Raw genomic sequence first — 48,414 nt, 5'->3', positions numbered from 1 at the left:
ACCCGGAAGCTAAGCCTTTCAGCGCCGATGGTACTGCAGGGGGGACCCTGTGGGAGAGTAGGACGCCGCCGAACAATTATTCCGGGAAAGCCCCGCACCTCTGGTGCGGGGCTTTTCTGCGTTTAGGGCGTGTCGGCTCACTGGGAGCGCAGGATGGCTGTACAGGACCGTGGGACAGACGAAGGCAGGTCCCGACGAGAAGGTTTGCACTTGGGTCCCGCGTAGTTATGTATATCCCTGAGTTCAGGGTATGCTCTATCTCGTTGCCACCGCGCAACAGGCCCCAATAGCTCAGTCGGTAGAGCGTCTCCATGGTAAGGAGAAGGTCTACGGTTCGATTCCGTATTGGGGCTCAGGTAATGCGAAAGGCCCCCGCCGATGGCGGGGGCCTTTCGCATGTCCGGTGCCTTCGGACTCACTCTTCTCGGGGTTAGTCCGGGTTGCCGGTGCCGGGGGCGGCGAGCAACTCACCGATGAGTCGCCGTCAGGCCGGGTGCGGCTCCGGGACCCGCATCGCCAGAATGGCCATGTCGTCGGAGGCCGGTTCGGCGGCGAAGCGTTCGACGGCCCGCAGGACACGGGACGCGACCGCTCCGGCCGTGAGGCCCGTACACGTGGTGAGAACGTCGGCCAGGCCGTCGTCCCCCAACATGCGAGTACCTTCACGGCGTTCTGTCACGCCATCGGTCACGCAGAGCAGGACATCACCAGGGGTGAGTGTGACCGTCTGCTCGTACAGTTCGAGGTCCTCGATGACGCCCAGCAGCGGCTGCGGTTCGGCTGCTGCCTCGACCGTCCCGTCCTGGCGCAGGCGCAGTGGCAGGGGATGCCCGGCGCACACCACCTTGAGCAGGGCGCTGCCGTCCTTCTGGGGCCACAGCTCTCCGTAGAGGAGGGTGAGGAAGCGGCTGCGGGAACCCTCGTCGAGGATGGCGGCGTTGAGACGTTCCAGGACGGCCGGGCCGCCGAAGCCCTCGCGGGCGAGCAGGCGCAGGGCATGACGGGCGAGGCCCGTGACGGCCGCGGCCTCCGGGCCCGTACCGCAGACGTCACCGATGGCGAAGCCGTATGCGCCGTCGCGGATCGGGAAGACGTCGTAGAAGTCGCCGCCGACCTCGTTGCCCTCGCCGGCCGCCCGGTAGATGACCTCGATCTCGACGTTGGGGACATCGGGGAGGCCCGGCGGCAGCAGGCTCCGCTGCAGGGACTGACTGATCGCCATGCGCTCCGAGTAGAGACGGGCGTTGTCGAGGGCGAGGGCGGCACGGCGGGACAGGTCCTCGGCAAGTTCGAGGATCTCCTGGCGGAAGTGGTCGTCGGACGGTTTGCCGAGTGTGAGCATTCCGATGACGCGGTTCCGGGCGACGAGCGGCAGGACCACCGTCTCGCCGCCCACCGCAGCCGCAGTGGCCAGTGTCGTGCGGATGCCGGCGCCGAGAGCGGTGGACTCGCTGAGGCCGATGCTGCGCATGGAGGTGCGCAGGGCCGCCTCGTGGGCGGCCGCGGAGGGTGCGGCCCATACCCGGGCGCCGGGGGTCGGCACCGGATCCGGCGGGGAGATCTTGGAGAGCAGTGCCTTGAGGCCGTCGATGAGCTCTTCGTCCTCGTGCAGCACATACGAGAGGTAGGGCTCCGAGGACTGGTCGGCGATCGTGTAGACGGCGCACCAGGTGGCCAGTGTGGGGACCGTCATCTGGGCCATCAGCGCCAGCGTCTGGTCCCGGTCGAGCGTGCCGGCAAGGAGATCGGAGGCCTCGACGAGGAAGGACAGCGAACCGCGGCGAAGCCGCTCGAGTTCGCCCAGACGGGCCGATTCCACGGCGAGCGCGATGCGGTCCGCGGCGAACTGGAGGCGCAGGGCTTCCTCGTTGGTGTACCGGCCCGGTGCTTCGGCGGCGACCCCGAGCGATCCGGTGAGTCGGCCTTCGACCTTGAGCGGGACGGTGACGACGGAGCGCATGCCGGTCCCGCCGAGCAGAGGTACGGCCCCGGGTACGGAGGTGAGGTCCTCGTGGACGGCGGGCATCCGGGCGGAGCCGTACCGTCCGGTGCCGGCCTCGACAGGGACCCGGGCGAAGCGTTGACGGGCGGACGGGAGGCCGGTCGTGGCCCGTACCTCCAGCTCCGTCTCGTCGTCCGTGGCCAGCAGCAGGAAGGCCGAATCCGCGTCGAGCATGTCGCGGGCCCGCTCGACGGTGCGCTGGAGCAGTCCGTCGAGGTCGTCGGGGGCGGGGGAGCCGATGAAGACCTCGAACGGGTCCGTGGTGCGGCTCTCCGCGCCGACGTCGGAGACAGGGGCGCGGACCGGGGACTGCAGCACGGCGCGCTCGTAGTCGCGGACGAGCAGACAGACTGTCGACGGTTCGCCCTGGGTGTCGCGGACTCTGAGGTGTGAGGCATAGACGGCGATGGTGCGGCCGTCGGCGGCGCGGATCCCGTAACTGCCCTCCCAGCGCGAGAGCTGGAGGGCGTCGGCGATGCCCGTGTTGGTGCCGGGGGTGTGCGGCCACGCCAGGAAGTCGGTGAGTTGCTTCCCGGTGACCTGATCCGCGCTGTAGCCGAAGAGGTACGTGCAGTCATCGTTCCAGGCGGCGACGGAACCGGAGCTGTCGATCTGGACGACGGCGACCCGGACGCGTTCGTCTGCGACCGGGAGGAGATCGGTGGGGAGCAGCGGTCCCGCGGAGCGGATGCCCACCGGGCGTTCGGGGAGTTCGAGCTGGAACCAGACATGCTTGTGCGTCGGGGAGTACTCGACGCCCCATCGGGAAGCGAGCGCCGCGCAGAGCAGCAGACCGCGGCCGCTCTCCCGGTCCGGGCTGCCGAAGTCCAGACCGGTGCTCTGGAGCGGGATCTCCCGTTCCGGATAGTGGTCGGAGACCTCGACCCGGACGCCGTCCTCCGTACGCAGACACAGAACGTCGGCTGCGGTGCCCGCGTGTACCACCGCGTTGGTCACGAGCTCGCTGGTGAGGACGACCGCGTCGTCCACGATGTCGATGTACCCCCATCCCTGAAGGGTGTCACGCACGAAGGCCCGGGCGGTCGCGACGGAGCGCCCGACCGGGTCGAAGGTGGCAGCCGCGCGCGCGGTGATCACAGCACTCCCCATATGGTGTCTCGTCGCTTCCCAGAGTCCTGTGCCCGATTCTCGCCGCTTCGATTCGCTTAGCCAGGCTAGACGCTTGGTCTCGGTCCCGGGTACGCGAGGGCCGAGTTCGGACAAGGGCGACCAGGATGTGGTCGTCGAGCGGACAAGTGTGGGCTTCCCAACGGAGGGATGAGGGATAACCGTTGGAGGTTCCATGTAGATCTGTTTCGGCCTGGTACGTTTCAACGATTTGACGTCCGCATGGTCACCCGTCGACGGTGGGCAGTGGCGGTGAGCCGATGTGGAACTGGGCAAGCTCCCAGATATAGGCCCGAGCGATACGGTCAACCCCTGCGGGAGGGACACGGTGGAGTCTGGCGTGGCGGCGCGGGGATCAGGCACGCGCACAAAAGGCGGACAGTCCGTGAAGAAACAGCGCAATGGAACCATCGACGTGGATGCGGCGGCGCTCAACAGACTGCTCGCGGGCCTGGTGGCGATGCGCGACGGGAACTTCCGTCGGCGTCTGACCGTGTCGGGCGAGGGCGTGATGACGGAGCTCGCGGCCGTCTTCAACGAGGTCGCGGACCGCAATCTCCATCTCACCGGGGAACTGGCACGTGTACGTCGCGTGGTCGGGCGCGAGGGGAAGCTGACCGAACGGCTGGAGACGGGGGCCTGCGAGGGCTCCTGGGCCGCTGCCATCGATGCCTCGAACGAGCTGGTCGACGATCTGGCGCGGCCGGTGTCGGAGGTCGGACGGGTGCTCTCGGCGGTTGCCGACGGTGATCTCGAACAGCGGATGGAGCTCCGGTCGCACTCGACCGACGAGACCGTGCGGCCGCTGCGTGGCGAGTTCCTGAAGGTGGCCCGTACGGTCAACAACCTGGTCGACCAGCTGTCGGCGTTCACCGAGCAGGTGACGCGGGTGGCGGTCGAGGTGGGTACCGAGGGCAAGCTGGGCGGGCAGGCCCAGGTGCGCGGAATGTCCGGTTCCTGGAAGGACCTCACGGACTCCGTCAACACCATGGCGTACCGGCTCACCGCGCAGGTGCGGGACATCGCGCTGGTGACGACGGCGGTCGCCAAGGGTGATCTGTCGCGGAAGGTCACCGTCCATGTGGCCGGCGAGATGCTCCAGCTGAAGAACACCGTCAACACGATGGTCGACCAGCTGTCGTCGTTCTCCTCCGAGGTGACCCGGGTCGCCCGTGAGGTGGGCACGGAGGGCGAGCTGGGCGGTCAGGCGACGGTGCCCGGCGTGGCCGGGGTGTGGAAGGACCTCACCGACTCCGTCAACACGATGGCCGGAAACCTCACCTCGCAGGTGCGCGGCATCGCCGAGGTGACGACGGCGGTCGCCAATGGTGACCTGTCGCAGAAGGTCACGGTCAGCGCGCGCGGCGAGGTCGCGCAGCTCGCCGAGACGATCAACCAGATGACCGAGACGCTGCGGACCTTCGCGGACGAAGTGACGCGGGTGGCGAGCGAGGTCGGTGGCGAGGGTCTGCTGGGCGGTCAGGCGCAGGTTCCCGGTGCGGCGGGTACGTGGAAGGACCTCACCGATTCGGTGAACACGGTCTTCCGGAATCTGACCACGCAGGTGCGGGACATCGCGCAGGTGACGACGGCGGTGGCCAGCGGTGACATGACGCAGAAGGTCACCGTGGATGTGGCCGGCGAGATGCTGGAGCTGAAGAACACCGTCAACACGATGGTGGACCAGCTGCAGTCCTTCGGTTCCGAAGTGACCCGGGTCGCCCGGGAGGTCGGTGTCGAGGGCCGGCTGGGCGGACAGGCCGAGGTTCCGGGTGCGGCGGGTACGTGGAAGGACCTCACCGATTCGGTGAACACGGCGTTCCGGAACCTGACGGGTCAGGTGCGGGACATCGCGCAGGTGACGACGGCGGTCGCGAACGGCGATCTGTCGCAGAAGGTCACCGTGGATGTGGCCGGCGAGATGCTGGAGCTGAAGAACACCGTCAACACGATGGTGGCGCAGCTGTCGTCCTTCGCCGACCAGGTGACCCGGATGGCGCGGGACGTGGGCACGGAGGGCCGGCTCGGCGGCCAGGCGCGGGTCGACGGTGTCTCCGGTACGTGGAAGGAGCTCACCGACTCCGTCAACTTCATGGCGGGGAACCTGACCTCGCAGGTGCGTCAGATCGCCCAGGTGACGACTGCGGTCGCGCGGGGCGATCTCTCGCAGAAGATCGACGTGGACGCCCGCGGCGAGATCCTGGAGCTGAAGAACACCATCAACACGATGGTCGACCAGCTCTCCGCCTTCGCCGAGCAGGTGACCCGGGTGGCCCGTGAGGTGGGCACGGACGGACGGCTCGGCGGCCAGGCGCAGGTGCCCGGCGTGGCCGGTGTGTGGCGCGATCTGACCGATTCGGTGAACGGCATGGCGGGGAACCTCACCGCCCAGGTGCGTAACATCGCGCAGGTCGCGACCGCGGTGGCGCGCGGTGACCTGTCGCAGAAGATCGACGTGGACGCCCGCGGCGAGATCCTGGAGCTGAAGAACACCCTCAACACGATGGTGGACCAGCTGTCGAACTTCGCGGAGCAGGTGACGCGGGTCGCCCGTGAGGTGGGCACGGCAGGCATCCTGGGCGGCCAGGCCGAGGTGCAGGGCGTGTCCGGTACCTGGAAGGACCTCACCCAGTCCGTCAATGGCATGGCCAACAATCTGACCCTGCAGGTCCGCAACATCGCCGAGGTCACCACCGCGGTCGCCAAGGGCGATCTTTCGAAGAAGATCACCGTCGACGCCAAGGGCGAAATCCTCGAACTGGTGACGACCGTCAACACGATGGTCGACCAGCTGCTCAACTTCGCCGACGAGGTGACGCGAGTCGCGCGTGAGGTGGGCACCGAGGGCATCCTGGGCGGTCAGGCCCGGGTGCGAGGTGCGACGGGTATCTGGAAGGACCTCAGCGACAACGTCAACTTGATGGCCAACAATCTGACCAGCCAGGTGCGGAACATCTCCCGGGTCTCGTCCGCGGTCGCCAACGGCGACCTCACCAAGAAGGTCACCGTCGAGGCCCGCGGCGAGGTCGCCGAGCTCGCCGACACCGTCAACACGATGGTGACGACGCTGTCGTCGTTCGCCGACGAGGTGACCCGGGTGGCCCGCGAGGTGGGCACGGAGGGCGAGCTGGGCGGTCAGGCGCGGGTCCCGGGCGTCTCCGGTACGTGGAAGGACCTGACCGAGTCGGTGAACTCGATGGCGTCCAACCTGACCGGTCAGGTGCGCCAGATCGCCACGGTCACCACAGCCATCGCCAAGGGCGATCTCACCAAGAAGATCGACATCGACGCCCGCGGCGAGATCCTGGAGCTGAAGAACACCATCAACACGATGGTCGACCAGTTGTCGTCCTTCGCGGAGCAGGTGACCCGGGTGGCCCGCGAGGTGGGCACCGAGGGACAGCTGGGCGGCCAGGCCCGGGTCCGGGACGTGGACGGCACCTGGCGCGACCTCACCGAGTCCGTGAACGAGATGGCCGGGAACCTGACCCGTCAGGTGCGAGCCATCGCGGCCGTCGCCACCGCGGTGACCCGCGGCGATCTCAACCTCAAGATCGACGTGGACGCGGCAGGTGAGATCCAGGCCCTGCAGGACAACATCAACACGATGATCGCCAACCTGCGCGACACCACGGCCACCAACAAGGAGCAGGACTGGCTCAAGGGCAACCTCGCCCGGATCTCCGGTCTGATGCAGGGGCGCCGCGATCTCGACGACGTCGCTTCGCTGATCATGAGCGAGCTGACCCCGGTCGTCTCGGCGCAGCACGGGGCGTTCTTCCTGGCCGTGCCTACCGGTGACATGGAGGCGATGGGCGCGGAGGCCGACAAGGAAGGCGCGTACGTGCTCCGGATGCGGGGCAGTTACGGCTACTCCGCGGGATCGATGCCGACGTCGTTCCGGCCGGGTGAGACGCTCATCGGCACGGCGGCGGAGGAGAAGCGGACGATCCAGGTGGACAACGTGCCGCCTGGTTATCTGAAGATCTCCTCGGGGCTCGGCGAGGCGCCGCCCGCGCATGTGATCGTGCTGCCGGTGCTCTTCGAGGGGCAGGTCCTCGGTGTGATCGAGCTGGCCTCGTTCCAGCCGTTCACCCACATTCAGCGCGACTTCCTCAACCAGCTGGCCGAGATGATCGCGACGAGCGTCAACACGATCAGTGTCAACACCAAGACGGAGAAGCTCCTGGAGCAGTCGCAGGAGCTGACCGAGCAACTGCGTGACCGGTCAGAGGAGTTGGAGAACCGGCAGAAGGCGCTGCAGGCCTCCAACGCCGAACTGGAGGAGAAGGCCGAGCTGCTGGCCCAGCAGAACCGCGACATCGAGGTGAAGAACACCGAGATCGAGGAGGCCCGGCAGGTTCTGGAGGAGCGTGCCGAGCAGCTCGCCGTCTCGATGCGCTACAAGTCCGAATTCCTGGCGAACATGTCGCACGAGCTGCGTACGCCGCTCAACTCGCTGCTCATCCTGGCCAAGTTGCTCGCGGACAACGCCGAGGGCAATCTCTCGCCGAAGCAGGTGGAGTTCGCGGAGACGATCCACGGGGCAGGTTCCGATCTGCTTCAGCTGATCAACGACATCCTCGATCTGTCGAAGGTCGAGGCGGGCAAGATGGACGTCAGTCCGACCCGGATCGCGCTGGTCCAGCTGGTCGACTACGTGGAGGCGACGTTCCGGCCGCTCACCGCCGAGAAGGGGCTCGACTTCTCCGTACGGGTGTCGCCGGAGCTGCCCGCGACGCTGCACACGGACGAACAGCGGCTGCTGCAGGTGCTGCGCAATCTGCTGTCCAACGCGGTGAAGTTCACCGACAGCGGCGCCGTCGAGCTGGTGATCCGGCCTGCCGGCGCCGATGTGCCGAACGCCATCCGCGAGCAGCTCCTCGAAGCCGGTTCGCTGCGCGACGCCGACGCCGATCTGATCGCGTTCTCGGTCACCGACACCGGTATCGGGATCGCGTCCAGCAAGATGCTGGTGATCTTCGAGGCGTTCAAGCAGGCGGACGGTACGACAAGCCGCAAGTACGGCGGTACGGGGCTCGGGCTGTCCATCAGCCGGGAGATCGCCCGGCTGCTGGGCGGCGAGATCCATGCGGCGAGCGAGCCGGGCCGCGGCTCGACCTTCACGCTGTATCTGCCGCTGCACCCCAGTGAGCTGCCGCCGCAGGGCTACCCGCAGATCGGTCCCGGTCCCATCGAGGCGCATGGCCAGGCGGTCGAGGAAGGGCTGATCCCGGAGGCGGGGGCGGGCGCCCGCCTGTCGGCGCCGCCGCACGGTCAGGTCGGTTCCGCAGGGCTGTTCCGGCATCGCCGCAAGGCGCTCGGCGGGAGGGAGCAGAGGCCCGCGCTGTCGGCGAGGAGCACCGCGCCACCCCAGGAGTCGTGGGCGGCGGCCGGTCAGGAGGAGCCCGAGGCCCGCAAGGTATTCCGGTTCGACGGCGAGAAGGTGCTGATCGTCGACGACGACATCCGTAACGTCTTCGCGCTGACCAGCGTGCTGGAGCAGCACGGTCTCTCGGTGCTGTACGCGGAGAACGGGCGCGAGGGCATCGAAGTCCTGGAGCAGCACGACGATGTGACGGTTGTGCTGATGGACATCATGATGCCGGAGATGGACGGCTATGCGACAACGACGGCGATCCGTCGGATGCCGCAGTTCGCCGGGCTTCCCATCATCGCGCTGACCGCGAAGGCGATGAAGGGCGACAGGGAGAAGGCGATCGATTCCGGTGCTTCCGACTATGTCACCAAGCCGGTTGATCCTGACCATCTGCTCTCCGTCATGGAGCAGTGGATGCGCGGAGAGTGATCGTCAATTGAGTGGATCACGATAAGTTGCTGATCGACTGTGCTCGAAGGGGTGTGAGAGGGCGGTGGACGGGGAACCTTCTGGTCTCCCACCGCGTTTTTGGTATGTGCACAGTGACATCGCGGTGACAGGGTGTGGTGACGGGCGGGGTGCGGCTACCATGACCGGCACAAGGACGGACGGCGCAAGGGAGTCGTCCCCTGGGGCGGCGCCCGGTGCAATTCCGGGGCGAGGAGGACGGGCCATGGTGCAGAAGGCCAAGATCCTCCTGGTCGATGACCGGCCAGAGAATCTGCTGGCGCTGGAGGCCATCCTCTCTGCGCTCGATCAGACGCTGGTTCGGGCATCGTCAGGGGAGGAAGCGCTCAAAGCGCTGCTGACGGACGACTTTGCGGTCATTCTGCTGGACGTCCAGATGCCAGGCATGGACGGTTTCGAAACCGCCGCGCATATCAAGCGGCGGGAGCGGACCCGGGACATTCCGATCATCTTCCTCACCGCGATCAATCACGGTCCGCATCACACCTTCCGGGGGTACGCGGCGGGCGCGGTGGACTACATCTCGAAGCCGTTCGATCCCTGGGTGCTGCGCGCCAAGGTCTCGGTCTTCGTCGAGCTCTACATGAAGAACTGCCAACTGCGCGAGCAGGCCGCGCTGCTCAGGCTCCAGCTCGAGGGCGGCGGCCGCCCGAGCGCGGACCAGGACAAGGAGCCCGCCGGGCTGCTGGCCGAACTCTCGGCGCGCCTCGCGGCCGTCGAGGAGCAGGCGGAGGCCCTCTCCAAGCAGCTCGACGACGAGTCGGCGGACGCCGCGGCTGTGGCCACGGCCGCCCATCTCGAACGGAAGCTGACCGGACTGCGGCGTGCGCTCGACGCGCTGGAGCCGGGCACCGGGAGCGGCACGGCCGCGCTTCCTTCGTAGCACGTCCTTCGCGGAACTCCCCGGCCCGGAAGCCGCCTTCGGGGCCGGGCCGCTGACGGTCCGTCCACGGTGAGGGCGTGTCAGTTTCCGGCCCCCGTGCGGCGACACGGTGGGGTGAACCCAGAGGCACACGTGTTCACGGCCGCCGACACCGGTAACCTCGGCACCATGGCCTCACGTACGTCCGGCAAGGGTTCCCAGGGCACGGCGGGCACCGCGAAGCGTCCCGGCCGTACCGGTGGCCCGGCGAAGAAAGCCGCGCCCGCGAAGAAAGCCGCCGCGAAGAAGACGGCGCCCGCGAAGAAGACACCGGCCAAGAAGACACCGGCCAAGAAGGCGGCTGCGCCCAGACCCGCACCGTCACCCACCGGGGGCGTGTACTGGCTGGTGCGGGCCCTCTGGCTCGGTGCGGCCCATGCCGTCGGCGCGATGCTCCGCGGCATAGGGCGCGGCGCCAAGGGACTCGATCCCGCACACCGCAAGGACGGCGTCGCCCTTCTGCTGCTCGGCCTCGCGCTGGTCGTCGCCGCGGGCACCTGGTCGAATCTGCGGGGGCCCGTCGGCGACCTCGTCGAGATGCTCGTCACCGGCGCCTTCGGCCGGCTCGATCTGCTCGTCCCGATACTGCTCGGCGCGATCGCCGTGCGGCTGATCCTCTACCCGGAGAAGCCCGAGGCCAACGGTCGTATCGTCATCGGACTCTCCGCCCTGGTCATCGGGGTGCTCGGGCAGGTGCACATCGCGTGCGGATCGCCGGGCCGCGAGGAAGGCAGCGAGGCGATGCAGGACGCGGGCGGCCTGATCGGCTGGGCTGCGTCCAAGCCGTTGATCTACACCATGGGCGAGGTCCTCGCCGTACCGCTGCTCCTGCTCCTCACCGTCTTCGGACTGCTCGTCGTCACCGCGACCCCCGTGAACGCCATTCCGCAGCGGCTGCGGCTGCTCGGCTCCAAGCTGGGGATCGTCGACCCGGAGTACGACCCCGAGGCGGACGACGAGAGCGACGACGAGCGGTACGACGAGCAGTGGCGCGAAGCGCTGCCCGCCCGCTCACGACGCTCCTCCGCGCGCCGCTCCGAGGCGCCCGAGGAGTACGACCCCGCGCAGGCGGAGGCCGAGGCGCTCTCCAAGCGCCGCAGGCCACGCAGGCCCTCCGCGCAGCCCGCGATGAACCGCACCATGGACGCGGTGGACGTCGCCGCGGCCGCGGCCGCGGCGCTCGACGGGGCGGTGCTCAACGGCATGCCGCCCTCGCCGATCGTCGCCGACCTCACCCAGGGCGTCACCGTCGAGCGGGACCGTGAACGGTCGGGCACCCCGGTGCCCGGTGCCCGGGAGGCGGAGCAGGCCCAGGGGGCGGGGAAGCCGGAGAAGAGTGCAGCGCTCTTCGACGGCGTACCCGATCTGACGAAGCCCGCGCCCGACCGCTCACAGTCCCAGCCGCTCCCGGCCCGCGCCGAGCAGCTGCAGCTCTCCGGGGACATCACGTACGCGCTGCCCTCGCTCGACCTGCTGGAACGCGGCGGCCCCGGCAAGACCCGCAGCGCCGCCAACGACGCGATCGTCGCCTCCCTGACGAACGTCTTCACCGAGTTCAAGGTCGATGCCGCGGTCACCGGCTTCACCCGCGGACCGACGGTGACGCGCTACGAGGTGGAGCTCGGCCCCGCTGTGAAGGTCGAGCGGATCACGGCGCTCGCCAAGAACATCGCGTACGCCGTCGCGAGCCCCGACGTCCGGATCATCTCCCCGATCCCGGGGAAGTCCGCCGTCGGCATCGAGATCCCCAACACCGACCGCGAGATGGTCAACCTCGGTGATGTGCTGCGCCTCGCGGACGCGGCCGAGGACGACCACCCGATGCTGGTCGCGCTCGGCAAGGACGTCGAGGGCGGCTACGTGATGGCCAACCTGGCGAAGATGCCGCACGTGCTGGTGGCCGGTGCGACCGGTTCCGGCAAGTCGTCCTGCATCAACTGCCTGATCACCTCGGTCATGGTGCGGGCGACCCCGGAGGACGTGCGGATGGTGCTGGTCGACCCCAAGCGCGTCGAGCTCACCGCCTACGAGGGCATCCCGCACCTGATCACGCCGATCATCACCAACCCGAAGCGCGCCGCCGAGGCACTGCAGTGGGTCGTACGGGAGATGGACCTCCGGTACGACGACCTCGCGGCGTTCGGATACCGGCACATCGACGACTTCAACCAGGCCGTGCGCAACGGCAAGGTCAAGCTGCCGGAGGGCAGCGAGCGGGAGCTCTCCCCGTACCCGTATCTGCTGGTCATCGTCGACGAGCTGGCCGACCTGATGATGGTCGCTCCGCGCGACGTCGAGGACGCCATCGTCCGCATCACCCAGCTGGCGCGCGCCGCGGGCATCCATCTCGTGCTCGCCACCCAGCGGCCCTCGGTCGATGTCGTCACCGGTCTGATCAAGGCGAATGTGCCCTCCCGGCTCGCCTTCGCGACCTCTTCGCTCGCCGACAGCCGTGTCATCCTCGACCAGCCCGGCGCCGAGAAGCTGATCGGCAAGGGGGACGGACTGTTCCTGCCGATGGGGGCCAACAAGCCCACCCGCATGCAGGGCGCGTTCGTCACGGAGGGCGAGGTCGCGGCCATCGTCCAACACTGCAAGGATCAGATGGCGCCCGTCTTCCGCGAGGATGTGGTGGTCGGCGGCGCCAAGAAGAAGGAGATCGACGAGGACATCGGCGACGACCTGGATCTGCTCTGCCAGGCTGCCGAACTGGTCGTCTCCACCCAGTTCGGTTCCACCTCGATGCTCCAGCGCAAGCTGCGGGTCGGCTTCGCCAAGGCCGGCCGGCTCATGGACCTCATGGAGTCGCGGAACATCGTCGGACCGAGCGAGGGGTCCAAGGCGCGCGATGTCATGGTGAAACCGGATGAACTGGACGAGGTGTTGGCACAGATCCGCGGGGATACTGCTTCGTAAGGGTCTGATGGGCAACCGTTTCGCCGGGTCGCACGTCAACTTGAGGGAAGGGGCAGCAGGATGTTCTCCCAGAGGGCGTCCGGCGAATGGGACGGCGTTCGCATCCGATGGTGTTCGAATCCGATGGCGTACAAAGTCCTTGCTCCCGGTTGCCTCACCCTTTCGTACCCCCCCTAGACTGAACACCCAGCAGGTGGCTCACGCTCGAAAGGCGCCCCCGTGTCCATCGGCAACTCCCCCGAAGACGACCGGCCTTCGATCGGTCGAGTGCTTCAGCAGGCTCGTATCGCCGCAGGTCTCACGGTCGAAGAGGTCAGCTCGTCCACCCGGGTGCGCATCCCCATCGTGCACGCGATCGAGGAGGACGACTTCTCCCGCTGCGGCGGCGACGTGTACGCCCGCGGCCATATCCGCACCTTGGCGCGTGCCGTCTCCATCGATCCGGAACCGTTGGTCTCGCAGTACGACGCCGAGCACGGCGGCCGTCCCGCGCCCACGCCGGCGGCGCCGATGTTCGAAGCCGAACGGATCCGTTCCGATCCCCGTCGGCCCAACTGGACCGCGGCCATGGTCGCGGCGATCGTCGCCGTGGTCGGCTTCGTCGGCTTCACCTTCTTCAAGGGTGGTGACGGCGGCGGCGGCACGTCCACGCAGGTCGCGGAAGGTTCGACGCCCAACACAACCAGCCCCAAACCCAAGCCCACCAAGACCACCGACCCCAAGCCCGTACCGTCCGACAGCGCCATCGCCGCGGCCCCGCGGGACAAGGTCACGGTCAAGCTCAGCGCCAGTCAGGGCAAGAGCTGGATCTCTGCCAAGGACCACAACGGGCGGCAGCTCTTCGACGGGCTGCTGCTGCAGGGCCAGTCCAAGACCTTCCAGGACAAGGAGCGCATCGACCTCGTCCTCGGTGACGCCGGTTCGATCGAGCTCTTCGTCAACGGCAAGAAGGTCGAGGACAAGTTCCAGCCGGGCCAGGTCGAGCGACTCTCGTACACCAAGGGCGACCCCGAGGTCGGCTGACGGCAATGTGCACACCGCGAGCGCCCGGCAATCCTGCCGGGCGCTCGCGTCATTGTTACTCCCTGTAAGGGCGGAACCCTGCTCGGCGGGGTGAGTGCCAGGACAAAGTAGTCTTGAGCCCATGCCCGAACGCCGTACCGTCGCCCTTGTCACTCTTGGCTGCGCCCGTAACGAGGTGGACTCGGAGGAGCTCGCAGGCCGCTTGGCAGCGGACGGCTGGGAGCTCGTCGAGGATGCCTCCGACGCGGATGTCGCCGTCGTCAACACCTGTGGATTCGTCGAGGCCGCCAAGAAGGACTCCGTCGACGCTCTTCTCGAAGCCAACGATCTGAAGGACCACGGCCGGACCCAGGCCGTGGTCGCGGTCGGCTGCATGGCCGAGCGCTACGGCAAGGATCTTGCCGAAGCCCTGCCGGAAGCCGACGGGGTCCTCGGTTTCGACGACTACGCCGACATCTCCGACCGCCTCCAGACCATCCTCAACGGGGGCATCCACGCCTCGCACACCCCGCGTGACCGGCGCAAGCTGCTGCCGATCAGCCCGGCCGATCGGCAGGACGCCGCGGTCGCGCTGCCTGGACACGCGCAGGAAGCCGCCCCGGCCCCTGCGGACCTCCCGGACGGGGTTGCGCCGGTCTCCGGGCCGCGCGCACCGCTGCGCCGCCGGCTGGGCACCAGCCCGGTCGCCTCGGTGAAGCTCGCCTCCGGCTGCGACCGCCGCTGCTCCTTCTGCGCCATCCCGTCCTTCCGCGGCTCCTTCGTTTCGCGGCGTCCCTCGGACGTTCTGCAGGAGACCCGCTGGCTGGCCGAGCAGGGGGTCAAGGAGGTCATGCTGGTCTCCGAGAACAACACCTCGTACGGCAAGGACCTCGGCGACATCCGGCTGCTGGAGACGCTGCTGCCGGAACTCGCCGATGTCGACGGGATCGAGCGGATCCGGGTCAGCTACCTGCAGCCCGCCGAGATGCGGCCCGGCCTGATCGACGTGCTGACGTCGACGCCGAAGGTCGCCCCGTACTTCGATCTCTCCTTCCAGCACTCCGCCCCCGGGGTGCTGCGCGCGATGCGCCGCTTCGGGGACACCGACCGCTTCCTGGAGCTCCTGGAGACCATCCGCAGCAAGGCGCCGCAGGCCGGTGCGCGGTCGAACTTCATCGTCGGCTTCCCCGGGGAGACCGAGGCCGACCTCGCCGAGCTGGAACGCTTCCTCACAGGTGCGCGGCTCGATGCCATCGGCGTCTTCGGTTACTCCGACGAGGAGGGAACCGAGGCGGTCGGCTACGAGAACAAGCTCGGCGCCGACGTCATCGCGGAGCGGCTCGCACACATCTCGCAGCTGGCCGAGGAGCTGACCTCCCAGCGCGCCGAGGAGCGGCTCGGAGAGTCCCTCCAGGTGCTGGTCGAGTCGGTCGACCCCACGGACGACGAGCCGCGCGCGGTGGGGCGTGCGGCGCATCAGGCTCCCGAAACGGACGGCCAGGTGCTCTTCACCGGGCGCGAGGGCCTCGCGCCGGGCCGTATGGTCGAGGCGAAGGTCGTGGGCACCGAGGGCGTGGACCTGGTGGCCGAGTGTTCCGAACTTGTGGAGGCAGCCAGATGACCGGAGTCCCGGCATCCGCGGCAGGCGGATCCGGCACGAAGCCGGTCCGCGGCGGCAAGCTGGGCACTGCGGCCGTCAACCAGGCCAGCCTGTGGAACATCGCCAACATCCTGACCATGGTGCGGCTGCTGCTGGTGCCCGGCTTCGTCATGCTGCTGCTGCACAACGGCGGCTACGACCCGGCCTGGCGCTCGTTCGCCTGGGCGGCGTTCGCCGTCGCCATGATCACCGACCTCTTCGACGGTCACCTGGCGCGCACATACAACCTGGTCACCGACTTCGGGAAGATCGCCGACCCGATCGCCGACAAGGCGATCATGGGTGCGGCGCTGATCTGTCTGTCCTACCTCGGCGATCTGCCCTGGTGGGTCACGGGCGTGATCCTCTTCCGCGAGATCGGCATCACCTTGATGCGGTTCTGGGTGATACGGCATGCGGTGATTCCGGCCAGTCGTGGCGGCAAGATGAAGACACTGGCGCAGGGGACGGCGGTCGGGATGTATGTCCTGGCACTGACCGGCCCGCTTGCCACGCTGCGCTTCTGGGTGATGGCGGTGGCCGTCGTGTTGACGGTCGTCACCGGGCTCGACTATGTGCGCCAGGCGGTCGTGCTGCGGCGCAAGGGGCTGGCGGCTGAGCGGGCTGCTGCGGCCGACCGGGCTTCCGGAAAATCCGCGCCCACCGGCGCTTCGGATTCCGCGGAGGCCGAGCGGTGACTTCCGCGGCCCGGGTGCTGCAGCTGCTCGTGGAGCGTGGCGAGACTCTCGCCGTCGCCGAGTCGCTGACCGGCGGCCTGGTCGCGGCGGAGCTGACCTCCGTACCCGGTGCCTCGAACTCTTTCCGTGGGTCCGTGACGGCGTACGCCACGCCCCTCAAGCGGGACGTGCTGGCTGTGGACGGGGCCTTGCTGGCAGCGCACGGCGCGGTGGATCCCGAGGTCGCGCGGCAGATGGCGACAGGTGTGCGGCGCGTTCTCGGTGCAGACTGGGGATTGTCGACCACCGGCGTCGCGGGACCGGAGCCACAGGACGGCAAGCCCGTCGGGACGGTCTACGTAGCGGTCGCGGGGCCGGACGGCGCGGAGAAAGTGGCCGCGCTGCGGTTGAACGGCGACCGGGCGGACATCCGTAGAGAGAGTGTACGGAGCGTGCTCGAATTGCTCTCCGGCGAACTCGGCGAGAATGCGAGCGCACAGGATACGGAACACAACGGGGGGAATTGATGTTTGCAGCCCTGAGTGAACACGACATCGCTCCCCGCACGGCCGCAGCGCAAGGCGGTACGGTGGGGCGTGAAGGATGCGGCTACGCGGTCCGAGGAGGGAGCCACCGATGATTCTGCTCCGTCGCCTGCTTGGTGACGTGCTGCGTCGGCAGCGCCAGCGCCAAGGCCGTACTCTGCGCGAAGTCTCCTCGTCCGCCCGAGTCTCGCTCGGCTATCTCTCCGAGGTGGAGCGGGGGCAGAAGGAGGCATCCTCCGAGCTGCTCTCCGCCATTTGCGACGCGCTTGACGTACGGATGTCCGAGCTCATGCGTGAAGTGAGCGATGAGCTGTCGCTGGCTGAGCTGGCCGAGTCGGCAGCAGTTGGCGATCCGGTACCTGTACCGGTGCGCCCCATGCTCAATTCCGTCTCCGTGACGTCGGTGGCAGGTGTGCCGACGGGACGGGTGACAATCAAGGCACCCGCGGAAGCGGTGGATGTCGTCGCCGCCTGACCCGCGCACTCGGTGTGCACCGGAGCCCCGGTCGGCCCCTTCTGGGGTCGGTCGGGGCTTCTGTGTGTGCGGAGGCTCGGATCGTGGATGCGTGGATAAGGCGTTCGGGAGTATGCATATCAGCTGAATTTCCCGAATTACGGTTTCAACCCATATGTGTCATCGTGGGTGATGCGTCGATGACTGTGAGGTCATGTGGCCCTACGAATGGAGGCTCGTCCGCGCCGTGCGCGCCGGTACTGCACCGGTGCGCTCTCCCGCCGGGTGATCGGCCCGGACTAGGTTCGGTCGGAGGAGGCAGCCATGGTACGGCGATGGGTGCCCGCGCTCGTTCTCGGCGGGGTGTGGTGGTGGGCTGTGCTGCGGCTGCTGCTGGAGCCGGAACACGTAGGGCTTGTCGAGGGTGCGGTGGCAGCGGGCGGCTGGGGGCTGAGTCTCCTGCCCGTCCATGTGGCCACGAGCGCGGCTCCGACCGGAGCGGTCGGGTCCGACGATGACGCGGCCGGGTGGTTCGCGGTCGGGATACGCCGTGCCGGCAGCGCGTGGCGCACTGCCGGTGTGTGGGGCGCCACCGGGGCGCGACTGGGTGCCGAGGTGTGGCGTACTGCCGAGGCGTGGATCGCCACCGGGGCGCGGCTGGCTGCCGAGGCGTGGCGTACTGCCGCTGTCCGGGGCGCCGCCGGGATACGCCGTGCCGGAAGCGCATGGCGTGCTGCCGGAGCGTGGGGGGCCGCCGGGGCTCGGCTCGCTGCCGACGTGTGGCGAACTACCAGGGCATGGCGACGCCGCCGTTCGGGCGGAGGATCTGGCCGGTCATGAAGGCCGACGCGTCGGACGCCAGGTGCAGGACCGTGTGGGCGACATCTTCCGCCTCACCCACCCGGCCGAGCGGAGAAATCCGGACCATTGCGGTCTCTGTCCGATGCTGCAGTTCCGCGTCGTGCTTGGCGGTCATCGGGGTACGGATCCAGCCCGGCGCGACGGCATTGACCCGGATGGAACGGGGCCCGAGCTCGGTCGCCAGGGTCCTGGTCAGTTGAACGACCGCCGCCTTGGCGGCGCTGTAGCAGAGCAGGCCCGGGCTTGCGGCGTCGACCGCGCCCGAGGTCATGGTGATCAGTGAGCCGGGTGCGCCGCGCGTGATCATGCTGCGGGCAACCTCCTGGCAGGCGTACAGAACGCCTTTGAAATTGACGGCGAGGACGCGGTCGAGGTCCTCGTCCGCCGTCTCCAGGACGCTGCTCGTGTGCATGATTCCGGCGACGGCGGCCAGGATGTCTACGCCGCCCGCTGCGGTCACCGCGTCCCGGAGCTGACTGCGGTCGGTGACATCGAGTTGATGGGTGTGGGCTGCGCCACCCGCTTTGGTGATCATGTCCTGCGTTTCCAGCAGGCCTGTCCCGTCGCGGTCCGCGCAGTGGACGGTTGCTCCCGCCTCCGCGAGCAGGACGGCACTGGCCCGGCCGATGCCGCCGGCTGCGCCGGTGATGAACGCGGAGCGGCCTGTGAGGTCGTACGCGGTGAGAGACATGTCCGGACCGTACGACCGTATCTGACGGGGCGTCAACTATGGCGTGGGGCCCGATTGGCAGCGGGGGCACCAGTACGTGGGACGAGTGTCCTGTTCCGCCGCACGAATGGGGGCGCCGCACCTCAGACAGGGGCGGTGGGTCCGCCCGTACACCCACAGCCGCTCGGACGGGCCGTACCCGCGTGCCCGGGAACCGGTGGTCGTGCGGACCGGTCGGTCCCGATTGGCTTCGAGGAGCTGCTTGGCCGTGGTGACCAGATGCACGGCGGTGGTGGCGGGCAGGTCACCGACGGGGAGCCAGGGGGTGGCTCGGGAGAGGAAACAGAGTTCGGACTTGTAGACGTTGCCGATGCCGGCCAGGTTGCGCTGGTCCAGGAGGGCTTCGCCGAGGGGGCGGGTGGGGGCGGCGAGCAGGTTGCCCAGCGCGGTGTCGGGATTCCAGTCGGGGCCCAGCAGATCGGGGCCGAGATGGCCGACCGCCTTCTCCTCGTCGACTGTGCGGAGGAGTTCCAGGACGGGCAGCCGGTACCCGACCGCTGTGCGGTCCGCGGTGGAGAGAATCGCGCGGATCTGATGGGCCGGGCCGCCGCGCCAGCGCTCGCCCGGGACATAGATGCGCCAGGTACCGTCCATCCGCAGATGGCTGTGGAGAGTGAGGCCGCCCTCGATCCTGGTGAGGAGATGCTTGCCGCGCGAAACGGTGTCGAGGACGGTCCGGCCGGTGAGGTCGGCGGTCGCGAACCGGGGGACGCGCAGGTCGGAGCGGGTGAGGACCTGGTCGCCCAGTGCAGTGTGCAGACGCTTGGCGGTCTGCAGGACGGTATCTCCTTCGGGCATGCCTCCATGATGCGTGGTGGGGACGGGGTGCGAGGGGGTTGGCGTGGGTGTGGGCGGGCGTGGGCCGGGGCCGGGGCCGGTGGGGTGGGCGCGCGTGGAGCCGGGCGACGCGTGGGGTCAGGCCCGCAGACGGAGACCTCTCGGGGTGGCGAGGAAGCCGGCCGCCTCCAGGGTGCGGCCCAGCGGCGAGGTCAGGGACGAGGCACCGTTGGTGCGCTCCACGGTGACCGTGCCGAGCGCTCCCGCGCGGGCCGCGGTGGCCAGCGCCTCGGCCGCCGCCCGGAGCGAGGGGTCCTCCGGATCCGTCGGCCAGGCCAGCAGGGTCTTGCCGCCGCGCTCCATGTAGAGCGTCAGTTCGCCGTCGACCAGGACCACCAGGGCGCCGGCCTTGCGCCCCGGTCGGTGTCCGGCGCCGTCCGGGGGCTCGGGCCAGGACAGGGCAGCGCCGTACGCGTTGGCCGGGTCGGCGGCGGCGAGGACCAGGGCGCGGGGCGCCACTCCCGGTTCCGTGCGGTCGCGGGCCGTGGACGCCGCACGGAGCCGGTCGACCGCTCCGTCCATCGCGAACTGGGCCGCTCCCAGGCCCTCGACGACGTAGCCGCGGCGGGCCTGCCCGTTGTCCTCGAAGGCGGAGAGGATGCGGTACGTCGCGGAGAATCCGCCCTCTACGCCCTCGGCCTGGACCGCGCCGCGGGTCACCACGCCGTGACGGTCCAGGAGCGTGCGCGCCAAGGCGTGCGCGCGGTGCGTGGGATCGGGCTCGGCGGTGGGCAGCAGGGACCAGCGGCCCGAGACGGTGGGCGGGCCGGTGCGTGACGCGGGGCGGGTGGCGGCGGTGAGCGAGCCGTAACGGCCTCGGGGGACGCTGCGCTTGGCGCGGTGGGCGGTGGCCCCCGCCGTACGTCCGGAGCCGAGGAGCGAACGCAGTGGCGCCAGCGTGTCGTTGGTCAGACGGCCGGACCAGGTCAGCTCCCAGATGGCGTCGGCCAGTTGAGGATCCGTGCAGTCCGGGTGGGTGGTGGCGCGGACCTGATCGGCGATCTGCCGGAAGAACAGCCCGTACCCGCCGGTCAGGGTGGTCAGCACGGATTCGTGCAGCGCGCTGAGCTCGAGTGGGTGCGGGGGCGGGAGGAGCAGGGGCGCGCTGTCGGCGAGGTAGAGGGACAGCCAGCCGTCCTTACCGGGAAGGGCGCCCGCGCCGGCCCAGATCACCTCGCCGGTGGTGGTGAGTTCGTCGAGCAGGGCGGGGACGTATCCCGTGACCCGGCCGGGCAGGATCAGTTTCTCCAGCGCCGACGCGGGGACGGGGGCGCCCTGCAACTGTTCGATGGCGCGGGCCAGTCCGTCGATTCCGCGCAGGCTGTTGTTGCCGAGATGCTGCCACTGCGGAAGGAAGCCGGCGAGGGCGGCGGGCGGGACCGGCTCCAGCTCGTGGCGGAGTGCGGCGAGGGACCGGCGGCGGAGCCGGCGCAGCACTGTGGCGTCGCACCATTCCTGGCCGATGCCTGCGGGGTGGAACTCGCCCTGGACGATCCGGCCGGACGCGGCGAGCCGTTGCAGCGCGCCGTCCGTGACCGCGGTACCCAGGCCGAAGCGGGCGGCGGCGCCGGTGGAGGTGAACGGGCCGTGCGTACGGGCGTAGCGGGCGAGGAGATCGCCGAGCGGGTCCTTCACCGGTTCGGTGAACGCCTCGGGGACGCCGACCGGGAGGGCGGTGCCCAGCGCGTCACGCAGCCGGCCCGCGTCCTCGATCGCCGCCCAGTGGTCGGCTCCACCGATCCGGACCCGGATGGCCCGGCGGGCCGAGGCCAGCTCCGGGGCCCACGGCGGCTCGGCACCGCGCTCGGCCAACTCGGCGTCGGTGAGCGGGCCGAGGACGCGGAGCAGGTCGGCGACACCTTCGACGTCCTTGATCCGGCGGTCCTCGGTCAGCCACTGGAGCTCCTGCTCCAGCTCGCCAAGCACCTCCGCGTCGAGCAGCTCGCGCAGTTCGGCCTGGCCCAGGAGCTCGGCGAGGAGACGGGAGTCGAGGGAGAGCGCGGCGGCCCGGCGCTCGGCGAGCGGAGAGTCGCCCTCGTACAGGAACTGGGCCACGTAGCCGAAGAGGAGCGAGCGGGCGAACGGCGAGGGCTCTTGGGTGGTCACCTCGACCAGGCGGACGCGGCGCGCTTCGAGATCGCCCATCAGTTCCGCGAGCCCGGGAACGTCGAAGACGTCCTGCAGGCATTCACGTACCGCTTCGAGAACGATCGGGAAGGATCCGAACTCCGAGGCCACCTGGAGGAGCTGGGCGGCGCGCTGACGCTGCTGCCAGAGCGGGGTGCGCTTGCCCGGGCTGCGGCGGGGCAGCAGCAGGGCGCGCGCCGCGCACTCGCGGAAGCGGGAGGCGAACAGGGCGGAGCCGCCGACCTGATCGGTGACGATCTGGTTGATCTCACCCTGGTCGAAGACGACATCGGCTGCGCCGACGGGCGGCTGATCGTTGTCGTACGCCGCGGCGTAGGACGGAGCCGGCTCCCGTGGCGAGTTTTGGGACGAGTTCTGTGACGGGTCAAGGGCGAGGTCCTGGGCCGGATCGAAGTCCAGGAGGTCCAGGCCCATCATGTCGGCGTCGGGCAGCCGCAGCACGATGCCGTCGTCGGCATGCATCACCTGGGCGTCCATGCCGTACCGCTCCGCGAGGCGGGCTCCCAGCGCCAGCGCCCACGGAGCATGGACCTGCGCGCCGAACGGGGAGTGCACGACCACCCGCCAGTCGCCCAGCTCGTCGCGGAATCGCTCGACGAGGATGGTCCGGTCGTCCGGGACATGGCCGCAGGCGGCGCGCTGCTCGCCGATGTACGACAGGACGTTGTCGGCGGCCCAGGTGTCGAGGCCGGCGGCGAGCAGCCGCGACCTGGCGTCCTCGGAGGACATCCCACCGATCTCGCGGAGGAACGCGCCCAGGGCACGGCCCAGCTCCAGCGGGCGGCCCAGCTGGTCGCCCTTCCAGAACGGCAGCCGTCCCGGAACCCCGGGGGCCGGCGACACCAGGACCCGGTCGCGGGTGATGTCCTCGATCCGCCAGGACGTGGTGCCCAGCGTGAAGACATCGCCGACCCGGGACTCGTACACCATCTCCTCGTCCAGCTCGCCGACCCGGCCGCCGCCCTTCTTGGGGTCGGCCCCGGCGAGGAAGACCCCGAAGAGCCCGCGGTCGGGGATCGTGCCGCCGGAGGTGACCGCGAGCCGCTGGGCGCCGGGGCGGCCCGTGACCGTACCGGCGACGCGGTCCCAGACCACGCGCGGGCGCAGCTCGGCGAAGGCATCGGACGGATAGCGGCCGGCCAGCATGTCCAGCACGGCCGTGAACGCCGACTCCGGCAGCGAGGCGAAAGGGGCGGCACGGCGGGTCACGGCCAGCAGATCGTCCACCTGCCAGGTGTCCAGGGCGACCATGGCGACGAGCTGCTGGGCCAGCACGTCCAGCGGATTGGACGGGATCCGGAGTGCCTCGATCGAGCCGGTGCGCATCCGCTCGGTGACCACCGCCGCCTGGACCAGGTCGCCGCGGTACTTCGGGAAGACCACTCCGGTGGAGACCGCGCCGACCTGATGCCCGGCACGGCCGACCCGCTGCAGCCCGGAGGCGACCGACGGCGGCGACTCCACCTGGACCACCAGATCAACCGCACCCATGTCGATGCCCAGCTCCAGACTGGAGGTGGCGACCACGGCCGGCAGACGGCCTGCCTTCAGGTCCTCCTCGACCTGGGCGCGCTGCTCCTTGGAGACCGAACCGTGGTGTGCGCGGGCAAGCAGCGCCGGGGCGCCCTTCGCCGCACCGGACTCGGCCATGATCTCGGCGGGGGAGTGGGCCTCCGGCAGCGTCTCGCCGGTGGCCCGCTCGTACGCGATCTCGTTGAGCCGGTTGCACAGTCTCTCCGCGAGACGGCGGGAATTGGCGAAGACGATGGTGGAGCGGTGCGCCTGGACGAGGTCGGTGATCCGCTCCTCGACATGCGGCCAGATCGACGGCTTTTCAGCCTGGCCCGCCTGATCCGGGTCGGTGGCGGGCGAACCGCCGAGCTCGCCCAGATCCTCCACCGGCACGACCACCGAAAGATCGAACCGCTTGGTGGACGGCGGCTGGACGATCTCCACCTTCCGCTGCGGCGAGAGGAACCGCGCCACTTCGTCGACCGGGCGGACCGTCGCAGACAGGCCGATCCGCCGTGCCGGACGCGGCAGCAGCTCGTCGAGACGCTCCAGCGAAACAGCGAGATGGGCGCCCCGCTTCGTCCCGGCCACTGCATGCACCTCGTCGAGAATCACCGTCTCGATCCCCGACAGGGCCTCCCGAGCCGAGGAGGTCAGCATCAGGAACAGCGACTCGGGGGTGGTGATGAGGATGTCCGGCGGCCGGGTGGCCATCGAGCGGCGCTCGGCGGGCGGCGTGTCCCCCGAGCGGATGCCCACCCGCACCTCGGGCTCGGGCAGCCCGAGCCGCACCGATTCCTGACGGATCCCGGTCAGTGGTGAGCGCAGATTGCGCTCCACGTCGACGGCGAGGGCCTTCAGCGGCGATACGTACAGCACGCGGCAGCGCTTCTTCGCCTCGGCGGGCGGCGGGACCGCGGCCAGCCGGTCCAGAGCGGCGAGGAACGCGGCGAGCGTCTTGCCCGATCCGGTGGGCGCGACGACCAGCACGTCCGAACCCTCACCGATCGCGCGCCAGGCACCCTCCTGCGCGGACGTCGGCGCGCTGAAGGCACCCGAGAACCAGCCACGGGTGGCGGGGGAGAACGAATCGAGCGCAGAGCCGGCCATGTCCCCCATCGTGCACCCGACCACTGACAACGGACGGTGACAGTGGTCGGTACCTGCGAGAATTCGGGAATGGCGGCAGGATCGGGCTTCGGCTCGGCTTCGGGCGAGTGGGCGAGGTACTGGCAGTACGCGGAACTGCCCGACCTCGATCTGCTGCGTGCCCGGTACGTGCGTCACACCTTCCCGCGCCACAGCCACGAGGGCTACGTCTTCGGCACCATCACGCGGGGGGTCGAGGATGTCGGGCTGCCCGGCGGCACCGTGCACGCGGGCCCGGGCGCCGTCGTCATGATCAATCCGGAGGTGCCGCACACCGCGCGGGCCGGCGTCCCCGAGGGCTGGGTGTACGCCACGTTGTACCCGTCCGCACAGGTGATCAACGACATAGCCGCCGATACGACGCGACTGCGCGGCACGGTCGGTTTCGCCGAGGCCAGCGTCGTCGACCCGGAATCGGCCCGGCTCATCGGCGAGGTGCACCGGGCGGCCGAGGAGGGCAACGCGCTCGCCGCCGACAGCGTCCTGCGGATTCTGGTCGCGCGGCTGCTCAGCAGCCATGGCAGCGTGCTGCCCACCCGTTCTCCCCGGGCGGCGGGCGCCCGGGACGCGGCGCGGGCGCGTGCGGTGCTGGAGAGCAGGATGGCCGGGCCGCCGACTCTGGAGGTGCTGGCCGTCGAACTCGGAACCAGCCCGTTCGCCCTGCTGAGGGCATTCAAGAAGCAATACGGGATGCCGCCGCACACCTGGCTCACCGATGCCCGGGTGAGGCGGGCGCGGCGCATGCTGGACGCGGGTGTGGCGCCCTCGGTCGCCGCGACCGAGGTCGGCTTCACCGATCAGCCGCACCTGAATCGCCATTTCACCCGGATAGTGGGGGTGCCGCCCGGCGCCTACCAGCGCGAACGCGCAAGAACGTACAAGACCGGTCCAGATCTGTCCCCGTAGCGTTCCGTCTGTGCCAGAACAGACAACATCGCCAGAGAAAACCGGTGAGCCGGCCGAGACAGCCGCCGGTGAGGTGAAGTCCGATGCGGCCGTCGTGCGCGACGCCCTCGGCGTCGGTATCGCCGTGGGGCTGTCCGGCTTCGCCTTCGGAGTCACCTCGGCAGGCTCGGGCCTGAGCCTGCTCCAGACCTGCTTGCTCAGCCTCCTCGTCTTCACCGGCGCCTCGCAGTTCGCGCTGGTAGGTGCGCTCGCGGCGGGCGGCAATCCGTACACGGCGGCTGCCGGGGCGTTCTTCCTCGGCGTCCGCAACGCGTTCTACGGTCTGCGGCTGTCGCAGCTGCTCGCGATCCCGCGCGCGCTGCGACCGCTCGCCGCGCAGTGGGTGATCGATGAGACGACCGCTGTGACACTGGCCCAGCCCGCCCGGCGGTCCGCGCGGATCGGTTTCACGGTCACCGGAATCACCCTGTACGTGTTGTGGAACCTGACCACGCTGCTGGGAGCCCTTGGCGCGGAGGCGCTCGGCGACACCGACAGCTGGGGACTGGACGCCGCGAGCCCTGCCGTCTTTCTCGCCCTGCTCGCACCCATGCTGAGGAGCACGACGGAGCGCGTCACCGCCGCGCTCGCCGTACTGCTCGCCCTCGGTCTGCTGCCCGTGCTGCCCGCGGGCGTACCGGTGCTGCTCTCCGCGCTGGCCGCACCTGCCGTTCTCTTCCTGATGGGACGCAGGAACGGTTCACCCGGTGACACCACCCCCGCCAAGGCGGCGACCCCGACGGAGGACGGTCGATGAACGTCTGGACAGCAATCGCACTCACTGCCGTCGGCTGCTACCTCGCGAAGCTGCTGGGACTGCTGGTGCCCGCGGGCGCACTGGAACGCCCGCTCGTCCAGCGCCTTTCCGCACTCCTTCCGGTCGCGCTCCTGGCGGCTCTCACGGCGCAACAGACCTTCGGGGACGGACAGCATCTGGTACTGGATGCCAGGGGCGCGGGACTGGCCGCCGCGGCGCTCGCCCTGGTTCTGCGTGCTCCCTTCCTGGTGGTCGTGGGAGCTGCCGTGGTCGTCACGGCAGGGGTGCGTGCGCTCGGATAGATGCCCGTGCGGAGCAGGACAGGGCCGCCGGTGAAGGCGTGTTGTGCAAGGGGGGTCGCCACCGGGACCGAGCCCCCTTGCACGACGAACACCATCGCGGCTCATTGCACGGGAATGCCCACCGCAGGATCCGGTACGCCGAGCCGGACCGCGTCCTTCCGTACGGCGCCGATGCGACGCATCCAGACCGTGCTCGATCCGGTGCCGCCGTGCGGCACCGGATCGCCGTCGCGGCCCTGCTGCCGCACGACAGCGGCCACGGGTCAGACGGCACACACGGCGCAGGACGAGCAACCGGGCGGGGCCGTCGGCCGATGACCGAAGGTTCGCGCCGGGCGGCGTGGTCGCGGCTGTCCGTGGGCCCGCTCACGGGCGGTCGGCGGTGTGCGTCCGCCCCGCCGCTCAGCCGAGGCTGCGGCCGTGGGCCCGCAGCGTCAGCAGCGCCTTGAGGGTCACCAGCGGCCGGCCCTCCAGAGCTGTGCCCGGTGCCCACTGCCGCCAGTTCAACGGCCAGCCGCCGTCCGCCTGCTGCTCCGACGCCAGATGGTCGAGGGAGCGCTCCAGCTCCTCGTCGGTGAACCAGCGACGGGCGAGCGAATCGGGTGTACGGGCGTAGTCGTACGGGAAGTGCTGCTCACCCGGCGCATATCCGGCCGCCACCGGGTACTCCGCGCGCCGCTCCGGATCCAGCACGGCCAGCCGCTGTTCCCGCACCAGCCGCCCGAGACGGTCCGCCGCGGCCTCCGCCCGCGCCCGGTCCGGTGCGCCGTCCAGGAAGGCGACCGCCGCCTCGATCTCGTACGGATGCGAGTCCTCCAGTGCGTCGACCGCCGCCCAGCAGAAGTCGGTGGCCCGGAAGAGCCAGGCGTGCCAGACCGCATTACGGTGCAGCAGCCCGACGACAGGACCGGTGGCGAGCAGCTCCGCCGGCGGGTCGTCGACGAGCGGGATGAACGGCGCGGCCGGATAGCCTCGCTGCGAGGGCAGGAGGGCGGGCAGCGCACCCTCCTTGGTCGACACATCGGTCAGGAAGCGGCAGATCCGTTCCACCCGCAGACCGCTGCAGCGCCCGATGGAGTCGAGAACGTTCAGTGCATGGGCCGTGTGCAGCGGCTGGCTGACGGGGCCCCGCAGATCCGGTTCGAGTGCGTGACCGTATCCGCCGTCCCCGTTGAGATAGGCGGTGAGCGCGGTCTCCACGGCGTCGGCACCTCCTGCCAGGAAGTGGTGCGCGAACCGCCGCTGTTCGAGGACACGCGCCGTGAGCCAGATGAACTGCCCGGCGCGGTCGAGGGGGCTTGCTCCTGTTCCAGCCATGGACCGACCGTAGGCCGGTAAGCGCTCTCGACATGTCGTAGCGGCACGGCTGCACTCTCAGGAGCGGGATACTGAAGTCATGCGGTTGACGATTTTCTGGGAACGGATGGAAGACCACTTCGGCGCGGGGTATGCCGACTCCTTTGCGCACGACCATGTGATGGCCGAACTCGGCGGGCGGACGGTGCACCAGGCGCTGGCCGCCGGCTGGGAGGCGAAGGACGTCTGGCGCGGCGTCTGCACGGCGGTCGGCATCCCCGCCGACAAGCGCTGACGTACTGCTCGCCCCCGTGGGACCGCACCCCGCTCTCCGGGGCGGGCGGCCGGCTGTCACGGCCGTGGGCGAGACTGGGTCCGTGGCACTGACAGACGAGACCGCCCAGACCCCGCCCGTCCCCACTCCGCCCGTCCCGCCGGCCGCGCCACCGACCCAGCCGTCCGGCGCCGGGTCGGCCCGAATGCCTGCGTGGCTGCCGCGCGCCATGGTCCTCGCCCTGGCGCTCTATGCCTGCTTCCGGCTCGGAAGCTGGGCGTTCGACCAGCTCATCGGGCTGTTGATCAACGTGCTGATCGCCTTCTTCCTGGCGCTCGCCATAGAACCCGCGGTGGGCCGGATGTCAGCGCGCGGCATGCGTCGCGGCCTGGCGACCTTCCTGGTGTTCCTGGTGATCCTGATTGCCGGGGCCGGGTTCGTCGTACTGCTCGGATCGATGCTCGCGGGCCAGATCGTCGAGATGGTCGAGGAGTTCCCCAAGTACCTGGACTCGGTGATCAACTGGGTCAACCAGAACTTCCGCACCGACCTCTCGCGGGTCGAGGTGCAGGACAGCCTGCTGCACTCCGACTGGTTGCAGAAGTACGTTCAGAACAGTGCGACCGGTGTGCTCGATGTCTCCACCACTGTGCTCGGCGGGTTGTTCCGACTGCTGACGATCTCCCTGTTCTCGTTCTACTTCGCGGCCGACGGCCCCCGGCTGCGCCGCGGTCTGTGCTCCGTACTGCCGCCCGCTCGGCAGGCCGAGGTCCTGCGGGCCTGGGAGATCGCGGTCGACAAGACCGGTGGCTATCTCTACTCGCGCGGGCTGATGGCTCTCATCTCCGGGATCGCGCACTACATACTGCTGGTCTTCCTCGATGTGCCCTACGCGCCGGCCCTCGCGGTCTGGGTCGGTCTCGTCTCGCAGTTCATCCCCACGATCGGTACGTATCTGGCGGGTGCCCTGCCGATGCTGATCGCGTTCACCATCGACCCCTGGTACGCCCTGTGGGTGCTCGGATTCGTGGTGATCTACCAGCAGTTCGAGAACTATGTGCTGCAGCCCAAGCTCACTTCCAAGACCGTCGACATCCATCCGGCGGTCGCCTTCGGCTCGGTCATCGCCGGTACGGCGCTGATGGGCGCCGTGGGCGCGCTGATCGCGATCCCGGCCGTTGCGACGCTGCAGGCGTTCCTGGGCGCCTATGTGAGGCGCTACGACGTGACGGACGACCCACGGGTGCATGGCCGTCACCAGCGGCGCGGTGAGTCGGTGTTCTCGCGGCTGCGCCGCGCGACCCGGGCTCCCGGGAACGACGACGAAGAGGATGCGGAGGGACCGGAAGCACCGGGTCCGCAGCCGCGGGTCTGAGTGTCGGCGGGACGGGGGAGTCCCGGCGCGGTGCGGGAGAGCCGGCGGGGTGCGTGAGGCCGGGCGCGGTGCGGAGGTCTCGCGGAGTCCTCAGCGATAGCCCGTCACGTCGGCCGGCCGGCCCGCGTCCTGGACTTCGGGGACGTACCTCCAGGCATCGGGCCTGCTGCCGTCCAGATCGGTGAAGCCGTAGACCCGCGCCAGCTGCCCGCTTGACAGCGACTGCCCGTTCCAGCGAGCCACCCCGCGGTCCTGCGCGAGCGCGGCCACGGCGCGGCCGACGAAGGCCGGACTCTCGGAGATCGCGAAGTGGGGTGCGTGGGCGATCGCGTCGCGCCAGTTCGCTTCGGTGACGCCATGGGCGTCCAGCATCGCCTCGGACTGCAGCCAGCCGGGCGTGAGTGACACCGCGGTCGCGCCGTGGGGCTTCAGCTCGTGCGCGAGGGCGAACGCCATCCGGTTCACCGATGCCTTGGCCAGGTCGTAGAAGAAGGAGCCCCGGTAGTGGGCGGCGTTGTACTCATCGGTGCCGTCGGTCACCTCGACGACCAGGCCCCCTGGCTGCTCGATGAGGAGCGGAAGCGCGTAATGGCTGGTGATGGCGTGTGTGTCGACGGCCAGACGCAGGGTGTGCAGACCTGTCTCCAGGCAGGATTCCCAGACCGACCTGTCCCACTCGATCTCGGCTCCCCAGATGTCGTTCACGAGGACGTGCAGGTGGCCCTGGTCGCGCCGGATGCGCGTCACGAGCGCGCTGACTTCCGAGGGCACGAGGTGGTCCACCCGGGCCGGGATCCCGTGACCGCCCGCCTCGTCCACGAGAGCGGCGGTCTCCTCGATGGTCTCCGGGCGGTTCATCTCCGACCGCTGGGTCGTGGTCGTCCGCCCGGTGACATAGACGGTTGCCCCGGCCGCTCCCAGTTGAACGGCGATCCCGCGGCCCGCACCTCGTGTGGCGCCGGCGACCAGGGCCACTTTCCCTGCCAGTGATGTCCCCATACGGCCGGAATCTAGCATGATCTTGACCACTTGATCTTGACTCGTCAAGTGTAGAGTGCTAGGGCGCTATTCTGGGGGGCGGGTCGGTCCGGCGCGGTGTGCTTGACACCAAAATCGAACATCCATTCTCATGGGATTCCGGCCGGGTTTTCCCGGGCCCGACCGTGGAGTTGTCCACAGGCCGGGAGGACGTCGAGGCCCATTGTCAGTGGCAGGGGTTAGCGTCTTTGACGTGAAGCGATCGACTCAAGCAAATCGGGTGGAACCCATGGCAGGAACCGACCGCGAGAAGGCGTTGGACGCCGCACTCGCACAGATTGAACGGCAATTCGGCAAGGGTGCGGTGATGCGCCTCGGTGAGCGGCCGAACGAGCCCATCGAGGTGATCCCCACCGGGTCGACCGCACTCGACGTCGCCCTCGGCGTCGGCGGACTGCCGCGCGGCCGTGTCGTGGAGGTGTACGGGCCGGAGTCCTCCGGTAAGACGACGCTGACGCTGCACGCGGTGGCGAATGCGCAGCGGCTCGGCGGTTCGGTGGCCTTCATCGACGCGGAGCACGCCCTCGACCCCGAGTACGCGAAGAAGCTCGGTGTCGACATCGACAACCTCATCCTGTCCCAGCCGGACAACGGTGAGCAGGCGCTCGAGATCGTGGACATGCTGGTCCGCTCGGGCGCACTCGACCTGATCGTCATCGACTCCGTCGCGGCACTGGTGCCCCGTGCGGAGATCGAGGGTGAGATGGGCGACTCGCACGTGGGTCTGCAGGCCCGACTGATGAGCCAGGCACTCCGCAAGATCACCAGCGCGCTCAACCAGTCCAAGACCACCGCGATCTTCATCAACCAGCTCCGCGAGAAGATCGGTGTGATGTTCGGCTCCCCGGAGACCACGACCGGTGGCCGGGCGCTGAAGTTCTACGCATCGGTGCGCCTCGACATCCGTCGTATCGAGACGCTGAAGGACGGCACCGACGCCGTCGGCAACCGCACCCGCGTCAAGGTCGTCAAGAACAAGGTCGCGCCGCCCTTCAAGCAGGCCGAGTTCGACATCCTCTACGGCCAGGGCATCAGCCGTGAGGGCGGCCTGATCGACATGGGCGTGGAGCACGGCTTCGTACGCAAGGCGGGCGCCTGGTACACGTACGAGGGCGACCAGCTCGGCCAGGGCAAGGAGAACGCCCGCAACTTCCTCAAGGACAACCCCGATCTCGCCAACGAGATCGAGAAGAAGATCCTCGAGAAGCTGGGCATCGGTGTCAGGCCGGAGGCGGCTCTGTCCGCCGAACCCGGGGCGGACGCGGCGGGTGGTGCGGCGGCTGCGGCCGACAGTGCTGCGAAGTCGGTGCCCGCTCCGGCCGGCAAGGCGAAGCCGGCCAAGACTGCGGCGGCCAAGAGCTAGACCGTGACACGTCGTACGGAGTGGCCGGGCAGTGACGCCGAGCCCGCCCCCGATCCCGGCGCCGGTCCCGATTACGGCACCGGCTCGGGCGGAGGGTTCGGCGAGGGCGCGGGCCGTCGGGCCCGTTCCCGCTCCAGGAGCAGCGGCCCCCCTTCCTCGTCGAGGGCCGAGAAGGGGGAGCCGCGAGACCCGGTCGAGCAGGCGCGCAACATCTGTCTGCGTTTGCTCACCGGGACCCCGCGCACCCGCAAGCAGCTAGCGGACGCACTGCGCAAGCGGGAGATCCCGGATGAGGCAGCTGAAGAGGTGCTGTCGCGCTTCGAGGACGTCGGGCTCATCGACGACGCGGCGTTCGCGGATGCCTGGGTGGAATCCCGGCACCATGGCCGGGGCCTGGCCCGTCGAGCTCTTGTGCGGGAACTGCGCACCAAGGGGGTGGACTCGGCGGTGATCGACGAGGCGATGGGGCAGCTCGACTCCGAGCGGGAGGAAGAGACCGCCCGGGAGCTCGTCGCGCGCAAGCTGCGCTCCACCCGCGGCCTGGACCGCGACAGGCGTCTGCGCCGCCTGGCGGGCATGCTCGCGCGCAAGGGGTACGGGGAGGGTATGGCCCTGCGCGTGGTGCGTCAGGCACTCGAAGAAGAGGGTGAGGACACGGAAGGTCTCGACGAGCCGTTCTGACGGGGGTTCGCATCGCCGACGGTGGGCGCATCGGGGGGATGCGCGCAGGGGTACGGCGGGGGAGGGAATTCGCGCGGGAGGCGGGGCCGTTGGCGGGAGTGGCGCGTAGGAGTCAGTGTCCGGCGAACGAGGCGCGACGGATGGTGGCGTCCACGAGGGCCAGGGCATCCGATGCGGTGCGGCTGGGGTGGCGGTTCCAGGGGCCGATGAGGTCGGTCCAGCCCTGCGAGCGGAGTTCCGCGATGAGCCAGGCGCCGGCCCGGTCCACGGTTTCGAGGGAGCCGTAGCCCAGGCGGTGCGCGGTGAGGAGGGCGCCGCAGATGCAGCGGGCGCCGCGGGCGTTCCGCAGCCGGTACGGGGTGTTCTGCCAGCCCCACTCGGTCAGGATCTGCCGCGCGTAGGCGAGGTGGGTCGAAGGCCGGAGTTCGGGCTGCCCGATGCGACGCCAGGTGTGGAGCCGGTCGGGGAGGATCGCACCCAGTCGTCCAGGGAGTGGGCGCTCGCGCGGCGGAGCCGGGGGCAGGGCGCGCACCGAGTCGGCGATCAGCTGGTCGACCGGCACGGACAGCAGATCGCGCCAGTCGGCCGGGCGCCGGCCCGGCGGGTGAGGCGCGCTGTCGGGTGAGACGGGGCGCACGGGTTCGGGGGTGGTGATGTCCCAGCCGGCGACGATCTGCTGCCAGGCCTCGGTGTCGTGGAGACGCGCGGCCTGACGGTCGACATGGTCGGGGGTGAGGGTGGTGGTCGGCATCGGTGCGATGTCTCCGTCATGTCAGTCCTTGGTGTTGGGGTAAATGTCCGCCTTGTGGTGAATTTGCTCCACTGGGGTGAGGCGTTCGGGTGTGTCGGGTGGGATTCGGGGGACATGAGAGCCGCCGAGCAGGCGGCCGGCCCCCGGATGAAGACGCAGAAATGCTCCAGGGCACAGGCATCTGTGCACGGGGCAGTGCGCGACGCATGTCGGAGAAGCCCAGCCGCGCCGAAATCACAGAGCTGCTGGCCGCTCTCCAGACGCCCGCTCAGCAACCACACCGGCAGATCCCTTCAACACCTCACCCTGTACAGCCCGGTGACCTCCACGATTCTTGCCTGCGCCCTGGAGCTGAACACCGGGGCCACCAGCTGTCACCTGCGTGAACTCATCGGCTACGACTTGGTGGAGGACACCGCGACCACTGCCGCGACCGTCCGTACGACCCAGGGCGTCACAGCCGCCACCGAGTTCGTACGGACCGGTTCGCGATGGTCCGCCTGGCCGGTGCGACCCGGCGGCAGGTCCTGCGGATGCTCCGTATCGAGGCGCTGTCGGTCCTGCTGACCGCCGCCGTCCTCGGCACCGGCATCGCATTCGCCGTACTCACCGCCTTCAGCACCTGCATGACCGGCAGCGCGCGCCCCGCCGTCATGCCGGTGGCGTACGCGGCGGTGGTGGGCGCAGCCCGCTGCCGGTGCTGGTTGCCTCCGCGCTGCCCAGCCGGCCGGCACTCAAGGCCGGCCCGGTGGCTGCTTGAAGCAGTGACCCGCCAGCGGCAGTGCGGCCGGTTTGCCGCGCGGGCACCGCGGCCGCAACTGTCACCCGTCAGGCGTCGACCGGGAGCCCCGCCGCCCGCCACGCCTGGAACCCGCCGATCAGATCGGTCGCCCGGTGCAGTCCCAACTGCTGGAGGGACACGACCGCGAGACTCGACGCGTAGCCCTCGTTGCACACCACCACCACCTGCAGGTCATGGCTGACCGCCTCCGGCGCGCGATGGCTGCCCCGCGGGTCGAGCCGCCACTCCAGCTCATTGCGCTCGACGACCAGCGCCCCCGGAATCAGTCCGTCCCGGTCGCGCAGCGCCGCATAGCGGATATCCACCAGCAGGGCCCCGTCCGCGGTGGCGGCCGCCGCCTCGTGCGGACCGATCCGGTCGAACCCGGCGCGGACCCGCTCCAGCAGCTCGTCGATTCCCACCCGCTCCGTACCGCTGTTCCGGTCGCCGCTCACTGCCAGTCCTCCGGGTGCTCGACGTGCTCAAGACGGAGTACCGCGCCTGTGCGGCTGTAGCGCCGGATCTTCGGCAGCGGCGGATAGTACGCATGGACCGAGACGGCGTGCTCGGTGGCGGACTCGTTCAGCACCTCGTGCACATGGTGCCGGCCGAACGCCCTGCCCTGACCGGTCGACAGCTGCCGGGACCGATCGACGTCTTCGGCCAGTTCAAGCGTCTTCCAGCCGTCGGTGGGCAGCCGCACCGCGAGCGACTGCTCCTTCAGGGTGCCGGCCGCCGTGCTGAAGGCGCCGAGCGAGTCGGCGTGGTCGTGCCAGCCGGTGCCGGTGCCCGGCGGCCAGCCGATCAGCCAGGCCTCACTGCCACCGGGCCCGTCGAGCCGGATCCAGGTACGGCCTTCGGGATCGAGGGGGAGTGCGGCGATGAGATCGGTGTCGGCCGCCGTGCGGCTGACGAATTCGAGCAGCTCCGCGGCTGTCGGGCCGGCTCCGGTACCGGAGTGCGGACCGGAGGCAGGTGTGCCCAGGGAGGGCGAAGGAGAGGGAGAGGCAGACAACACAGGGACCGTCCTGGGGGTTCGCGTGTGGTGCCCGGTGTGCGACAGGACGCGCACCGCAGCAGGAAGAGGCGATTCAGCAGGACGGACGACACACGCAGCCCGCGTAGCGGACGAGGTCCATATGGACCCTCCGCCACAGGCGCACATCGGTGTCGGTCACGTTTCGGAGTACACCATGTGCCGCCTGCGGGGTCAATTGATGTCTGCGGTGTGGTCGGCGAGTACGGACGCACGCGGCTCACCGCCGCGCGCCGCGTCCGCCGCCGCGAAAAGTTCCGCCGGCCGGACCCCGCCGAACGACGCCACCAGGTGTCCGTCCGGCCGGACCAGCAGCACGGTGTGGGCCGATGCCCCGGGGTAGGCCTCGGTCACCAGGAGCTCGCCCCTTACCGGCATGGCGTCGACCGCCTCGACGAGCCGGGGCATCACGCCCGCCATCAGCCAGTGCCGTCGGTCCCACACCCCGGTCCCCGGAGCCACCAGCAGCACCAGCAGGTGCCCCTGCCCCAGCCGCTCGCGCAGTCGTACGGTCGTGCCGTCGGGCGCCGTCGCCCGCACATCGGCAACCGGCGCACCGGGGGGCGTACCGACCGTTGTGTGCGCCTCGGCGAGTGGAGGCGAAAGGGGGGAGTGCGTGTACGAGGGGGGCGCACCCAGCGGGCCGCAGCCCAGATGGCCGTCGGCGAGCAGCGAATCGTGCCCGCGTGCGCCCCCCGGAACCAATGTCCGCAGACCTCCGCCACCACGCAGTATCGGCAGTGACTGGTCCGCGGCGCGCAGCCGCGAGGCGACCGCGGCCCGGCGTTCCGCCTGGTAGCTGTCGAGCAGTACGTCCGAGGCGCCGTGATGCCAGGCCTGAGCCAGCTTCCAGGCCAGGTTCTCGGCGTCCCGCAGCCCCTCGTCGAGCCCCTGCGTACCCAGGGCGCCCAGCAGATGTGCGGCGTCCCCGGCGAGGAAGGCCCGCCGGACGCGCCAGCGCCGGGCCAGCCGGTGGTGCAGCGTGTGGACGCCCGTGTCCAGGAGTTCGTACGGTGGGGTCTCGCCGCCGCACCAGCCGGCGAGGGTGTCCCGCACCCGGGTGATCAGGGCGTCGGGCGTGACGAGCTCACCGCGCGGCGGAAGCAGCCAGTCCAGCCGCCACGCGCCGGCCGGCAGCGGCCGCGCGGTCACCTCGGCGCCGCCGCTGCGCCACGGCGGCAGCCGGTGCAGCACGGCGTGGCCGGGCCAGGGAAGCTCGGTGCGCAGTGCGGCGACGGCATGCCGCTCCACCGCCGTGCGTCCGGGGAACCTGATGTCCAGGAGTTTGCGCACGGTGGACCTGGCGCCGTCGCAGCCGACCAGGTAACTCCCGCGCCACCACGTCGAATCGGGCTCCCTGGTGTGCACCGTGACGCCTGCCGGATCCTGCTCCAGTGTGTCGATCCGGCTGAGCGGCGCCATCTGCACCAGGTCCTGCCGGGCGATCGCGTCCCGGAGCCCGCGCATCAGTGCATGCTGCGGCACATGGACCGGGGCGGGCAGCTGATCACCGTACGGGGAATCCTCGCCGAGGGGCACTTCGCGTACCAGCTGCTTGCGCCGCATCGACCGCCAGCCGGACCACCGGACGCCCTCGTCCAGGAGCGTCGTGCATCCGAGCCGTTCCACCAGTGCCGCGGTGTCCTCACGCAGCACCACGGTCCGGGCGGGACGTGTCTCGTCCTTCCCCGCATCCTCGTCGAGGAGTACGGAGGGGACGCCCTGCGCGGCGAGGGCGAGTGACAGCACCAGGCCGACGGGCCCGGCACCGACGACGATCACCGGGTCCACGGCGCGACTCCCTGGGCCCGTGCGGTCGTAAGGATGGTGGCGGATGTGGAAGCGAGCGTTCGGTCGGCGATCACAGAACGTATGCAACCCACTGCCGGTGCTTGCGTCAAGTGACGCCGGAACGCGGCGAGGGGCGCCGGTGCATGCACCGGCGCCCCTGCGGGTAGATCGTCGACGAACCGTCAGACGGCGTGTCCGTCTTCGACGACGAGCTTCGGCACACCGATGGTCTCCAGACCGCCGCCGGGTCCGGCACCGACCACGGCGCCCGTGCTCTTCTTCCTGCGCCGCAGCCGGCCCTCCAGCCAGCCCGCGAACGAGGTGAGCGCGAAGTTCACCACGATGTAGATCAGAGCGACGATCGTGAAGCACGCGATGGTGTTCGCGCCGTAGTTCGCGCTCATGGGACGGACCGACGCCAGCAGCTCGGGGAAGGTCAGCACCGCGCCGCCGAGGGCGGTGTCCTTCACGATGACGACGATCTGGCTGACGATCGCAGGCAGCATGGCCGTCACGGACTGCGGCAGCAGCACGTACAGCATGGTCTGGCCCTTGCGCATCCCGATCGCCTTGGCCGCGTCCGTCTGTCCGTTGGGGAGGGACTGGATTCCGGCCCGTACGATCTCGGCGAGCACCGAAGCGTTGTACAGCACCAGCCCCGTGACCACGGCGTACAGGGGCCGGGATTCGCTGCTGATGGTCGTGTATGCGGAGTAGGCCGCGTTCGCGGTGATCATCAGGATCAGTACCGGGATGGCGCGGAAGAACTCCACGACGACGCCGGCCGGCATCCGCACCCAGCGGTGGTCCGAGAGCCGGCCGATGCCGAACAGGGCACCCAGTGGCAGAGCGATGGCCAGCGCGAACGCCGCTGCCTTGAGGGTGTTCTGCAGTCCCGGCCAGATGTAGGTCTGCCAGGGCTGGGAGCTGGTGAAGAACGGCTTCCACTTGATCCAGTCGAGCTGGTGCTTGGAGGCCAGGCTGTCGTACACCCACCACGCGGCGACGGCGGCGACGATCAGGAACAGGACCGTGTACAGGACGTTGCGCTGCCTGGCGCGTGGCCCCTGGGCGTCATAGAGGACGGAAGTCATCGCTTCACCGCCACCTTCTTGCTCACCCAGCCGAGGATCAGGCCGGTCGGGAGGGTCAGACAGATGAATCCGAACGCGAAGACGGCGGCGATCAGGATCAGCTGCGCCTCGGCCTCGATCATGCCCTTCATCAGGTATGCGGCTTCGGCCACGCCGATCGCGGCGGCGACCGTGGTGTTCTTCGTCAGCGCGATCAGCACATTGGCCATCGGGTTGACGACCGAGCGGAAAGCCTGGGGGAGGACGATCAGGCGCAGTACCTGAGTGAAGCTGAGCCCCAGCGCGCGCGCCGCCTCCGCCTGGCCGACCGGCACGGTGTTGATGCCCGAACGCAGCGCCTCACAGACGAAGGCCGAGGTGTAGGCGATCAGCGCCAGCACCGCGAGCCGGAAGTTGATGTCCTTGAAGTCGCTCGCCCCGAGGCTGATGTTGAGCGTCTGGAAGAGACCCAGGGACGAGAAGACGATGATGACGGTCAGAGGAATGTTCCGGACGACATTCACGTAGGCGGTGGCGAAACCGCGCATCAGGGGGACCGGGCTGACCTTCATGCCGGCCAGCAGCGTTCCCCATATGAGGGAGCCGAGGGCGGAGTAGACGGTGAGCTGCACCGTCACCCAGAAAGCCCCCAGCAGGTCGTAACCTTCAAGAAAGTCGAACACGATCTCCCGCGCTTCCGCGTGTAGGAGGGCATGGCGCGCCGCCGTTCACGGACGGCGCGCCCTGTCAGCCCTGCTTCACTTGACGACGTTGCCGATCTTCGGGGCGGGCTCGTTCTTGTAGTTCGCCGGACCGAAGTTGGCCTTCACGGCCTTGTCCCAGGAACCGTCCGAGACCATCTTGGTGAGCGCGTCGTTGATCTTCTTCTTGAGGTCGGCGTCGCCCTTCTTCAGGCCGATGCCGTAGTTCTCGTTGCTCATCTGGAAGCCGGCCAGCTTGAACTTCCCCTGGAAGTCCTTCTGCGAGGCGAAACCGGCCAGGATGCTGTCGTCCGTGGTCAGTGCGTCGACAGCCTTGTTCTCCAGGCCGGTGAGGCACTCGGAGTAGCCGCCGTACTCCTGCAGCTGAGCCTTGGGCGCCAGCTTGTCATGGACGTTCTGCGCCGAGGTCGAACCGGTCACCGAGCACAGCTTCTTGCTGTTCAGGTCGGCCGGGGACTTGAACGAGTTGTCGTCGGCACGGACCAGGATGTCCTGGTGCGCCAGCAGGTACGGGCCCGCGAAGTCGACCTTCTGCAGACGCTCGTCGTTGATCGAGTAGGAGGCGGCGATGAACTTGACGTCGCCGCGCTCGATCGCCGTCTCGCGGTCGGCGCTCTTGGTCTCCTTGAAGTTGATGTCCTTGGCGTCGTAGCCGAGTTCCTTGGCGATGTACGTGGCGACATCGACATCGAAACCGGTGTACTTGCCGTCGGGCGTCTTCAGACCGATACCGGGCTGGTCGATCTTGATGCCGATCGTGATCTTCTTGCCGCCGCCCGCCGAGTCGCCGCCCTTGTCGTCGGATGAGCCACAGGCGGTGGCGGTGAGAGCGAGCGCGAGCACGGCGGCCGATGCGGCGGTGACCTTACGAAGCTGCATGGTGAACTTCCCTAGAATTGACGCGATGTGAGTGAACGGCTGATCCGGAAATCAGTGGTGCAGGATCTTCGAAAGGAAGTCCTTGGCACGGTCACTGCGCGGGTTGCTGAAGAAATGGTCGGGCGTTGCCTCTTCGACGATCTTCCCGTCCGCCATGAAGACGACACGATTGGCCGCCGAGCGCGCGAAGCCCATCTCATGGGTGACGACGACCATGGTCATGCCGTCCCGGGCGAGCTGCTGCATGACCTCCAGCACCTCGTTGATCATCTCCGGGTCGAGCGCCGACGTCGGCTCGTCGAAGAGCATGACCTTGGGGTCCATCGCCAACGCCCGTGCGATGGCCACTCGTTGCTGCTGGCCGCCGGAGAGCTGGGCGGGGTACTTGTCGGCCTGCGTCGCCACGCCCACCCGGTCGAGCAGCGACCGCGCCTTGTCCTCGGCAGCCTTCTTGTCCGCCTTGCGGACCTTGAGCTGCCCCAGCATCACGTTCTCGAGCACCGTCTTGTGCGCGAAGAGATTGAACGACTGGAAGACCATGCCGACATCGGCACGCAGCCTGGCCAGCTCCTTGCCCTCATGGGGCAGCGGCTTGCCGTCGATAGAGATCGCGCCCGAGTCGATCGTCTCCAAGCGGTTGATCGTGCGGCACAGCGTGGACTTCCCGGACCCGGAAGGCCCGATGACGACCACGACCTCGCCCCGGGCGATGGTCAGGTCGATGTCCTGGAGCACATGCAGCGCGCCGAAGTGCTTGTTGACGTTGCTCAGTACGACAAGGTCGTTCGCCGCAGGTACGGCATCCTCGGCGGCCTTGGTCACTGAAACTCCGCTCATCGGCTCTTGCTCCGTCCTCCTCGGTTGGGAAGGACCCTAATGACGCAGTGCGACCACCGTCATTACATCTGAGCGGAAATTGAGCATAACGATCCGGCGGCAACCGGACACACCGCGTGAACGGGACGGTACAGGAGGTAGCGGGGGCGTACCGGGTGCATAACGGAAACCTCGATGTAATGGGCGGGCTCTTGACTGACGTACCGGTCATCGGCGTGGATGCCCTGATAGGTCATGACGTGAAACACCCCGGTACGGGGAAGTACCGGGAAGTATGGACAAGCGCTCGGAAGCGCTTGAAGACAGCACCGCGGGGGAGAGACCGCATCGCGGAGAGGAAGGGGGGCCATGAGACTGCTGCTCGTCGAGGACGACAACCATGTGGCGGCCGCCCTGTCCGCGGTGCTCGCCCGGCACGGGTTCCAGGTCGTGCACGCGCGCAGCGGCGAGGAGGCCCTGAACGCGCTTCTGCCCGCGGACACGGAACCCTTCGGGGTCGTGCTCCTCGACCTCGGACTGCCCGACCAGGACGGTTACGAGGTCTGCGGGAAGATCCGCAAGCGCTGTTCCATCCCCGTGATCATGGTGACCGCGCGGGCCGATGTCCGGTCGCGGATCCACGGCCTCAACCTCGGAGCGGACGACTACGTCGTCAAGCCGTACGACACCGGTGAACTCCTCGCCCGCATCCACGCGGTGAGCAGGCGCAAGTCGGTCGGCGAGGAAACGGTGCCGACACCCGTCGCCGCCCTGCGGCTCGGCCATGTCCACATCGAGCTCCCGACCCGCCGGGTCAGTGTCGACGGCGCCGAAGTCCAGCTCACCCGCAAGGAGTTCGATCTGCTCGCGCTGCTCGCCCAGCGCCCGGGAGTGGTGTTCCGCCGGGAGCAGATCATCAGCGAGGTGTGGCGCACCAGCTGGGAGGGAACTGGCCGCACGCTCGAAGTGCATGTCGCGTCCCTGCGTTCCAAACTGCGGCTGCCCGCACTGATCGAGACCGTGCGCGGGGTCGGCTACCGACTCGTCGCCCCGTCCGCGTAAGGGCGTACGTCACAGGTGCGTACGCGTCTCCTTCCCCTGCTCATCATCCTCATGGCGGCCGTGCTGCTCGCCCTCGGCTTCCCGCTGGCCGTCAGCGTCGCCGCCGCTCAGCAGCAGCGCGTCGTGATCGATCGCATCGACGACACGGCCCGGTTCGCCGCGCTGGCCCAGTTCGTCGCCGAACAGACCAGCGGCACCGATGAACGGCGTCGCACGCTCCAGGACGAACTCGAGACGTACGACTCGGTGTACGGGATCCGGGCCGGCGTCTTCTACCGCGACCGCAGTGCCATGGCGGTGGCTCCGGCAACCTGGCGGCTGCCGGTCGAGGGCGAGGGGCGCGAGGCGTTCAGCGAGGCGCTGCTCGGGCGCCGCAGCCACGATCCACCACAGGTCTGGCCCTGGCAGCGCGGCCGGGTCGTCGTCGCCTCGCCCGTCGTGCGGGACGGCGACGTGGTCGCCGTCGTGGTTCTCGACTCGCCCACCAGCGAAATGCGCTCCCGGACGATACGTGGCTGGCTGCTGATCGCGGTCGGTGAAGTGGTCGCGATGCTGGTGGCCGTCGGTGCCGCGATCCGGCTCACCGGCTGGGTCCTGCTGCCGGTGCAGACCCTGGACACGGCGGCGCACGACATCGCCAGCGGCCGCATGAGATCCCGGGTGGTGGCCTCCGGAGGACCGCCGGAACTCAGACGCCTCGCCCGGTCGTTCAACGAGATGGCGGACAACGTCGAAGAGGTGCTGGAGCAGCAGCGCGCCTTCGTCGCCGACGCCTCCCACCAGCTGCGCAACCCCCTCGCCGCGCTGCTGCTGCGCATCGAGCTCCTCGCGCTCGAACTTCCTGACGGAAACGAGGAGATCGCCTCCGTCCGTACGGAGGGAAAGCGGCTCGGCCAGGTTCTGGACGACCTGTTGGACCTGGCGTTGGCCGAGCACGCCGCGGCCGACCTCCAGCTCACGGACATCGGCGCGCTCACCGCCGAACGGGTCGCCTCGTGGCGTCCGTTCGCGGAGGAGAACGGTGTGCGACTGACGGCGGACGGGGCATCCGCCGTGACCGCCTGGGCGGACCCCGTCGCACTGTCGAGCGCCCTCGACGCCGTCATCGACAACGCGTGCAAGTTCACCCCCGCCGGCGAGGAGGTCCGTGTGACGGTCGCCTCCGGCCGGGAGGACGTCACGGTGGTCGTCGCCGACTGCGGGCCGGGCCTGACCGTCCAGGAACTGGAGCGGATCGGTGACCGTTTCTGGCGCAGTACCCGGCATCAGAACGTGCGGGGATCCGGCCTCGGGCTCTCCATCTCGCGCGCCCTGCTCGCTGCGGGCGGCGGCTCCCTCACGTACGCACCGCACGAGCCCCACGGGCTGCGGGTGACGGTGACGGTCCCGCGCAACGGTCCGCAAGGCTGACGGCACGCGGTACCGGCGGGGGGGATCCGCCTTCGTGCGGCCGAGCAGCGAGCGCGGGGGATGCGGGGGGCAGGGGCGCGGGGGCGCCACCTCCGTACCGAGAGGCTCGACCGGGCGGAGGCGCGCGGGACGCCACCTCCCCTGTGTCAGGGTTTGACCGAGCGGTAGTAGCGTCGCGCCCCGTCGTGCAGCTGCAGCGGATTCGTGTAGATCGCCGTCCGCAGGTCCACCAGCTGAGCCGCGTGCACCTCGCGCCCGATGCGGTCCCGGCTGTCGATCACGGTCCGGGTGAACGCCTCGGTCATCGCGGCATCCGTACGGTCCGTGGTGACCACCACGTTGGCGACCGCCACCGTCGGCACGGCCTGCCCCTGCTGCGCGTTGCGATAGGCGTCGGCAGGCATCATGGCCGAGCGGTAGTAGCGGGTCGACCCGCCGCCCGCCTGAAGCTGCTTGATCAGCGGGTCCTCCAAGGGCACCAGCCTGATGGCGAACCGGTCCGACAACTCCTGCACCGCGTTGGTCGGCAGCCCGCCGGACCAGAAGAACGCGTCGAGCAGGCCGTTCTCCAGCCGCTTCGGCATCGTGTCGATACCGGCCGGAACCGGAGTGATGTCATGTGTCGGATCAAGGCCCGCAGCCGTCATCAGACGGTCTGCGACCAGCCGCACGCCCGAACCGGGCTGCCCCACCCCGACCTGCTTGCCCTTGAGATCCGAGACCTGCTGCACGTCGGAGTCCCGGGGCACGACCAGCTGGATGTAGTCGTCGTACAGCCGCACGCAGCCGCGCAGTCGTTCGGCACCCGGCTTGTCGTCCCGCATATACGTGGCCAGGGCATCGGCCGTGGCGATGGTGAAGTCGGCCTTCCCCGTGGCCACCCGCTCGATGTTCTGCTGGGAGCCCTCCGAGGTCTGCAGCCGTATCGACACCTCTGGCATGTCCTTGGCGAGAGCCCCTCTGAGCCGCTCGCCGTAGCGCTGGTAGACCCCGCTGCGCACTCCGGTGCTGAAGGTCAGCGACCCGCTCGGGGTGGGCTCCCCGAGCGGCAGCACCCACCACAGCAGCAGCCCGAGAACGACGACGACCGCGGCGGCCCCCTGGAGGGCTCGCCGCCGGCCGGTACGGGACAGTGCATCGAGCATGGTGCGATCCTGCCAGGTCGCCGAACGCGATGGCCAGGGCCGGCCTGCGGAAGGGGGCGGCGGGAGGGCCGTGCGACCTCGTACCCTGGTGGACGAGATGAGCGAGGTAGAGGGTTTGAAAACGTACGAGGTGCGCACCTACGGGTGCCAGATGAACGTCCACGACTCCGAGCGGCTGTCGGGGCTGCTGGAGGGCGCTGGTTACGTACGTGCGCCCGAGGGCGCCGACGGTGACGCCGATGTCGTCGTCTTCAACACCTGCGCGGTGCGGGAGAACGCCGACAACAAGCTCTACGGCAACCTCGGCCGGCTCGCCCCGATGAAGACGAAGCGCCCTGGGATGCAGATCGCGGTCGGCGGCTGTCTCGCGCAGAAGGACCGTGACACGATCGTCGAGCGGGCCCCGTGGGTCGACGTCGTCTTCGGCACGCACAACATCGGCAAGCTGCCGGTACTCCTGGAGCGCGCCCGTATCCAGGAGGAGGCGCAGATCGAGATCGCCGAGTCCCTGGAGGCGTTCCCCTCCACCCTCCCCACCCGCCGCGAGTCCGCCTACGCGGCGTGGGTCTCCATCTCCGTGGGCTGCAACAACACCTGCACCTTCTGCATCGTCCCGGCACTGCGCGGCAAGGAGAAGGACCGCCGGACCGGCGACATCCTGGCCGAGATCGAGGCGCTGGTCGCCGAGGGTGTCTCCGAGATCACCCTGCTCGGTCAGAACGTGAACGCGTACGGCTCCGACATCGGGGACCGGGAGGCCTTCTCCAAGCTGCTGCGGGCCTGCGGGAAGATCGAGGGACTGGAGCGGGTCCGCTTCACCTCCCCGCACCCCCGCGACTTCACGGACGACGTCATCGCGGCGATGGCCGAGACACCGAACGTGATGCCGCAGCTGCACATGCCGATGCAGTCGGGATCGGACCCGATCCTGAAGGCGATGCGCCGCTCGTACCGACAGGAGCGGTTCCTCGGCATCATCGAGAAGGTGCGCGCCGCGATGCCGGACGCCGCCATCTCCACCGACATCATCGTGGGATTCCCCGGCGAGACCGAGGAGGACTTCGAGCAGACCATGCACGCGGTCCGCCAGGCGCGCTTCGCGAACGCCTTCACCTTCCAGTACTCCAAGCGCCCCGGAACCCCGGCCGCCGACATGGAGGGGCAGATCCCGAAGGAGGTCGTCCAGGAGCGGTACATGCGCCTGTCCGCCCTCCAGGAGGAGATCTCCTGGGACGAGAACAAGAAGCAGGTCGGCCGGACCCTGGAGGTCATGGTCGCGGAGGGCGAGGGCCGCAAGGACGGTGCCACCCACCGGCTCTCGGGCCGCGCTCCCGACAACCGTCTGGTCCACTTCACCAAGCCGGACGGGGAGGTGCGGCCGGGCGATGTGGTGACGGTAGAGATCACCTACGCCGCCCCGCACCACCTGCTCGCCGAAGGTGCGCCGCTGAGCGTACGGCGCACCCGTTCCGGCGACGCGTGGGAGAAGCGCACTGCCGCCGAGGCCGCCAAGCCGGCCGGGGTGATGCTGGGGCTGCCCGGCATCGGCGCCCCGGCGCCGATGGCGGCTGCGTCGGCTCCCGGCTGCGGGTGCGACTGACCGGCAGCAGAAGGCGGTGACCCGCCGGCTGCAAGGGCTCGCGGGCGAACCGCAGGCGGCAGGAATCCCCAGGCCGTACGACCTGGGGAAACAGCCGACGCAGTACGCTGCCCAGCATGCTTGTCGCCGCAGCTGTCTGCCCCTGTCCGCCCCTGCTGGTACCCGAGGTCGCCGCCGGTGCCGCGTCCGAGCTCGACGCCGCCAGGACCGCGTGCATCGACGCCTTGGGCGTGCTCGCCGCGGCCCGCCCCGACCTGCTGATCGTGATCGGGCCCGCGGACGTCGACGGGCGAGGTCCGCATCCCGAGGGGGCCAAGGGCTCCTTCAAGGGTTTCGGAGTCGACCTCGATGTACGGCTTGGGCTCGGGGGAGACCCCGGCGCTCCGGTGGAGCGTCCGCTTCCACCGTCCCTCGCCGTCGGGGCGTGGCTGCTCGCCCGTGCGGACTGGGCCGACGCCCCGGTCGAGGGTCTCGGGGTCGGGGAGACGCTCGAGGCCGAGCGCTGCGCGATCGCCGGGCGGGAGGTGGCGGCCCGGGCCGGCCGGGTGGCTCTGCTGGTCATGGGCGACGGCAGCGCCTGCCGCACGCTCAAGGCACCCGGCTACCTGGACGAGCGCGCCGTTTCGTTCGACACGGAAGTGTCCCGGGCTCTCGCGGCCGCGGACCTCGCCACGCTGAGCGCGTTGGAGGAGTCACTGGCGTACGAACTGAAGGTGGCGGGCCGGGCGCCGTGGCAGGTGCTGGCGGGCGCCGCGGAGGGGGCCGGCCTGAGCGGTCGGCTGCTCTACGAGGACGCCCCGTACGGTGTGGGATACATGGTCGCCACCTGGTTCTGAGACCACCTCACACAGTCGCCACCTGGTCTGAGACCGCCTCACACAAAGCCCGCACCGGAACGCCCGACGGTCGTGGAGCGATGCGGCTCCACGGCCGTCAGGTGCGTGACATGACGTGCGGGTGTCGAGCTCAGGGAGTAGGCGGCATGCCGCCAGCTCAGGGAGTAGGCGGCATGCCGCCCTCGCTCTTGTGGGACAGCCGTTCGACCGCATCCTTGGCCTTTCGGGTGCCGGACTCGATCTTGTCGCTGTACTTGCCCTTGGTCTTTTGATCGACCGTCCGAGCAGCCTTGTCGAGTCCTTGGTCGATCTTGTCCCCATGCTGCTGCGCGAAATCGCCGACCTTGTCCCTTGCCGGGCTGAGCTTGGCCTTCAGACTGTCCATGAGGCCCATCGGACACCTTCTCTGCTGGGGGACCGAGTGCGGGCTCTTCTCCCGTCTCGTCGGTCGTCGTGATGGCGGCTGTGGCTTCCGCGACCGTCCTTGAGGACGACTGGCGAGATTGCGGAATAACGCCCATATCCACTCAATATTTTACTCGGGCGAGCGTAATCCCGCGCCGACCGGGAGCCTTGTTGCGCCACTCTCGGCTCGAGCGCACCGGGGCGGCGAACCCCTCGCGCTTCGCGCCTTCATGTAGCCGGCTCCGAAAGCCCGCAGATGGCTGGTTCGGGAAGGGGGTCGGAGGTTTGCGAGACTGGGGCGGTGAGAAGTCCATCTCCCGCACCGCGGGTCATTGCCGTCGTCGGTCCCACCGCAGCCGGAAAGTCCGATCTGGGGGTATTTCTTGCCCAGCGGCTCGGTGGCGAAGTGATCAACGCCGACTCCATGCAGCTCTACCGGGGGATGGACATCGGCACGGCCAAGCTGACGCTCGCCGAGCGCGGATCCGTACCCCACCGGCTGCTGGACATCTGGGACGTCACCGAGACCGCCAGTGTCGCCGAATACCAGCGACTCGCCCGCCTCGAGATCGACCGGCTGCTCGCCGAGGGCCGCACCCCCGTCCTGGTCGGCGGCTCCGGGTTGTACGTGAAGGGTGCCATCGACGCCCTGGAGTTCCCCGGTACGGACCCCGGCGTACGCGCCGGGCTGGAGCAGGAACTGGCGGAGCACGGCTCCGGTGCGCTGCACGACCGGCTCGCCGCCGCGGACCCCGAGGCGGGCCGGGCCATCCTGCCGAGCAACGGGCGGCGCATCGTCCGGGCCCTCGAAGTCATCGAGATCACCGGCAAGCCGTTCACCGCCAATCTTCCGGGTGGCGAGGCGGTCTACGACGCCGTCCAGATCGGGGTCGACGTGGCCCGCCCCGAACTCGACGAACGCATCACTCTCCGGGTGGACCGGATGTGGGAGGCCGGGCTGGTGGACGAGGTGCGCGCCCTGGAGGCGCAGGGGCTGCGCGAGGGGCGAACCGCCTCCCGTGCGCTGGGCTATCAGCAGGTGCTTGCCGCACTGGCCCAGGAGTGCACCGAGGACGAGGCCCGCGCCGAGACGGTACGCGCCACCAAACGCTTCGCGCGCCGCCAGGACTCCTGGTTCCGCCGCGACCCGCGTGTCCGTTGGCTGAATGGTGCCGCCGACCACCGCCGGGAACTCCCGGACGCGGCGCTGGCATTGGTCGAACGAGCGGTTACAGCCTGATCACGTGATGGCATCGGGAAGCCCTGCCCGTCATTTCGGTGTCCCGGAGCGTGCCATCATCGAGCATCGATCGACCAGTGGAGTCCGAGTTGGGAGGGCGCGTGGCGATGGAGGCCGGCCCTCGCGACACAGAACGAGACGCACCGGACGCGCAGCACGAGGCGGGACGTCTGAGCCCTGACGGGCCCGACGAGCTCGAGGTGACCCCCGAGGTGGAGGTCGAGCTGCGGCCCGCGCGCCGTCTGCGGATCTGGCAGCTCGCCCCGATCGTCATGCTCGCGGCAGTCGGCTCGCTGATGTTCGCCTTCCCGCTCGCCTTCGAGTTCGGCGACGGCGGTGCGGTCGTCGCCATGCTGGGACTGCTGATCAGCTGCTGCGCCGCCGGCTGGGGCATGATGGCCGCCCGCCGGGTCGGGCACACCTGGCCGGGCCTGCCCGCCAGGGGCGTGGGCGAGCGCCCCGACTG

Annotated in this window: 39 protein-coding genes, 1 tRNA gene, 1 rRNA gene and 2 pseudogenes (1 of these 43 running past the window's edge); 25 read left to right on the top strand and 18 right to left on the bottom strand. The window is 69.5% G+C overall.

Annotated features, from left to right (window positions below):
• Nucleotides 1-74 (top strand): 5S ribosomal RNA (rrf, locus tag ACFYP5_RS26095); the annotation flags it as partial.
• Nucleotides 75-280: 206 nt separating this feature from the next.
• Nucleotides 281-353, top strand: a tRNA-Thr gene (locus ACFYP5_RS26090).
• Between the two features lie 131 nt (nucleotides 354-484).
• On the opposite strand, the gene ACFYP5_RS26085 is transcribed toward ACFYP5_RS26090, so the two are convergent.
• Entirely contained in the window at nucleotides 485-3,112 is a 2,628-nt protein-coding gene (locus tag ACFYP5_RS26085; RefSeq protein ID WP_389040412.1) for a SpoIIE family protein phosphatase, read from the bottom strand.
• A gap of 403 nt (nucleotides 3,113-3,515) precedes the next feature.
• Between ACFYP5_RS26085 and ACFYP5_RS26080 the strand changes: the two genes are divergently transcribed.
• The 9 genes and pseudogenes from ACFYP5_RS26080 to ACFYP5_RS26040 all read left to right on the top strand — a co-directional run.
• A complete protein-coding gene (locus ACFYP5_RS26080) occupies nucleotides 3,516-8,939 on the top strand; it encodes a HAMP domain-containing protein (RefSeq protein ID WP_389040410.1) in 5,424 nt (1,807 codons plus the stop codon).
• Between the two features lie 244 nt (nucleotides 8,940-9,183).
• On the top strand, nucleotides 9,184-9,861 hold the full coding sequence (locus ACFYP5_RS26075) for a response regulator (RefSeq protein WP_313939502.1): 678 nt from the start codon (nucleotides 9,184-9,186) through the stop codon (nucleotides 9,859-9,861).
• 168 nt (nucleotides 9,862-10,029) lie between these two features.
• Entirely contained in the window at nucleotides 10,030-12,816 is a 2,787-nt protein-coding gene (locus ACFYP5_RS26070; protein WP_389040407.1) for a DNA translocase FtsK, read from the top strand.
• Nucleotides 12,817-13,035: 219 nt separating this feature from the next.
• Entirely contained in the window at nucleotides 13,036-13,839 is an 804-nt protein-coding gene (locus ACFYP5_RS26065) for a helix-turn-helix domain-containing protein (RefSeq protein ID WP_389040406.1), read from the top strand.
• A gap of 121 nt (nucleotides 13,840-13,960) precedes the next feature.
• Entirely contained in the window at nucleotides 13,961-15,439 is a 1,479-nt protein-coding gene (gene rimO / locus ACFYP5_RS26060) for a 30S ribosomal protein S12 methylthiotransferase RimO (RefSeq protein WP_389040403.1), read from the top strand.
• The gene (gene pgsA / locus ACFYP5_RS26055; protein ID WP_389040401.1) at nucleotides 15,436-16,155 is read left to right on the top strand and encodes a CDP-diacylglycerol--glycerol-3-phosphate 3-phosphatidyltransferase; all 720 of its coding nucleotides are present in this window, start codon (nucleotides 15,436-15,438) and stop codon (nucleotides 16,153-16,155) included. Before rimO ends, pgsA begins: the two co-directional genes overlap by 4 nt.
• The gene (locus ACFYP5_RS26050) at nucleotides 16,152-16,661 is read left to right on the top strand and encodes a CinA family protein (protein WP_389040399.1); all 510 of its coding nucleotides are present in this window, start codon (nucleotides 16,152-16,154) and stop codon (nucleotides 16,659-16,661) included. The genes pgsA and ACFYP5_RS26050 overlap by 4 nt, the downstream gene beginning before the upstream one ends.
• Before the next feature lie 109 nt (nucleotides 16,662-16,770).
• A complete protein-coding gene (locus tag ACFYP5_RS26045; protein ID WP_361450755.1) occupies nucleotides 16,771-17,154 on the top strand; it encodes a helix-turn-helix transcriptional regulator in 384 nt (127 codons plus the stop codon).
• A 303-nt stretch (nucleotides 17,155-17,457) separates the two neighbouring features.
• Nucleotides 17,458-17,703: pseudogene (locus tag ACFYP5_RS26040) on the top strand (hypothetical protein); the annotation flags it as partial.
• Nucleotides 17,704-17,920: 217 nt separating this feature from the next.
• Here ACFYP5_RS26040 and ACFYP5_RS26035 read toward each other — a convergent pair.
• From ACFYP5_RS26035 to ACFYP5_RS26025, 3 genes are all read right to left on the bottom strand, one after another.
• Entirely contained in the window at nucleotides 17,921-18,685 is a 765-nt protein-coding gene (locus ACFYP5_RS26035) for an SDR family NAD(P)-dependent oxidoreductase (protein WP_389040396.1), read from the bottom strand.
• A gap of 36 nt (nucleotides 18,686-18,721) precedes the next feature.
• Nucleotides 18,722-19,522, bottom strand: coding sequence for a DNA-formamidopyrimidine glycosylase family protein (locus ACFYP5_RS26030; protein ID WP_389040394.1), 801 nt, complete (start codon nucleotides 19,520-19,522; stop codon nucleotides 18,722-18,724).
• Between the two features lie 117 nt (nucleotides 19,523-19,639).
• Nucleotides 19,640-24,331 carry a DEAD/DEAH box helicase gene (locus ACFYP5_RS26025; protein ID WP_389040391.1) on the bottom strand — a complete coding sequence of 1,564 codons (4,692 nt, stop codon included), beginning with the start codon at nucleotides 24,329-24,331 and terminating at the stop codon, nucleotides 19,640-19,642.
• 69 nt (nucleotides 24,332-24,400) lie between these two features.
• On the opposite strand from ACFYP5_RS26025, the gene ACFYP5_RS26020 reads away from it, so the two are divergent.
• The 3 genes from ACFYP5_RS26020 to ACFYP5_RS26010 are packed head-to-tail and all read left to right on the top strand — an operon-like array spanning nucleotide 24,401 to nucleotide 26,374.
• Nucleotides 24,401-25,276: an AraC family transcriptional regulator gene (locus ACFYP5_RS26020; RefSeq protein ID WP_389040388.1), complete on the top strand. Its 876-nt coding sequence runs from the start codon at nucleotides 24,401-24,403 to the stop codon at nucleotides 25,274-25,276.
• A gap of 10 nt (nucleotides 25,277-25,286) precedes the next feature.
• Nucleotides 25,287-26,072 carry an AzlC family ABC transporter permease gene (locus ACFYP5_RS26015; RefSeq protein ID WP_389040386.1) on the top strand — a complete coding sequence of 262 codons (786 nt, stop codon included), beginning with the start codon at nucleotides 25,287-25,289 and terminating at the stop codon, nucleotides 26,070-26,072.
• Nucleotides 26,069-26,374 carry an AzlD domain-containing protein gene (locus ACFYP5_RS26010; RefSeq protein WP_389040383.1) on the top strand — a complete coding sequence of 102 codons (306 nt, stop codon included), beginning with the start codon at nucleotides 26,069-26,071 and terminating at the stop codon, nucleotides 26,372-26,374. Before ACFYP5_RS26015 ends, ACFYP5_RS26010 begins: the two co-directional genes overlap by 4 nt.
• Before the next feature lie 101 nt (nucleotides 26,375-26,475).
• On the opposite strand, the gene ACFYP5_RS26005 is transcribed toward ACFYP5_RS26010, so the two are convergent.
• Nucleotides 26,476-26,634, bottom strand: a complete 159-nt coding sequence (locus ACFYP5_RS26005; protein ID WP_389040381.1) for a hypothetical protein — start codon at nucleotides 26,632-26,634, stop codon at nucleotides 26,476-26,478.
• A gap of 142 nt (nucleotides 26,635-26,776) precedes the next feature.
• Nucleotides 26,777-27,691 carry a hypothetical protein gene (locus tag ACFYP5_RS26000; RefSeq protein WP_389040378.1) on the bottom strand — a complete coding sequence of 305 codons (915 nt, stop codon included), beginning with the start codon at nucleotides 27,689-27,691 and terminating at the stop codon, nucleotides 26,777-26,779.
• Between the two features lie 79 nt (nucleotides 27,692-27,770).
• On the opposite strand from ACFYP5_RS26000, the gene ACFYP5_RS25995 reads away from it, so the two are divergent.
• Nucleotides 27,771-27,965: a DUF3046 domain-containing protein gene (locus ACFYP5_RS25995; protein ID WP_030974167.1), complete on the top strand. Its 195-nt coding sequence runs from the start codon at nucleotides 27,771-27,773 to the stop codon at nucleotides 27,963-27,965.
• A 184-nt stretch (nucleotides 27,966-28,149) separates the two neighbouring features.
• A complete protein-coding gene (locus tag ACFYP5_RS25990) occupies nucleotides 28,150-29,319 on the top strand; it encodes an AI-2E family transporter (RefSeq protein WP_389040432.1) in 1,170 nt (389 codons plus the stop codon).
• Nucleotides 29,320-29,409: 90 nt separating this feature from the next.
• Here the strand turns inward: ACFYP5_RS25990 and ACFYP5_RS25985 are convergent, their stop codons facing one another.
• A complete protein-coding gene (locus ACFYP5_RS25985) occupies nucleotides 29,410-30,318 on the bottom strand; it encodes an SDR family oxidoreductase (protein WP_389040376.1) in 909 nt (302 codons plus the stop codon).
• A 268-nt stretch (nucleotides 30,319-30,586) separates the two neighbouring features.
• Between ACFYP5_RS25985 and recA the strand changes: the two genes are divergently transcribed.
• On the top strand, nucleotides 30,587-31,720 hold the full coding sequence (recA, locus tag ACFYP5_RS25980; RefSeq protein WP_030927082.1) for a recombinase RecA: 1,134 nt from the start codon (nucleotides 30,587-30,589) through the stop codon (nucleotides 31,718-31,720).
• A 3-nt stretch (nucleotides 31,721-31,723) separates the two neighbouring features.
• Complete coding sequence (gene recX / locus ACFYP5_RS25975) at nucleotides 31,724-32,401, top strand: recombination regulator RecX (protein ID WP_389040373.1); 678 nt, start codon at nucleotides 31,724-31,726, stop codon at nucleotides 32,399-32,401.
• Between the two features lie 112 nt (nucleotides 32,402-32,513).
• Here recX and ACFYP5_RS25970 read toward each other — a convergent pair whose 3' ends face one another.
• Complete coding sequence (locus ACFYP5_RS25970; RefSeq protein ID WP_389040370.1) at nucleotides 32,514-33,152, bottom strand: hypothetical protein; 639 nt, start codon at nucleotides 33,150-33,152, stop codon at nucleotides 32,514-32,516.
• A gap of 491 nt (nucleotides 33,153-33,643) precedes the next feature.
• Between ACFYP5_RS25970 and ACFYP5_RS25965 the strand changes: the two are divergent.
• Nucleotides 33,644-33,751 (top strand): annotated as a pseudogene (locus tag ACFYP5_RS25965) (hypothetical protein); the annotation flags it as partial.
• 229 nt (nucleotides 33,752-33,980) lie between these two features.
• Here the strand turns inward: ACFYP5_RS25965 and ACFYP5_RS25960 are convergent.
• From ACFYP5_RS25960 to ACFYP5_RS25925, 8 genes are all read right to left on the bottom strand, one after another.
• On the bottom strand, nucleotides 33,981-34,388 hold the full coding sequence (locus ACFYP5_RS25960) for a rhodanese-like domain-containing protein (protein ID WP_389040367.1): 408 nt from the start codon (nucleotides 34,386-34,388) through the stop codon (nucleotides 33,981-33,983).
• Entirely contained in the window at nucleotides 34,385-34,918 is a 534-nt protein-coding gene (locus ACFYP5_RS25955; protein ID WP_389040429.1) for a cysteine dioxygenase, read from the bottom strand. Before ACFYP5_RS25955 ends, ACFYP5_RS25960 begins: the two co-directional genes overlap by 4 nt.
• A 106-nt stretch (nucleotides 34,919-35,024) precedes the next feature.
• A complete protein-coding gene (locus tag ACFYP5_RS25950) occupies nucleotides 35,025-35,096 on the bottom strand; it encodes a putative leader peptide (RefSeq protein WP_309544753.1) in 72 nt (23 codons plus the stop codon).
• Between the two features lie 47 nt (nucleotides 35,097-35,143).
• Nucleotides 35,144-36,760, bottom strand: a complete 1,617-nt coding sequence (locus ACFYP5_RS25945) for an FAD-dependent monooxygenase (RefSeq protein ID WP_389040365.1) — start codon at nucleotides 36,758-36,760, stop codon at nucleotides 35,144-35,146.
• A gap of 182 nt (nucleotides 36,761-36,942) precedes the next feature.
• Nucleotides 36,943-37,854 (bottom strand): amino acid ABC transporter permease, encoded by a 912-nt coding sequence (locus ACFYP5_RS25940; RefSeq protein ID WP_389040362.1) that lies wholly within the window; start codon nucleotides 37,852-37,854, stop codon nucleotides 36,943-36,945.
• On the bottom strand, nucleotides 37,851-38,516 hold the full coding sequence (locus tag ACFYP5_RS25935) for an amino acid ABC transporter permease (RefSeq protein WP_389040360.1): 666 nt from the start codon (nucleotides 38,514-38,516) through the stop codon (nucleotides 37,851-37,853). Before ACFYP5_RS25935 ends, ACFYP5_RS25940 begins: the two co-directional genes overlap by 4 nt.
• Before the next feature lie 75 nt (nucleotides 38,517-38,591).
• On the bottom strand, nucleotides 38,592-39,434 hold the full coding sequence (locus ACFYP5_RS25930; RefSeq protein WP_389040357.1) for a glutamate ABC transporter substrate-binding protein: 843 nt from the start codon (nucleotides 39,432-39,434) through the stop codon (nucleotides 38,592-38,594).
• Nucleotides 39,435-39,485: 51 nt separating this feature from the next.
• Complete coding sequence (locus ACFYP5_RS25925) at nucleotides 39,486-40,271, bottom strand: amino acid ABC transporter ATP-binding protein (protein WP_389040354.1); 786 nt, start codon at nucleotides 40,269-40,271, stop codon at nucleotides 39,486-39,488.
• 348 nt (nucleotides 40,272-40,619) lie between these two features.
• On the opposite strand from ACFYP5_RS25925, the gene ACFYP5_RS25920 reads away from it, so the two are divergent.
• On the top strand, nucleotides 40,620-41,312 hold the full coding sequence (locus tag ACFYP5_RS25920; RefSeq protein WP_030927105.1) for a response regulator transcription factor: 693 nt from the start codon (nucleotides 40,620-40,622) through the stop codon (nucleotides 41,310-41,312).
• A 15-nt stretch (nucleotides 41,313-41,327) separates the two neighbouring features.
• On the top strand, nucleotides 41,328-42,722 hold the full coding sequence (locus ACFYP5_RS25915) for an ATP-binding protein (protein ID WP_389040350.1): 1,395 nt from the start codon (nucleotides 41,328-41,330) through the stop codon (nucleotides 42,720-42,722).
• 146 nt (nucleotides 42,723-42,868) lie between these two features.
• On the opposite strand, the gene ACFYP5_RS25910 is transcribed toward ACFYP5_RS25915, so the two are convergent.
• Nucleotides 42,869-43,867 carry a TAXI family TRAP transporter solute-binding subunit gene (locus ACFYP5_RS25910; RefSeq protein WP_389040347.1) on the bottom strand — a complete coding sequence of 333 codons (999 nt, stop codon included), beginning with the start codon at nucleotides 43,865-43,867 and terminating at the stop codon, nucleotides 42,869-42,871.
• 97 nt (nucleotides 43,868-43,964) lie between these two features.
• On the opposite strand from ACFYP5_RS25910, the gene miaB reads away from it, so the two are divergent.
• Nucleotides 43,965-45,467 (top strand): tRNA (N6-isopentenyl adenosine(37)-C2)-methylthiotransferase MiaB, encoded by a 1,503-nt coding sequence (gene miaB / locus ACFYP5_RS25905; RefSeq protein ID WP_389040426.1) that lies wholly within the window; start codon nucleotides 43,965-43,967, stop codon nucleotides 45,465-45,467.
• 116 nt (nucleotides 45,468-45,583) lie between these two features.
• A complete protein-coding gene (locus ACFYP5_RS25900) occupies nucleotides 45,584-46,303 on the top strand; it encodes a class III extradiol dioxygenase subunit B-like domain-containing protein (RefSeq protein WP_389040344.1) in 720 nt (239 codons plus the stop codon).
• Between the two features lie 157 nt (nucleotides 46,304-46,460).
• Here ACFYP5_RS25900 and ACFYP5_RS25895 read toward each other — a convergent pair whose 3' ends face one another.
• The gene (locus ACFYP5_RS25895; protein WP_389040342.1) at nucleotides 46,461-46,697 is read right to left on the bottom strand and encodes an antitoxin; all 237 of its coding nucleotides are present in this window, start codon (nucleotides 46,695-46,697) and stop codon (nucleotides 46,461-46,463) included.
• A 312-nt stretch (nucleotides 46,698-47,009) separates the two neighbouring features.
• Here ACFYP5_RS25895 and miaA point away from each other — a divergent pair, with 312 nt between their 5' ends.
• Nucleotides 47,010-47,948, top strand: a complete 939-nt coding sequence (gene miaA / locus ACFYP5_RS25890) for a tRNA (adenosine(37)-N6)-dimethylallyltransferase MiaA (RefSeq protein ID WP_389040339.1) — start codon at nucleotides 47,010-47,012, stop codon at nucleotides 47,946-47,948.
• 107 nt (nucleotides 47,949-48,055) lie between these two features.
• Nucleotides 48,056-48,414, top strand: the 5' portion of a protein-coding gene (locus ACFYP5_RS25885; RefSeq protein ID WP_389040424.1) for a hypothetical protein. 79 nt of this gene lie beyond the right edge of the window; the window shows 359 of its 438 coding nt (coding positions 1-359); the start codon lies at nucleotides 48,056-48,058; the stop codon falls past the right edge of the window.

The organism is Streptomyces sp. NPDC005262 (assembly GCF_042872425.1).
Taxonomy (GTDB): Bacteria; Actinomycetota; Actinomycetes; order Streptomycetales; family Streptomycetaceae; genus Streptomyces.
Note: the sequence above shows the minus strand (reverse complement) of the source record. Positions and strands in the feature narration are given on the sequence as shown.

Bases quoted from the DNA above. Each gene is read 5' to 3' on its own strand.
- miaB (WP_389040426.1), top strand. From the start codon at position 43,965: ATGAGCGAGGTAGAGGGTTTGAAAACGTACGAGGTGCGCACCTACGGG.
- ACFYP5_RS26020 (WP_389040388.1), top strand. From the start codon at position 24,401: ATGGCGGCAGGATCGGGCTTCGGCTCGGCTTCGGGCGAGTGGGCGAGG.
- rimO (WP_389040403.1), top strand. From the start codon at position 13,961: ATGCCCGAACGCCGTACCGTCGCCCTTGTCACTCTTGGCTGCGCCCGT.
- ACFYP5_RS26035 (WP_389040396.1), bottom strand. From the start codon at position 18,685: ATGTCTCTCACCGCGTACGACCTCACAGGCCGCTCCGCGTTCATCACC.
- ACFYP5_RS26045 (WP_361450755.1), top strand. From the start codon at position 16,771: ATGATTCTGCTCCGTCGCCTGCTTGGTGACGTGCTGCGTCGGCAGCGC.
- ACFYP5_RS25930 (WP_389040357.1), bottom strand. From the start codon at position 39,434: ATGCAGCTTCGTAAGGTCACCGCCGCATCGGCCGCCGTGCTCGCGCTC.
- pgsA (WP_389040401.1), top strand. From the start codon at position 15,436: ATGACCGGAGTCCCGGCATCCGCGGCAGGCGGATCCGGCACGAAGCCG.
- ACFYP5_RS26085 (WP_389040412.1), bottom strand. From the start codon at position 3,112: ATGGGGAGTGCTGTGATCACCGCGCGCGCGGCTGCCACCTTCGACCCG.
- ACFYP5_RS26025 (WP_389040391.1), bottom strand. From the start codon at position 24,331: ATGGCCGGCTCTGCGCTCGATTCGTTCTCCCCCGCCACCCGTGGCTGG.
- ACFYP5_RS25895 (WP_389040342.1), bottom strand. From the start codon at position 46,697: ATGGGCCTCATGGACAGTCTGAAGGCCAAGCTCAGCCCGGCAAGGGAC.
- ACFYP5_RS26070 (WP_389040407.1), top strand. From the start codon at position 10,030: ATGGCCTCACGTACGTCCGGCAAGGGTTCCCAGGGCACGGCGGGCACC.
- ACFYP5_RS25985 (WP_389040376.1), bottom strand. From the start codon at position 30,318: ATGGGGACATCACTGGCAGGGAAAGTGGCCCTGGTCGCCGGCGCCACA.
- ACFYP5_RS26010 (WP_389040383.1), top strand. From the start codon at position 26,069: ATGAACGTCTGGACAGCAATCGCACTCACTGCCGTCGGCTGCTACCTC.
- ACFYP5_RS25940 (WP_389040362.1), bottom strand. From the start codon at position 37,854: ATGACTTCCGTCCTCTATGACGCCCAGGGGCCACGCGCCAGGCAGCGC.
- ACFYP5_RS25990 (WP_389040432.1), top strand. From the start codon at position 28,150: ATGCCTGCGTGGCTGCCGCGCGCCATGGTCCTCGCCCTGGCGCTCTAT.
- ACFYP5_RS26075 (WP_313939502.1), top strand. From the start codon at position 9,184: ATGGTGCAGAAGGCCAAGATCCTCCTGGTCGATGACCGGCCAGAGAAT.
- ACFYP5_RS25995 (WP_030974167.1), top strand. From the start codon at position 27,771: ATGCGGTTGACGATTTTCTGGGAACGGATGGAAGACCACTTCGGCGCG.
- ACFYP5_RS26000 (WP_389040378.1), bottom strand. From the start codon at position 27,691: ATGGCTGGAACAGGAGCAAGCCCCCTCGACCGCGCCGGGCAGTTCATC.
- ACFYP5_RS25970 (WP_389040370.1), bottom strand. From the start codon at position 33,152: ATGCCGACCACCACCCTCACCCCCGACCATGTCGACCGTCAGGCCGCG.
- ACFYP5_RS25910 (WP_389040347.1), bottom strand. From the start codon at position 43,867: ATGCTCGATGCACTGTCCCGTACCGGCCGGCGGCGAGCCCTCCAGGGG.
- ACFYP5_RS26030 (WP_389040394.1), bottom strand. From the start codon at position 19,522: ATGCCCGAAGGAGATACCGTCCTGCAGACCGCCAAGCGTCTGCACACT.
- ACFYP5_RS25920 (WP_030927105.1), top strand. From the start codon at position 40,620: ATGAGACTGCTGCTCGTCGAGGACGACAACCATGTGGCGGCCGCCCTG.
- recA (WP_030927082.1), top strand. From the start codon at position 30,587: ATGGCAGGAACCGACCGCGAGAAGGCGTTGGACGCCGCACTCGCACAG.
- ACFYP5_RS25900 (WP_389040344.1), top strand. From the start codon at position 45,584: ATGCTTGTCGCCGCAGCTGTCTGCCCCTGTCCGCCCCTGCTGGTACCC.
- ACFYP5_RS25925 (WP_389040354.1), bottom strand. From the start codon at position 40,271: ATGAGCGGAGTTTCAGTGACCAAGGCCGCCGAGGATGCCGTACCTGCG.